Origin of the sequence: Idiomarina zobellii, from assembly GCF_900100855.1 — a bacterium.
GTDB lineage: Bacteria > Pseudomonadota > Gammaproteobacteria > Enterobacterales > Alteromonadaceae > Idiomarina > Idiomarina zobellii.
Map to the genome: position 1 here is coordinate 56822 of NZ_FNCB01000006.1, position 43953 is coordinate 100774.

At 48.9% G+C, this 43953-nt stretch carries 40 protein-coding genes and 1 other RNA gene (1 of these 41 running past the window's edge); 23 read left to right on the forward strand and 18 right to left on the reverse strand.

Features of this window, described 5'->3' with window-relative positions:
• From srmB to BLT32_RS07410, 8 genes are all read right to left on the reverse strand, one after another.
• A protein-coding gene (gene srmB / locus BLT32_RS07375; protein ID WP_053953718.1) for an ATP-dependent RNA helicase SrmB crosses the window boundary here: on the reverse strand, nt 1-1130 show its 5' portion. The gene continues 124 nt to the left of window position 1, outside the view; the window shows 1130 of its 1254 coding nt (coding positions 1-1130); its start codon is at nt 1128-1130; the stop codon falls past the left edge of the window.
• Between the two features lie 22 nt (nt 1131-1152).
• Complete coding sequence (locus tag BLT32_RS07380; RefSeq protein ID WP_425311131.1) at nt 1153-2004, reverse strand: universal stress protein; 852 nt, start codon at nt 2002-2004, stop codon at nt 1153-1155.
• 11 nt (nt 2005-2015) lie between these two features.
• On the reverse strand, nt 2016-3506 hold the full coding sequence (locus BLT32_RS07385; RefSeq protein WP_053953720.1) for a SulP family inorganic anion transporter: 1491 nt from the start codon (nt 3504-3506) through the stop codon (nt 2016-2018).
• Between the two features lie 199 nt (nt 3507-3705).
• Nucleotides 3706-4914 carry an organoarsenical effux MFS transporter ArsJ gene (gene arsJ / locus BLT32_RS07390; RefSeq protein ID WP_053953721.1) on the reverse strand — a complete coding sequence of 403 codons (1209 nt, stop codon included), beginning with the start codon at nt 4912-4914 and terminating at the stop codon, nt 3706-3708.
• Nucleotides 4914-5909: an ArsJ-associated glyceraldehyde-3-phosphate dehydrogenase gene (locus BLT32_RS07395; RefSeq protein WP_053953722.1), complete on the reverse strand. Its 996-nt coding sequence runs from the start codon at nt 5907-5909 to the stop codon at nt 4914-4916. The genes arsJ and BLT32_RS07395 overlap by 1 nt, the downstream gene beginning before the upstream one ends.
• A 10-nt stretch (nt 5910-5919) precedes the next feature.
• On the reverse strand, nt 5920-6960 hold the full coding sequence (gene arsB / locus BLT32_RS07400; protein WP_053953723.1) for an ACR3 family arsenite efflux transporter: 1041 nt from the start codon (nt 6958-6960) through the stop codon (nt 5920-5922).
• Nucleotides 6947-7687, reverse strand: coding sequence for a metalloregulator ArsR/SmtB family transcription factor (locus tag BLT32_RS07405; protein ID WP_053953724.1), 741 nt, complete (start codon nt 7685-7687; stop codon nt 6947-6949). The genes arsB and BLT32_RS07405 overlap by 14 nt, the downstream gene beginning before the upstream one ends.
• Before the next feature lie 418 nt (nt 7688-8105).
• Nucleotides 8106-9767, reverse strand: coding sequence for a DUF8614 domain-containing protein (locus tag BLT32_RS07410; RefSeq protein ID WP_053953725.1), 1662 nt, complete (start codon nt 9765-9767; stop codon nt 8106-8108).
• A gap of 98 nt (nt 9768-9865) precedes the next feature.
• Between BLT32_RS07410 and BLT32_RS07415 the strand changes: the two genes are divergently transcribed.
• Nucleotides 9866-10714, forward strand: a complete 849-nt coding sequence (locus BLT32_RS07415; protein WP_053953726.1) for an HDOD domain-containing protein — start codon at nt 9866-9868, stop codon at nt 10712-10714.
• Nucleotides 10715-10720: 6 nt separating this feature from the next.
• On the opposite strand, the gene rdgC is transcribed toward BLT32_RS07415, so the two are convergent.
• Complete coding sequence (gene rdgC, locus BLT32_RS07420; RefSeq protein WP_053953727.1) at nt 10721-11611, reverse strand: recombination-associated protein RdgC; 891 nt, start codon at nt 11609-11611, stop codon at nt 10721-10723.
• A 60-nt stretch (nt 11612-11671) separates the two neighbouring features.
• Nucleotides 11672-13405 carry a sensor histidine kinase gene (locus BLT32_RS07425; RefSeq protein WP_053953728.1) on the reverse strand — a complete coding sequence of 578 codons (1734 nt, stop codon included), beginning with the start codon at nt 13403-13405 and terminating at the stop codon, nt 11672-11674.
• Between the two features lie 184 nt (nt 13406-13589).
• On the opposite strand from BLT32_RS07425, the gene BLT32_RS07430 reads away from it, so the two are divergent.
• From BLT32_RS07430 to BLT32_RS07465, 8 genes are all read left to right on the forward strand, one after another.
• Complete coding sequence (locus BLT32_RS07430; protein WP_053953729.1) at nt 13590-14405, forward strand: DUF3450 domain-containing protein; 816 nt, start codon at nt 13590-13592, stop codon at nt 14403-14405.
• Nucleotides 14406-14417: 12 nt separating this feature from the next.
• On the forward strand, nt 14418-15797 hold the full coding sequence (locus BLT32_RS07435) for a MotA/TolQ/ExbB proton channel family protein (RefSeq protein WP_053953730.1): 1380 nt from the start codon (nt 14418-14420) through the stop codon (nt 15795-15797).
• A gap of 2 nt (nt 15798-15799) precedes the next feature.
• Nucleotides 15800-16330 carry a MotA/TolQ/ExbB proton channel family protein gene (locus BLT32_RS07440; protein ID WP_053953731.1) on the forward strand — a complete coding sequence of 177 codons (531 nt, stop codon included), beginning with the start codon at nt 15800-15802 and terminating at the stop codon, nt 16328-16330.
• Nucleotides 16331-16351: 21 nt separating this feature from the next.
• Nucleotides 16352-16759, forward strand: coding sequence for an ExbD/TolR family protein (locus BLT32_RS07445; RefSeq protein WP_053953732.1), 408 nt, complete (start codon nt 16352-16354; stop codon nt 16757-16759).
• A gap of 6 nt (nt 16760-16765) precedes the next feature.
• Entirely contained in the window at nt 16766-17371 is a 606-nt protein-coding gene (locus BLT32_RS07450; protein ID WP_053953733.1) for an energy transducer TonB, read from the forward strand.
• A gap of 11 nt (nt 17372-17382) precedes the next feature.
• On the forward strand, nt 17383-18645 hold the full coding sequence (locus BLT32_RS07455; protein WP_053953734.1) for a tetratricopeptide repeat protein: 1263 nt from the start codon (nt 17383-17385) through the stop codon (nt 18643-18645).
• 127 nt (nt 18646-18772) lie between these two features.
• The gene (locus BLT32_RS07460) at nt 18773-19738 is read left to right on the forward strand and encodes a porin (protein ID WP_053953735.1); all 966 of its coding nucleotides are present in this window, start codon (nt 18773-18775) and stop codon (nt 19736-19738) included.
• 80 nt (nt 19739-19818) lie between these two features.
• Complete coding sequence (locus BLT32_RS07465) at nt 19819-20730, forward strand: AEC family transporter (protein ID WP_053953736.1); 912 nt, start codon at nt 19819-19821, stop codon at nt 20728-20730.
• A gap of 12 nt (nt 20731-20742) precedes the next feature.
• Here the strand turns inward: BLT32_RS07465 and BLT32_RS07470 are convergent, their stop codons facing one another.
• Nucleotides 20743-22140, reverse strand: coding sequence for a Fic family protein (locus BLT32_RS07470; protein ID WP_053953737.1), 1398 nt, complete (start codon nt 22138-22140; stop codon nt 20743-20745).
• Nucleotides 22141-22362: 222 nt separating this feature from the next.
• Here BLT32_RS07470 and phoB point away from each other — a divergent pair, with 222 nt between their 5' ends.
• The 7 genes from phoB (at nt 22363) to phoU (ending at nt 31168) form a co-directional block, all read left to right on the forward strand.
• Nucleotides 22363-23049, forward strand: a complete 687-nt coding sequence (gene phoB / locus BLT32_RS07475) for a phosphate regulon transcriptional regulator PhoB (protein ID WP_053953738.1) — start codon at nt 22363-22365, stop codon at nt 23047-23049.
• 17 nt (nt 23050-23066) lie between these two features.
• Nucleotides 23067-24362: a phosphate regulon sensor histidine kinase PhoR gene (gene phoR, locus BLT32_RS07480; RefSeq protein ID WP_053953739.1), complete on the forward strand. Its 1296-nt coding sequence runs from the start codon at nt 23067-23069 to the stop codon at nt 24360-24362.
• A gap of 101 nt (nt 24363-24463) precedes the next feature.
• The gene (locus tag BLT32_RS07485; protein ID WP_074668932.1) at nt 24464-25444 is read left to right on the forward strand and encodes a PstS family phosphate ABC transporter substrate-binding protein; all 981 of its coding nucleotides are present in this window, start codon (nt 24464-24466) and stop codon (nt 25442-25444) included.
• A 176-nt stretch (nt 25445-25620) separates the two neighbouring features.
• A complete protein-coding gene (locus tag BLT32_RS07490; RefSeq protein ID WP_053953740.1) occupies nt 25621-27888 on the forward strand; it encodes an ABC transporter permease subunit in 2268 nt (755 codons plus the stop codon).
• Nucleotides 27889-27908: 20 nt separating this feature from the next.
• Entirely contained in the window at nt 27909-29570 is a 1662-nt protein-coding gene (pstA, locus tag BLT32_RS07495) for a phosphate ABC transporter permease PstA (protein WP_053953741.1), read from the forward strand.
• A gap of 46 nt (nt 29571-29616) precedes the next feature.
• Complete coding sequence (gene pstB / locus BLT32_RS07500) at nt 29617-30435, forward strand: phosphate ABC transporter ATP-binding protein PstB (RefSeq protein ID WP_053953760.1); 819 nt, start codon at nt 29617-29619, stop codon at nt 30433-30435.
• Between the two features lie 10 nt (nt 30436-30445).
• A complete protein-coding gene (gene phoU / locus BLT32_RS07505) occupies nt 30446-31168 on the forward strand; it encodes a phosphate signaling complex protein PhoU (protein ID WP_053953742.1) in 723 nt (240 codons plus the stop codon).
• On the opposite strand, the gene serA is transcribed toward phoU, so the two are convergent.
• From serA to BLT32_RS07520, 3 genes are all read right to left on the reverse strand, one after another.
• Nucleotides 31165-32391 (reverse strand): phosphoglycerate dehydrogenase, encoded by a 1227-nt coding sequence (gene serA / locus BLT32_RS07510; RefSeq protein WP_053953743.1) that lies wholly within the window; start codon nt 32389-32391, stop codon nt 31165-31167. The genes phoU and serA overlap by 4 nt on opposite strands.
• Entirely contained in the window at nt 32391-33062 is a 672-nt protein-coding gene (gene rpiA, locus BLT32_RS07515; protein WP_053953744.1) for a ribose-5-phosphate isomerase RpiA, read from the reverse strand. The genes serA and rpiA overlap by 1 nt, the downstream gene beginning before the upstream one ends.
• Before the next feature lie 81 nt (nt 33063-33143).
• The gene (locus BLT32_RS07520) at nt 33144-33731 is read right to left on the reverse strand and encodes a 5-formyltetrahydrofolate cyclo-ligase (protein ID WP_053953745.1); all 588 of its coding nucleotides are present in this window, start codon (nt 33729-33731) and stop codon (nt 33144-33146) included.
• A gap of 47 nt (nt 33732-33778) precedes the next feature.
• Between BLT32_RS07520 and BLT32_RS07525 the strand changes: the two genes are divergently transcribed.
• Complete coding sequence (locus BLT32_RS07525; RefSeq protein ID WP_053953746.1) at nt 33779-35365, forward strand: amidohydrolase family protein; 1587 nt, start codon at nt 33779-33781, stop codon at nt 35363-35365.
• A 23-nt stretch (nt 35366-35388) separates the two neighbouring features.
• On the opposite strand, the gene ssrS is transcribed toward BLT32_RS07525, so the two are convergent.
• Nucleotides 35389-35573: non-coding RNA, 6S RNA (gene ssrS, locus BLT32_RS07530), on the reverse strand.
• A gap of 27 nt (nt 35574-35600) precedes the next feature.
• Complete coding sequence (gene zapA, locus BLT32_RS07535) at nt 35601-35912, reverse strand: cell division protein ZapA (RefSeq protein ID WP_053953747.1); 312 nt, start codon at nt 35910-35912, stop codon at nt 35601-35603.
• A 133-nt stretch (nt 35913-36045) separates the two neighbouring features.
• On the opposite strand from zapA, the gene BLT32_RS07540 reads away from it, so the two are divergent.
• From BLT32_RS07540 to BLT32_RS07555, 4 genes are read left to right on the forward strand one after another with little or no spacing between them, the layout of a single operon-like run.
• Nucleotides 36046-36615: a UPF0149 family protein gene (locus BLT32_RS07540; RefSeq protein WP_053953748.1), complete on the forward strand. Its 570-nt coding sequence runs from the start codon at nt 36046-36048 to the stop codon at nt 36613-36615.
• Nucleotides 36616-36618: 3 nt separating this feature from the next.
• On the forward strand, nt 36619-37941 hold the full coding sequence (gene pepP / locus BLT32_RS07545) for a Xaa-Pro aminopeptidase (protein ID WP_053953749.1): 1323 nt from the start codon (nt 36619-36621) through the stop codon (nt 37939-37941).
• Complete coding sequence (gene ubiH, locus BLT32_RS07550; protein ID WP_053953750.1) at nt 37923-39089, forward strand: 2-octaprenyl-6-methoxyphenyl hydroxylase; 1167 nt, start codon at nt 37923-37925, stop codon at nt 39087-39089. The genes pepP and ubiH overlap by 19 nt, the downstream gene beginning before the upstream one ends.
• On the forward strand, nt 39086-40264 hold the full coding sequence (locus tag BLT32_RS07555) for an FAD-dependent oxidoreductase (RefSeq protein ID WP_053953751.1): 1179 nt from the start codon (nt 39086-39088) through the stop codon (nt 40262-40264). The genes ubiH and BLT32_RS07555 overlap by 4 nt, the downstream gene beginning before the upstream one ends.
• Nucleotides 40265-40331: 67 nt before the next feature.
• Here the strand turns inward: BLT32_RS07555 and parS are convergent, their stop codons facing one another.
• Complete coding sequence (gene parS / locus BLT32_RS07560) at nt 40332-40772, reverse strand: Xre family toxin-antitoxin system antitoxin (protein ID WP_053953752.1); 441 nt, start codon at nt 40770-40772, stop codon at nt 40332-40334.
• Nucleotides 40773-41120: 348 nt separating this feature from the next.
• Here parS and BLT32_RS07565 point away from each other — a divergent pair, with 348 nt between their 5' ends.
• Nucleotides 41121-42395, forward strand: a complete 1275-nt coding sequence (locus tag BLT32_RS07565) for a Fic family protein (protein ID WP_235443983.1) — start codon at nt 41121-41123, stop codon at nt 42393-42395.
• A gap of 37 nt (nt 42396-42432) precedes the next feature.
• On the opposite strand, the gene BLT32_RS07570 is transcribed toward BLT32_RS07565, so the two are convergent.
• Nucleotides 42433-42885, reverse strand: coding sequence for a helix-turn-helix domain-containing protein (locus BLT32_RS07570; RefSeq protein ID WP_053953754.1), 453 nt, complete (start codon nt 42883-42885; stop codon nt 42433-42435).
• Nucleotides 42886-43561: 676 nt separating this feature from the next.
• Here BLT32_RS07570 and BLT32_RS07580 point away from each other — a divergent pair.
• Nucleotides 43562-43953, forward strand: a 392-nt coding sequence (locus tag BLT32_RS07580) for an IS110 family transposase (RefSeq protein WP_143020950.1), incomplete at its 3' end; no start/stop codon positions are given.

The following is a 43953-nucleotide window of genomic DNA, read 5'->3' on the forward strand; positions in this document are numbered from 1 at the left end:
ATAACACGTCTGTCGAGCTGTGCATTTAAATAGCGCTCAATTTTGCCAAGCAATAGAGCATCATGCGCTTCGACTAATGAAATAGCCGTACCTTTTTGCCCACCACGAGCGGTGCGGCCAATACGGTGCACGTAAACGTCCGCTTGTTTCGGTAAGTCGTAATTAACCACCAGGGCTATGTCATCAATATCCAGTCCGCGGGCAGCGACATCGGTCGCAATTAGCGTGATGTTCTGGTTTTCCTTCAGCGTATTAATAATTTGCTGACGCTCGTCCTGAGGCATGTCGCCTCTTAGCGTGACAATTTTACGCGTATCAGTAAATTCACTGCGCAGGAAGTTAGCGACTATTTCAACTCGCTCGCGAGTACGCACAAACACAAACTGCCGACCGTCAAAGTCTTTTAGGGATGAGACTAAAAGCTTACGTTTGTGCTCATCGGTGTCAGCTAAATGAACCCACTGAACAATTTTACCGCGCTCGCGCTTGGGTGGTTGCACGTCAATGTACTCGGGCTCTTCCAGCAGTTCTTTAGAAAACTTAATAACCCCGGAGCTACCCAGAGTTGCTGAGAACAACAACGACTGCTGTCTGTGTCGCGCCTGCAACGCCATTTCTTTTACCGTAGCGGCGAAACCCATGTCTAGCATGCGGTCGGCTTCATCAATAACCAGCCACTCGACGCTTTCTAAGTTGTATTGCTCGGCTTCCAGTAAGTCCATCAGACGACCTGGCGTCGCGACCACAATGTCGTGGCTTTTCTCCAACTGAGACAGTTGACTGCCATAATTGATACCACCAGTGACAACCACTGACGACAAACCCGTTGCTTCAGAAAACAGCGAGGCTTGTTGGTGTATTTGCTCGGCTAACTCACGCGTCGGCGCCAACACCAAAATCCGGGCCGGGCCTGGTTGTTTGCGAGGGAAGTCCAATAAGTGCTGCAGCGCCGGCAATAAAAACGCTAAGGTTTTACCGGTGCCTGTCGGCGCGCTAACTAACAAGTCCCGACCGTCGAGCGCTTGTGGAATACTTAATTGTTGAACCTTGGCCGGCTTGTTTAAATCGGCTGCTTTAAGAACGCCAATTAAGCGATCATCCAGTTCTAACTCTTCCCAGTCTGGGACCATCTTCTTTCCTCTTAAAAAGCAATTAACGCAACAACAGCAAAGCCGAGTTGGTTGTTTGTAAAATACTGGTGGTGGTACTGCCGACCAGGAATTGACGAATGCGGGAATGACCGTAGGCGCCCATAACCAACACGTCAATATTGTGCTCATTCTGATACGCGTGCAGCGTTGGCTCAACCTCGCCCGAGCGTATTTCAAAGCGTACATCGTGGCCAAGCTCTCGCAGGTGGTTCGCGGCCGACTCAATTGAAGCATGGTTGTCGTTGGTGTCCGCGCCAACCATGACTAAATGCAGCGGTAAACCTTTGAATATCGGGCTTTGAGCCAGCAAGCGTATGCCTTTTCGTGAAGAGTCACTGCCATCGTAAGCCAGCATCACGCTTTTCGGTTCAGTAAATTCTTCCGGCGCCACCAGAATAGGGCGGTTCAAGGTTCTTACCACGGTTTCCAGCTGACTCCCCACACGGTTAGTACGAGTTGTGTCCTCGCCGTGTAATCCCATAACCAACAGGCGCATAGAGTCTTCAATTTCATGCAGCGACTCGGCTAAGTCACCATGGCGCTGGCGCAGGTTTACTTGTTCTACGCCATCCTCCAAAGCGCGAGCTTTAGCACTTTCCAGCATATGATGCCCTTGCTCAAGCGCTAATTTACTGCGTTGCTGGTCGAGTTCAGCCAGCTGTTCCAGTAAGGCCTCACGGCTGCCTAAACCAATATTGCCGGTCATATCCGTTTCAGTCGGATAACGCGCTTCGTCCAGTACGTGGAAAAGCGTCAGTGGCGTTTCCAGCCGCAACGCTGCCCAGCTGGCGTAATCACAAACCGATTGCGTCGAGGCAGATCCATCAATACAAGCAACAACATGTTTCATCATCGAATTCCTTTTTAGTGGCCGCCCATTAACTTATCAACCGCTTCAGGTTTGTCATGAACACCAAAGCGATCCACGATGGTGGCGCTGGCTTCGTTCAGCCCAACTACGTCAACATCAGCACCTTCACGGCGGAATTTAACCACAGCGCGGTCGAGTGCTTCAACGGCGGTAATATCCCAGAAATGGGCATCGCTGACATCAATAACAACCCGTTCGACACCCTCTTTAAAGTCAAATGCGGCAAGAAACTTCTCAGACGAGCTGAAAAACACCTGTCCAATAACACGGTATGTGCGTTTTATGCCATCGGCATCGATGTCGGACTTAATGTACAGATAGTGCCCGATTTTATTGGCAAAGAACATAGCGGCAAGCAATACGCCGACTAATACACCTAACGCCAGATTGTGCGTTGCGACAACGACAGCAACGGTGCTCACCATAACAATATTGGTCGATAGCGGATGCTTCTTTAAGTCTCGGATAGAGCTCCAGCTAAAGGTACCAATGGAGACCATAATCATAACCGCAACCAAAGCAGCCATGGGTATTTGTATTAAAATATTGTCCAATACCAAAACCATAATGAGCAGGAAGATACCCGCAACCAGTGTGGATAAGCGCGTACGACCACCTGATTTTACATTAATAATCGACTGACCAATCATGGCACAACCCGCCATACCACCAAGTAAACCAGAACCAATGTTGGCAATACCCTGACCTTTACATTCGCGGTTTTTGTCGCTGGACGTGTCGGTTAAGTCGTCAACAATGGTTGCTGTCATTAGTGACTCGAGAATACCGACAACGGCAAGTGCGGCAGAGTATGGGAATATAATGGCTAAGGTTTCAAAGTTTAACGGAACGTCAGGCCATAAGAATATCGGCAGGGCATCCGGCAGTTCGCCCATATCACCAACGGTGCGAATGTCTAATCCTAAGAACACGGCAACAATGGTTAAAGAAACAATACAAACCAACGGAGACGGTAGAATTTTTCCGATTACAGGAATGTAAGGAAAGCCATAAATAATGGCCAGACCGGCAGCAGTCATCGCATACACATGCCAGGTAACGTTAGTCAGTTCTGGCAGTTGTGCCATAAATATCAAAATAGCCAGGGCATTCACAAAGCCTGTCACCACCGAGCGCGAGACAAAGCGCATGAGGTCTCCTAACTTGAGATAGCCCGCAATTATTTGCAGCACACCAGTCAACAGAGTGGCGGCTAGCAGGTATTCAAGACCGTGGTCTTTGACCAGGGTGACCATAAGCAGCGCCATAGCGCCTGTTGCGGCAGATATCATCCCCGGACGCCCGCCGGTAAATGCGATAACAACCGCAATACAGAACGACGCGTACAAGCCTATTTTCGGATCAACACCGGCAATGATAGAGAATGCGATGGCTTCAGGAATTAGCGCTAGAGCAACGACAATACCTGAAAGCAAATCACCACGTATATTAGAAAACCAGTTCTGCTGGATAGACTTCAACATAGTTAAATGACACCAAATTTTTAAACACAATAAAGTATAAGTGGCCGGAATGGCCAGAAAAGCAGTGAACAGCCTACTGCGCACCTGTGACAGGGAAGTGACGGTTAGGGTGGCGTAATACGCGTCAGCACGTAGGTGGCTCCTTATGGTTTGAGGCTGGTCAAAAAAAGAGCGCGAATTTTAGCATAAAATGTGCCAACTACAAGTGCTTTCCTCGCGCTGGCAAAAAGCTAATTGTAGCTGTGGATAATAGCAATAACAGCGTTGATATCATTAGGCAAGCAACCAGCCCCCATTGCTGGTAGACCCAACCGGATAAAATGGTGCCTAATAGACGCCCGGCGGCATTGGCCATGTAGTAAAAGCCTACGTCCAAAGACACACCGTCGGCGCGTGAGTACGAAACAATAAGGTAACTGTGCAGAGATGAATTAATGGCAAACAGAATACCGAACAACCCTAAGCCAATAATAATGCTTTGGGTAATCGGCAAGTGTTGCCAAAGCGCCAGGGTTAACGCAAGCGGACTCAGCGTCAGCAGGGCATTCCATACCACCGCCTGAGTTTTTGGTACGTCCTGGCTACTTTTTGTGAATTTAGGCGCAATGCTTTGCACAAAGCCATAGCCAATAACCCACAAGGCCAAAAAGCTGCCCACCTGCCAGTGGTTCCAGCCCAGCTGGCTGGCTAAGAACACCGGTAAGGCCACCACAAACCAAACATCACGCGCACCAAAAAGTAAAAAGCGCGCGCCCGATAGAATATTAATAGGACGGCTTTTGGATAAAATGTCTTTGAATTTTGGTTTGAACTTAGCCTTGCCCGATTCTTTTTTCAGAAAAATTAAACTGGCTATCCAGACCAGGCTGAGCATAACCGCCATGGCGAGCACCGCACCCTGGAAGCCAATTAACGTCAGCAACAAGCCACCCAGGAAAAAGCCAACGCCCTTTAAGGTGTTTTTTGAACCAGTGAGTATGGCAACCCACTTGTATAGTTGAGCCTGTTTGTCATCCGGCACCAATAGCTTAATGGTGCTTTTGGCACTCATTTTATTGAGATCTTTGGCAATACCGGACAGCGCCTGAGCGGCCATCACCCAAATGACGGTGAGCATAGAACTGGGCACCAGCAGCATCGCCAGTGCCACAATTTGTACACCGAGCCCAATATTCATGGTCCTATTGAGCCCCCAACGAGCCCCCAGCCATCCACCAAATAGGTTGGTAACCACACCAAAAAACTCGTAGAACAGGAACAGCATGGCGACTTCCAGCGCACTGTAACCCAACTGGTGGAAGTGCAGCACCACCAGCATGCGCAGCGCGCCGTCAGTCAGGGTAAAGGCCCAGTAGTTGCCGGTAACAATTAAGTATTGGCGTATTGCCGGCGACAGCTGACTCAGCATTAGCCGACCTTTTCGACCAGTTCAACTGCACGGTTTGCATAACCCCATTCATTGTCGTACCAGGCATAAATTTTAACGTGCGTGCCGTTAACGACCTTGGTCGACAGGGCATCGACAATGCTTGAGCGAGGATCAGTTTTGTAATCTATCGACACTAACGGGCGCTCTTCGTAACCCAAAATGCCTTTCAATGCGCCCTCAGAAGCCTCTTTCATCCAGCCATTAATTTCTTCCACCGAAGTAGCTTTTTCGACTTCGAATACGCAGTCCGTTAATGACGCATTGGCAAGGGGGACGCGTACCGCGTGGCCGTCAATTCTGTCCTTAAGCTCGGGGAAAATCTCGACAATGGCCGTTGCCGAACCAGTAGACGTCGGAATTAAGCTCATGCCGCAGGCACGAGCACGGCGTAAGTCTTTGTGTGGCGCATCCAGAATGCTTTGCGTGTTGGTCAAATCGTGAATAGTGGTAATTGACGCGTGTCTAATACCAATGTTGTCCTGCAGAACTTTGACTACCGGAGCCAGACAATTAGTGGTGCAGGACGCGGCTGTGACTATCTGATGTTGTTCAGGATCATAAAGGTGGTCATTAACGCCCATCACAATATTCAAAGCGCCGGGCTCTTTGACCGGAGCTGATACGACAACTCGTTTTACGCCTTGTGACAGGTAATCATTCAGAACCTTCACGGTTTTCATTTTGCCGGAGGCTTCTAAAACCACATCGCAACCACTCCAGTCGTTGTCGGCAATGGTTTTGTGCTGAGAGAAAGCAATGCGCTCCCCACCAATTTGAATGGCGTCGTCCAGACCTTCAGCTTCATAACCCCAGCGACCGTGCACCGAGTCAAAATTCAGCAAGTGCGCAAAAGTCGACGCGTCGGCTCCTGGGTCATTCACCTGAACAACTTCTAGCTCCGGATTGTCCCACGCCACACGCAAGGCTAAACGCCCAATACGACCCAAACCGTTAATTCCAACCTTAATAGTCATAAAAGACTCCTTAATTTTGACTAAACCAGTGACGAGTCCGGTTAGCGAACCAGACTAAAGAGAGCATCACCGGTACTTCAACCAATACACCAACAACCGTGGCTAGTGCGGCGCCGGATTGCAGGCCAAATAGACTGATAGCCACAGCCACTGCTAGTTCGAAAAAGTTTGAGGTACCAATCAAGCAGGCCGGAGCCGCAATTCTATAAGGCAACTTAATCAGCAACGCGATAATAAAAGTGATAGCAAAAATGCCGTAAGTTTGAATTAGCAACGGGGTTGCTATCATGGCAATGTCTAAGGGACGCGTCAGTAGCACCTCTGCCTGAAAGCCAAACAGCAGCACCACGGTTAGCAGTAAGCCGACAATGGACCAGGGCTTCATGCGTGCATCAAAGGCTTGCAGTGCAGAGTCGACATTATGCTGTCGCGATGTTGCTTTGCTCTTTAGCCGCTGGCGCGTTAGCAGCCCGGCAATAAGCGGTGCTACTACGTACAGACCAACACTTAACAGCAAGGTTTGCCAGGGCACAATAATATCGGTAATACCCAGCAGCAGAGCGGCAATGGGGGCAAAGGCAAAAATCATAATGACGTCGTTGACCGACACCTGCACCAGCGTATAGCTGGCATCGCCTTTGGTCAGCTGACTCCAGATAAAAACCATAGCCGTACACGGCGCAACACCGAGTAGAATGACCCCGGCCAGGTACTCGTTAGCAGTTTCGGGCTGAATAAAGTCAGCAAATACGCCTTTGAAAAACAGCCAACCCACGAACGCCATTGTAAATGGCTTAATAAGCCAGTTAATAGCGACCGTTAGAATAAGCCCTTTCGGCTCTTTAGCAATTTGGGTAATAGATTCGAAGTTTACCTGCACCATCACCGGATAAATCATCAGCCATATCAGTACCGCTATAATCAGGTTAACCTGCGCAAACTCAATACCTGACAGCACTTCGAAAATTGCCGGGAAGACATTGCCCAGTAAGGTTCCTGCAATAATCGCCAACGCCACCCAAACCGATAAAAACCGTTCAAACACACCCATTATCGACATCCTTGACCTGTTGAGGAATTAACGACGCGTGATAAGCCGCCGTGGTTTTAATCATAGTCGCCATCCAGTCCTGTAGGGCGGGATTAATTCGATAATACACCCAGCGCTGATCTTTACGGTCGGCTAATAAGCCGTATTCGCGCAGTTGCGCCAAATGCCGCGACACTTTTGGCTGTGACATACCAGTCGCGTCCACGAATTGGCAAACACATAACTCACCATGGTGTTGCAGCATTAGAATCATTTTCAGGCGCAGGGGGTCAGCCATAATTTTGAAGAACTCATGAGGTGCATCAAACAGCTGCGGACGGTCACTTTTCTTGCGTAAAATAAGCAACAGCATCTTTATACGCTCGCTTAATTCATGCGCCGTTTTCTTAAAAGCATCCGCTTTTTTGCTGGTCACCGGGTCGGGGAAGTCCCAGGCAATGAAGTGCTGATCACCGCACAAAGCTTGGCACTCAGTGCGAGCCCGATCACACAGGCTTATCACGTAATCAAAGCTATTGAGATCAATATCAGCAAGCGCTTTTGAATGCAGCCCATCAGTTTCAACACCCAAGTGCTCTAATGCCGCTAAAGCACCCGGCTCAGGTTTTGTCGGCTCAGTACCCGCACTGGCAACCTCAAAGTCATCACCAGCAAACTGCCGAAAAATAGCCTCCGCCATCAAAGACCGCGCAGAATTCGCCGTACATAGAAACAAAACTTTCGTCATCAGGTAACACCATATATTCGATATTCCATATATATGTTATACCGAATATATTGACTGCGCAATAGCCAAGCTGGGAGGAGGGCCGGTTATCACTTGTTTCGCTTGAGCATTGAACCTCCTGTGGCGGAGACGCTACGAGTTCATCCATGAACGCTTGACGAAGGCCATCCTTGGCCTTCGACACTCCGCCACAGGAGGTTCAACACTCGTAACGCTTACAAGTGAGCAACCGGCCCTATCTACCATTGGTCGTGTGGGGGAATGGACCATGAGTGCGCCCAATGGTTTCGGGAGCTACTGAGGAGGTGTGCAGCGCCATGGATGGCGCTGCCCAAGCCCTACAGGGATGTATTCACGGGCGTCCTCCGCAGTAGCTCCTGAAACCTCAGCGCTCGTGGTTTCAGCCCCACTCTCACAGCTAAAGCCCCAGCACGTCTTTGCCTTGTTTGAAGGTGACGTCAACGGGGATGCCGGCGTCGGCGAGTTTGTCGAGGTCGGCTTTTAGCTGTGGGCTGACAACGCCTAAGGTTGCAACCAGTTCAGCCACTCCGTTGTAGTCACCGTCGCCTTGCAGCGTCAGAATTTTTTCTGAAAGGCTATTCATGGCGGCACGCATTTTGTCCATATCAATAGCGTATTGGCCTTTTTCATTGCGCTTGAAGGCGCCTTCGTCGGCAAAGTAGTTGAAACGAATCATGTTGGCTTTGCCGTGGGCACTGGATGCGCCAAAGCGCACTGAACGGAAAATACTGGCCATAAAGGTGGTGTAATAGTCTTCCAGCTCACCTTCGGCTAAAACGCCTTGTTCAAACAGCTGAGTCACCATGTAAAGCCCCAGAATATCGGCTTTACCTTCTTCCAGCGCAGAAGCGTGTTCTTTCAGCGCCGAACGCACGGTGCCCTTGTCATTCAGTGTGTTTTTAATACCCAGGCCGTGGGCGACTTCGTGGAACATGGTGTTCGCGAAAAAGGCATTAAACGTAATGTTTTCGCGCTGCTCCGGTACAATTAACTGCTCGGCAATAGGCACCAGAATTTTATCGAACTTAGCCTGCATGGCGTTTTTCAGCTGTAAGCGGCGGGTGCCTTTTTCTAGCTGAACTTCTTCGTCGTTAGGCAGGTTTATCGCAATGGTTTTACTGCCCGCGTTGGAGTGACCGGCATAGTAAACCGCGTCGTAGGCATTCAGTTGAGCATTGGCGCCCGGCATTTCTGCTTTATAAGCGTCTTCAACTGGCAGACCACGTTGCAATTCAGGCAGGTACTCAGCGTATTTCGCTAAGCGCTCGCTCCATGCTTTGTCTTTAATCAATACGTAAGACTCAAACGCGGTTTTGTAGCCGTATAAATGGTCTTCGTAGTTCTCGATAGGACCAATAACCACATCAACATCGTTGTCGGTCATCTCCATCCATGCCATATCAGACGGCTGATACTCGTTGTTTAAAAACGCATCGGCGCGCAGGCGCAAATACTTCGCAAAGTCTTGGCTTTCCGCAAGCTCAGCGGCTTGGCGCAGTAACTCGGCAGCTTCAGTCAGTGAATCATTAAACGCTTCAGAGTAAGGAACCGTCATTAAGTCGCCGTTTTCATCACGACGCAATAATGTATAAAGGCTGTCTTTGTCAGCAAGGTCCGCATTTTCAAACTCGGTTTTGGTCATATCTTCCGGGTAGAAGTTAGCGCCTTCAGGCTTATCGTCAAAGCCGGTTAAAAAGGGTTGGTTGTTGTTAAGGCGATCCCACGGGCCATAGTTAATCACTGTGAATTCTTTAGCCCGCTTTTCAACTTTAGCCAGCAGCTCGTCTTTGCTGCCCGGGAAAGCTTGCTGCCAGAACAGCTCATCCATTATTTTCGATGCATCAATAAGCAAACTGACCATCTTCTTCTGGTCGCTGGACAAGTGTGATAAGTCGCTGGTCAATGAATAAGGGGTGTAAATGTCGAGTCTTTGCTCTTTTCCTTCAACCAATTGGTAGCTTTTCGGAGCCGTGGTTTCGGTACTCTCAGTGGTTGTTTGTTGACCGCAGGCGGCTATAGCAAGCGCCAGCGGCGCAATAAAAAATGCAGATTTTTTCATAATGATACTTTTGTAAAATTGAGTTGTTGGAAAGTTCTGTTAATCTACTTCTATGCCTGACTAGAAGCAATAGAATAACTATAAAAAAGGATCCCTCAATGGCATCGCAGAATGCGCTTTACTTACTCATTGATGAACGGTTGCAGCGTGACGAACTCACCCTGCCGGGGCTACCGAAAACGGCGGAGCAAGTGCGTAACGCTACGCTCGATCCTGACTGTAATTTGCACGACCTGGCGCATATCATTCAGCAAGACGCGGTATTGTCAGCCCGGTTAATACGACTGGCAAACAGTGCCTATCTGGGGGGCCGAAACAAGGCAGAAAGCCTGATGCAGGCGTTAACACGTATTGGCATGCGTCGAATTCGCACGCTGGCTTTTGCAATGGCAATGGAGCAGGTGTTTAAACCCGACAACGACATTGTGAAGATGTTCTCAGAGCAATACATTAAGGAAAGTCGGCAAATTGCAGCAGCGTCGGTGGTTATTACGAAAGACCTCCAACGCCGCGGAATAGGGCACCGGCTGCATCAGGACGTCTCTCTGCTGGCAGGCATGGTATCCAGAATAGGGGTAACACCTATTCTAAGAATGGCCAGTGAATTTGAGGACAGCTTTGCTAACCCTACCTTTATTAATGAATGCATTATGCAGTTAAGCTCGCCGTTGGGTACTAATATCCTGAATTACTGGCAGTTCACGCCTAATTTGGTGCAGGTGCCACTGCACTATAATAAAGGGCGAACCAACCTGGACGACGCCATTACCGTTAATTATTGCGATATTGTTCATTTGGCCAGCTTACTAACAGGAAATAACTTAGGTAAAAAGCAAAATGTGACCGTGGTGGAGTATGAATTAAGAGGAGTGATTGAAAGCGAAGACTTCTGGCAGCAAGACTCGACTCAAGAGTCTTACCACCAGGTGCTGGACTTATTTGGCTAACTCGCGTTACTCAAACGCCTTTTTCAAATCATCAAATAGCTGCCCGGCTTCGCCGCTAATTAGCGCAAAGTCGGCATCTACTTTCTCTTCCGGGGTTGGGTCTACCAAATCATCTTTTGCGTCCAGCAGTACGTCGGTTGGCTTAACACGTTTTAGTGCCATATCGGCTTCAAGAATAAACTCCAAGTTTTCCTGCCACACCAAACCTAACCGAGTCACTTGCTTACCGGCAGTTAAATGAGCCTGAATGTCGTCACGAGTCAGGTCTTCCTGTTTACAGCGAATGATGCCACCGTCGGCCTGGGGTGAACGCAGCTCTGCTTCGTCGCCCAGTTCAAAGGGGGCAGGAATGTCTTGTTTTTGTAGCCAGTCGGTCAAGTACACTTCAACGGCCTCAGACGGGCTGAAAGGTCTGACAGGTAAAGACCCCACCGAGCCACGCAATAAACCGAGAAAGTCTTCCGCTTTATTCGCCGCCGACTCGTCAACCGCAATAAATTGACGGTCTAAATCAATGTAGCCCCAGCTTAAGCGAAAACGGCTAAACGCCTGTGGCAATAACTGATGAATTAAGTCTTCTTTTAAGTTTTGTTTTTCTTTGCGCGGCACAGAGCGGCCTTCGGCTTCACTAATCTGACGGACTTTTTCGTCGAGCTGAGCGTTCACAACCGTGCTGGGAAGGACTTTTTCTTCTCGTTTAGCGCAGAGTAACCAGCAGTTACCGACGCTATGGGTTAACGTCTCGTTGTCTGGGCCAAAGGGAGAGAACCAGCCAAAACTGCTTTGCTCAGTGCGAGAGCATGGGTGAAAGCTGTGCTCCGCAAGCTGCTCTTCAAAGTTTTCGGGTAACGAGAAATTTTCACTGAAATGATAAAAGCGAAGGTTTTTAAACCACATAAATAAGGGTTCCTGTCCGGCATTAGAAACCCTGAATTGTATCGACTAACGGCGTCTGTGTCAGTTTAAAACCTGTACAGGAAATGAAAAGGTGTAAGTCAGCCCTTCACCCGGTTGACTGGTGGCGTCAATATCGCCCTGCAGGGTTTGGGTAACCAGGTTGCGTACAATATGAGTTCCCAAACCACTACCACCGTCATTGAGCTTAGTGGTGAAAAATGGGTTAAAGAGCTTGGTTAAAGCGTCTTCTGAAAGACCATTGCCGTCGTCTTTATAAACAACATGAAGCTCGCTGTCGCGCAGCTCAATATCAATGATCATGGTACCTTGCTCAATGCCGTCGAAGGCATGACGTAATGAGTTTAAAATTAAATTGGTAAATATCTGCGACAGCGCACCCGCCGGGCAACGAATAAATAAATCGTCGGCACAGTTCAGTTCTATTTTATGCAACGTTTTCTTTAAGTGCGGTTGCAGCGACTGAATCAGCTCTTCTATGTAGCGTTTCACATTTATATCGCGAATGGCGTCAGACGCCTGGTCGACCGCTACCTGCTTAAAGCTACTGATAAGGTCAGAGGCCCGATGCAGGTTGTTATCCAGTAAGCTGAGGCTTTCTCTGCCTTCTTCTATAAACTTTTGTAATTGTTGCTGTGTCAGTTCTTTATTGGTCAAAGCCGAATCCAGCGAATCCAGTTTTTCTCGCAGGTAAGAAGCTGCTGTGACACTAATACCAATAGGTGTATTCACATCGTGCGTAATACCCGCCACAAGGCCACCAAGCGAGGCCATTTTTTCCGACTCAATGAGTTGTTGCTGGGTTTCGCGTAAGTGGTTCAACGACGACTCAAGCCGCTGGTTAGACTGACGCAGCGTGTTTTCCATAGTACGACGTTGGCTAATTTCGCGTTCAAGCTTTTCCTGTCGCATTTCCAGTTCGTTTTTGCGCTGCTCCAGATCCAGCATCACCTGGCTCAAACGGGAGGTTTTACGGGCCACCTCCTGTTCTAAAATCGCATTTTGTTCATCCAGCTGTCGGTTTGCCGCTTTCAGTTTATTCTGTGTGCGTTCCAGGTCAGCCTGATATTCTTCAATGTTATCGAGTAACTGATTATACGCCTGCTCAATAAGTACCAGCTCGTTATTGTGTTGGTCTTTTAAGCGAATGCGGGAGCGCTCGAGGTTATCCAGGCGGAAGCTCTTAATTTGCTGAGTTAAGTCATTGAGCGGGCGGCTCAACATGCGGCTGAATGCGACCGTAAACAGAATAATTAAAAAGGTACTCTTTATAAGCGCGTTACCAATAATAAAGCCCAAACTGACTTTAATGCGGTCTATGGCTATGTCTCGCGTTGAAAACAGGCTAACGTCGCCGACCTTGGTGGAATGCCCGGAAAACTCGAAAATGAGCGAGTTGTGGTAGCCAAAAATACCGTTACGCTCAGGAAGCAGAATTCCTTCACTGGCTTCTTCGGGCAAGTCAGATATTTCTGAGGTTTCACCCAACTGAACCAAAATATTACCGGCGTCGTCGCGAATCAATACTCCGGCAATAGCCGGAATGCCAATAAGGCCGTCGGCGATACTGTCAATTTGGTCACTATTAAATTCCCAAAGTGAGCGCGTCAAAGACCCATTAAAGGTTCGTTGCTGGTTTTGCAGCTCGGCAATCAGTATGCGCTTGGTATCAAAGTATTCCGCACCAATTTGTACTGCAGTGACAATAAGCGTCAGCACAAAGTAAACGGACAGAACCCGTGTCAGCAGCGATGATGAAATACTTTTGATGGCCATATAAAAGAGGTGTGTGTAAATTTTTTGTCAATATGACCTTAAACTAAATCATTGCTACCCATAACGCAATAAAGCAAAGCGCCCAGCCCTAAGCAATTGACATAAAACTGACACATTTTGGTCATTAAGCTGTCACTAAAACTCACTAAAGTTGCCACAAATTAATTCACAAGGGTTATAACTTATGAAGTTCATTACCTCCGCTGGCGCTTTCGTTTTAAGCTCTGCGCTTTTTTTACCAGCGCTGACAACTGCGGCGTACGCAGCTCCAATACAAGAGCAGGACAAACTTGAGCCTGTTGTTGAAGAAGCCTCTTCAATTAACCAGTCTGCGCGTCAGTCACAACTGACCATTGACCAAATTTCAGACAACATGCAAGAGCGTTTGCAACAGTATAAACGCATCATGAAGGAAATTGATGGTTTAAAAGTGTATACCGCACAGCTTGAGCAGCAAATTGGTAACCAACAACAGGAAAAGCAAGACATCAATGACTCAATAGACAAGGTCAGTTATGTCGAGCGTCAAATTACTCCGCTGATGTTACGCATGATCGACTCGCTCGAGTCTTTTGTTGAACTGGACGTTCCGTTCCTTGAAACCGAGCGTAACGAGCGTTTAGCGCAATTAAACGACCTGATGGAGCGCGCTAACGTTGACGTTTCTGAAAAGTTCCGCCGTGTTATGGAAGCGTACCAAATTGAAGCCGACTACGGGCGCAACATTGAAGCCTACACGGCAGAGCATGAAATTAACGGCCAACAGCAAGACGTCACTTTCCTGCGCATTGGTCGGGTAGCGCTTATTTATAAAACCCGCGACGGTCAGCACCTGGGTATCTGGAATCAGCAGGAACGCAACTGGCAAGAACTTGATAGTAAGCACTTACCAGCCGTTGAAGAAGCTATCCGCATAGCCCGAAAACAGTTAGCACCGGACATGCTGATGATGCCCGTTTTTGCTAACAAAGCCGCCACAAACAGCGCCGCTGGCCAATAAGGAGTCGCACCAATGAAATTAACACAACGAATTGTTCAGTGGTTCTCAGTTATTGCGCTGGCAGCGACCTCAAGCGCTGCACTCGCCGCGCCGCTGCCGCAAGACCCAATTAACTTAGACCAGCTGTTACAGCAGTTGGAGCAGGGTAAGTTCTCGCAGTCAGAGAGTAATAAGCAACGCGAGCAGCGTTTCCGCGAAAAAGAGCAAGAGCAAAAAGCCATGCTCGAAGACGCAATTGCTCAAAGAAACCAATTGGAGCAACGCGCCGAGCAACTGGAAACTGATTTTGAACAGAACGAAGTCGATTTAGGCAACTTAAGCGACACTCTGACTCAGCGCATGGGCTCACTGAAAGAGCTGTTTGGTGTGCTGCAGCAGGTTGCTAATGATGCTTCAGGCAAGTTCGACAACTCTGTTATTTCAGCGCAGTACCCAGGCCGTTCAGATGCGCTTGAGGAGCTAGCAGAAAACATGAGCTCGTCGTCTAAACTGGCGTCTATTGAAGACATTGAAAGTGTCTGGTTTGCCCTGCAAAAGGAAATGACCGAGTCGGGTAAAGTCGCTGAATTCACGACTGAGGTGACAGCAGCCAACGGCGACAAAGCTGAACAAGAAGTCGTTCGTGTTGGTGCTTTTAACCTGGTTTCAAATGGCAAGTATTTAGAGCGCATGAGCTCAACCGGATCTGTTGCTGAGCTGGTACGCCAACCCTCAGGTCGCTATCTGGACACTGCTGAAAATATCCAGCAAACCGACAGTGGCATTGTCACATTCGGCGTTGACCCAACAGGCGGATCAATTCTTGGTTTATTAGTTCAGGCACCAAGCTTAGGTGAGCGTATCGACCAAGGCGGTACCGTGGGTTACATCATTCTTGCTCTGGGTGCTATAGGCTTGCTGTTCGCGTTAGAGCGCTTTGTGTCACTGATGCTACTGGGCAACAAAGTGAAGCGTCAGCTTAAGAAAGACAAGCCAAGTCAGGACAACCCGCTGGGTCGAGTCATGCTTATTAAGGACAAGTACCCGCAAGCCGACACCGAAACGCTGGAGTTGAAGCTCAGTGAAGGTATCTTGCGCGAAGTGCCTAAAATTACGCGCAACCTGACGTTCATAAAAATCATTTCTGTGGTCGCACCGCTGATGGGTCTGTTGGGTACCGTGACCGGTATGATCAACACCTTCCAGGCGATAACGCTGTTCGGCACAGGTGACCCGAAACTGATGGCAGGTGGTATTTCACAAGCCCTGGTCACAACCGTACTTGGCCTGGTGGTCGCAATACCCATGACCTTATTGTTTGCCACCTTACACACTCGCAGTAAAAACCTGATTCACATATTGCAGGAGCAGGCCTCCGGCATTATTGCGGAGCGCTCAGAGCGAGGAGAGTAACCGTGTTATTTCTCATCGAGTTTAATAATGCGATTAGAGATTTCATCGAGGCCGGCGGGCAAGTCCTGCTGGTCATCGGAGTCCTCATTTTTAGTATGTGGTTAATGATTCTCGAGCGCATTTTTTACTACCTGAAAGGGCATCGTGCGCGTGTTAAAGACACGCTAAAACGCTGGCAGCAACGTGAAGACAAGTCGTCCTGGAACGCAGAGCAAATTCGTCAGGCAATGATTTCACGAGTCAGTCTGGCACTGGGCGGCAATTTGCCGGTCATTAAAGCTCTGGTTGCCTTGTGTCCTTTATTAGGGCTCATGGGCACCGTGACCGGCATGATTGAAGTGTTCGACGTTATGGCGGTAACAGGTACCGGTAGCGCCCGCTCTATGGCATCGGGCGTATCAAAAGCCACTATTCCGACAATGGCGGGCATGGTTGGCGCACTGTCCGGTGTATTCGCCGCCACCTGGTTACAGCGCACCACCCGTCGCGAGCGCATGAAACTGGAAGACAAAATACTTTTAGAGCGTCACTAAGGTGAGGCTGAGGAAACAACGATGAAACAGCATTTTGCCAACTTAATTGAAGAAGAAGAGAGCAACATCGACATGACGCCCATGCTGGATGTGGTGTTCATTATGCTTATTTTCTTCATTGTTACCGCCTCTTTTGTGAAAGAAGCGGGTATTGATGTAAACCGCCCTGATGCCGCCACCGCGGTTCAGAAAAACAGGGCAAACATCTTAGTTGCGATAAGTGATAACAACGAAATTTGGATAAACAAACGCCAGGTGGATGTGCGTGCAGTGCAGGCCAATATCGAGCGCTTATACGCAGAGAACCCGCAAGGTTCTGTGGTCATTCAGGCCGACGAAGAGTCGAACACACGTGTCCTGATTAAAGTAATGGACGCAGCGCGAGCCGCTGGTGTGTATGACGTATCTGTTGCAACTGACGAAGAGTAACCCGCAATGAGACTTTTGGCAGCATTATTGGTCGCCGCGTTTGTCACTATTGGACTGTTTTACTTGATGCAGTCGTTAATAAGCGGTGGCGAAGGGGCAATGAGCGAGCCGCCGCGAGGCAGTGTGCTGGACTTTGTGCGTACACCAGAGCCTGAAGAAGTGCAGGAAAAGGAGCGTAAGCCTGAGCGTCCCCCAGAGCCTGAACAGCCGCCTGAAGATTTGCCGCAACCACAAATGGATAACGACATTGCTGATGCGGATAGCGGCTCAGGTTACGACTTCTCGGCCGGTATGGATGCCGGTGCCGACATTGGCAATGGCATGTCACTGCAAGCCAGCGACGGCGAGTATCTGCCTATTGTGAAAGTGCAGGCGGCTTACCCTCGGCGTGCGTTACAGCGTGGTATTGAAGGTTATGTGGTGGTGGAATTTACTGTGACCAAACAAGGCTCGGTGCGTGATCCTGTCGTTGTCCAGGCAGAGCCGGAAGGCATTTTTGATCAGGCTGCTATGGATGCGGTACTGAAATTCAAATACAAACCACGGGTCATTGATGGTGAAGCGGTTGAAGTTGACGGAGTCAGAAACCGCATGACCTTCGAAATGAACTAATTGGGTGACTTATGAACATGAAATTTGTGGTGATTGCCGCCTTAAGTGGCTGGATAGCATTAACGCAGCCAGTGCTTGCACAACAAACGGAACGTGTGCCAGCACTGCGCGAAAAAGTATATGGTCAGCTGGCACGGGCGCAGGAACAAGCCGACAACGGTAATCTTCAGCAAGGGCTTAGCATACTGTCAGACATTGAAGGCAAAGCCGACAGTATGAACAGTTATGAGCGTGCCATGCTCTGGAACTTCTACGGCTTTATGTATTACGAGCAGGATCAAATAGGCCAGGCCATTAACTATTTCGAGAAAGTTGTGAATGAATCGCCAATTCCCGAGTCGCTCAAAAAAAGTACCCTGTTCAGCCTGGCTCAACTGGCGTTAAGCGAAGGTCAGTATCAACGTTCTGTAGAATTTCTGGGGCGCTGGGAAGCGTTGGCTGAACAAGACGAATTGGGCAAAGCCTGGGTATTAAAAGCGCAAGCCTTTTATCAGTCGGGAGACTTTAATAAAGCGCTGCCGCTCATTGATAAAGCCATTGCTAATGCAGACGCCAACAAGAAAACGCCCGACGAAAACTGGTTAATACTCAAACGTGCACTGCACTATGAACTGGAACAAACTGAACAAGTCGCCAAAGTCATGGAACGCCTGGTCACTGACTACAGTAAACCGGAATACTGGCTGCAACTGGCGGGTGTCTACGCGCAGTTAGAGCAGGACAAAAAGCAATTAGCGGTTCTGGAAGCAGCGAATCAGCAGGGTTTTATTGAAAAAGCCAGCGACTGGCGTCAGCTCGCACAAGCGTACTACTTTAATGAACTGCCGTTTAAAGCAGCAGAGACATTAAGCAACGCCATGCAAAAGGGTGTGGTCGAAGCCAATGTTGATAATCTGAAATTCATAGCGCAGGCCTACGCTCAGGCAAAAGAGTATGAATTAGCCATTCAGGCCTATGAGAAAGCATCAGAGCAGGTCGACCATGGCGACTTTGCCGCGCAAATTGCACAACTGCATTTAAACCTGAACAATAATGACCAAGCCATTAAGTACGTTGAACGCAGCCGTAATAAAGGCCAGGTATCGAACCCGGGACATTTGCATTTAGTAGAAGGAATGGCGGCGTTAAATTTAAAAGACTACAAGCTGGCGCTACAAGCCTTTGAACAGGCAAGCGAATATGAAAAAACAGCATCTGCTGCAAAGCAGTGGTTAAAGTACGCGAAAGCGCAATATCGACAAAAGGAGCAGCTTGCCTCATTAGCTGACTTATAACTGTCATAAAGCTGTAACAAAAAAGACATAGAATTGACTCATGACAGAAAAATAACTGCAATAATTCGCAGCGTGTCTATATGCGGTTAAGAATTAGGCAGTTTAGTAATGAGTTAATGAGGGTTCTATGAAAAAGTCTTTAATTGCGTTGTTAATTGCGGGCGCTACTTTTCCAGCGTTTGCGAACGACGATGGTACACTAACCGTTTATGGTCGTGCCAATGTGTCTTTACAAAGTAATGACACTGGTGACGGTGCTGAAGCCGAAGTAGTCAGTAACGCGTCGCGCTTCGGTTTTAAAGGCGCGGCTGAGCTTAAGAGCGACTTGGAGGTATTTTATCAGCTTGAATTTGGCGTTGATCTGGCAGACTCCAGCGACGACAAAGATGCGGTAACTAATCGTAACCAAGTTGTTGGCCTGCGCGGTAACTTTGGTGAAGTCATGATTGGCCGTTACGATACCTTCCTGAAGGACTCGCAAGGCTCTATCGACGCGTTTAAAGACTACGAAGCAGACCTAAAAAGCTTATTCGTTGGTGAGGAACGCCCGGACAACACGGTAACCTATTACTCGCCAACCTATAACAACTTCACCTTTGGTGTGACTTACATTGCATCTGAAAACGACGCAGAAGATGACGGCGTTTCAATGGGGGTGTTGTACGGAGACGACAAACTTAAGAAAACACCGTTTTACGCTGCCATTGCGGTTGATCGCGACGTCGACGGTTACGACACTGAACAGTTAAGCGTGCATACCAAATTAGGTGACTTCAAACTAGGCGCTGCGCTGCAGCAGTTCGAAAGTACCAACGGCCTGGAAGACGGCGACGGCTACTTGCTGAGCGCGACTTACCCAATTAATAACTGGGTATTGAAAGGCCAATATCAGTCAGTCGACGAAAGCGGTGAAAGCGATGCGTCGTTCTCGTTCGGCGCTGACTATCATTTCACCGGCGATACGCGTGTTTACGCATGGTACACCGGTCGTGAGTGCGACATTGCCACCTACGAAAGCCGTGGCTGTGGTGCAACACCGGGCGCAGAGCAAGACTTCTTCGCCGTTGGCATTCGCCACGACTTCTCCTGGTAAGCGTCTAAAGCAGACTAATGTAGCCTGATCGCCTCGGTCAGGCTACACTATAGGCGTCATTCTCAACCTCTGTACTTAATATGACCAACCTGGCGGTACTTGGCTTTTACCTACTCATTGGTTTTATTCTAAAACGCTCCGGGAAGTGCCCCGACAACACGGCCGAAGTTCTTAACTTATACGTTATTTATGCCGCGTTACCCGGCGTTATTTTTAGCAAAGTACCAGGTCTGGAATTTTCCGCTGACTTACTTATTCCGGTTATTATTCCCTGGGTGCTGCTAGCGTTTAGTGCGGTGTTTATTTTCCTTATTGGCAGAGCACTGAAGTGGCGCAAAGAAATTGTTGGCGCCTTGTTGGTGTGCGTGCCGCTAGGTAACACGTCTTTCTTCGGCTTCCCCATGATAGAAGCCTTCTACGGCAGCGACGCTATTGCCTATGGTTTGCTCTATGACCAGTTTGGCTCCTTTTTCGGCTTAGCCATTTACTCAACCGTTATTATTGCGCTGTACAAAGATCAGAACGAAACGCCAACCGTCACTGGTGTGTTAAAGAAAATTGTGACCTTCCCGCCGTTTATTGCCTTAGTTTTAGCTCTGCTGACCAAAAGCCTGAGTTACCCGGATGTTTTCCAGAGCCTCATTGAGTCATTAGCGGTCACCTTAGTACCGGTCATTATGATAGCCGTTGGCTTTCAGCTGAAGTTTCGTCTGCCCAAGGGCAGTAAAACACCGTTGGCCATTGGCTTGTTAACCAAACTGGTATTAATGCCGGCGGTCGCTATGTTACTGCTATTCAGTTTTGGCTTTGACAGCACACTTATTCAAGTTACTGTTTTTGAAGCCGCTATGCCGCCGATGATAACGGCTGGTGCCGTTGCGATTATGGCGGGTTTGGCGCCGCGGCTATCGGCCGCCATGGTCGGTTACGGCATACTACTGGCCTTTATCACACTGCCGTTAACCTACGAATTAATGCAATTTTTGGCGTAAAACAGGAAGCGGCTATCGCCGTTTCCATGCTTTAAACATGGCTTCGGTAATACCTAAGCCGATAATTGCGCCTTCATGTAATTGCTCTAAGTCGGCTATTGTCATAGCAATAAACTTGTCTGGCTGCTCAATCTGGTTGTCATGGCAATAACGGCTCAAAAACGCACTTATTTTTGCTCCGCTAATGTCATTTCTTATGACCAGTCCCATCGCTTCTTTCCTGGCCGCTCGGTATTTAATGCGGTAGGCATCGATATCACCCAAAGACTCTTTTACCACATCATACTGTTCACAAGACTTTTTATAAGCCCACTCAAATAGCTCCAAAGCTGGCTGTACTTCGTTAGTTTCATAAAAATACAGCAGAGCCTTAAAGTAGTCCTCTTGCGGCACATCAGTAAAACTTAACGGGCATAAGTTGCCCTTTATAAATGGAATGTTACAGGTAAGCCGGGCTGTTCGTTTGTTCACATCTTCAAATGCCTGCAAGTAAGACAAATGCACTAGCAGAAAAAAGCTTTGTTCAAAAGGGTCGCTAATTTGCTCGGCTTTTAACAACACGCGTGCTAATACTTCTTTAATTTGGTGAGGGTTGCTGAGAGGTGTATACGCCGACTTCCCAATAGTCACTTCAAGCTCTCGCTCTTTTCCACACGCATTAGGATTCGCCAGTAAGTCTTGAGACAACAAGTAATGAATGTTTCGAACGGTAAAAGAGCTGAGTGTTATATCTTCTGCATTTTCAATCAGAAATTCGATGGCTTCCTTATGGTTCATTATCATCACGGTTTCTTCATGAACCTTACCCTCTGCTGATACCCCTTGTTCTATCAGTTTCTGAGTGTCGAGCTTAGAGTACGTATTGCCCTCTAAACGGCTTGAGTTGTACGACAAGTCTATAAGTAGTTTTTGTCCAATCTCTTTAGCATAAGTCCCAGCAGCCAACGCTTTGTCAACTCGCTTACCCATTGTGTGAAGCTTAGTGCGCACAGACAACGGCACGTAAAAAGTCTTGTTAGGAGTATATTGCTCGACTAACTGCCGTTGGTAAGTACTTTTAGTTCGGCCATAGGGGGGCGTATTAAGGTAAGTTAGCTGGGCTAAGGACTCTGCTGAAAAAATAGGGTGTTGATTATATTCATTCCCTTTTTCATTTAGTGCAAGGCTTTCCGTAACTGAACGCTCTGTTGCAGAACTGCTAATACCATAAGATGCCAGGCGATAAGTACGAGCTTTCTTCTCACCGTCAGCAATCACCTGTCCATGCTCAACCAGCTTTTTCAGCCTTCGCTGTAGCGTCTTTTTGGGCATGTCGACTGCTAGGTGGTTTTGCAAAGCACCGACGGACAAGGGCTGTCCAATACTTTCCAGACATGTAAGTATAGCTTCTAATTCAGCTTGAATGGTCATAACACTCACTTTATTGGACAGCTAATGCAATATTAATGTCCATTAAAGCATATTTATTGGACATTGCACAGTATTTTTGTCCAATAAATTAAACGATATTGGACAAATAGACCCAAAAGCATCATAAACAAAAGAAATCTTACAGCAATGTGTCGCTGGTCATAAAAATGTCATATTCTTTAGTAATAATTGGCTCAACTGATCCAATAAGGGACTAAATACATGTCGCGTAGAATTCTAATAGTAGAAGATGAAGCCCCCATTCGTGAGATGTTGAGCTTTGTTATGGAGCAACACGGCTATCAAGCAGTCGAAGCTCATGATTTTGATGCCGCTGTCGGTAAAATTGCCGAGCCATACCCCGACATGGTATTGCTCGACTGGATGCTGCCGGGCGGCTCAGGTATTCAACTGGCCAAAAAAATTAAAGGCGATGACTTTACCCGCAATATACCTATTATTATGTTGACCGCCCGCGGCGAAGAAGAAGACAAAATAAAAGGCCTGGAAGTTGGCGCTGATGACTACATTACTAAACCATTTTCGCCAAAAGAGCTGATGGCTCGTATGCGTGCCGTGTTTAGACGTGTGGCGCCAACCGTGTTAGACGAGCCGTTGGAAGTTGAAGGCTTAAAGCTCGACCCCGTATCGCACCGCATTTCGGTTGGCGACAACAGTGTTGACATGGGACCAACCGAATTCAAGCTACTGCACTTTTTTATGACACACCCAGAGCGCGTCTACAGCCGTGAACAACTGCTGGACCACGTTTGGGGCACTAATGTTTACGTCGAAGACAGAACCGTTGATGTGCATATTCGTCGGTTACGCAAAGCGTTGGCTGACCACGGTTTCGACCGGTTAATACAGACCGTGCGAGGAGTCGGTTATCGTTTCTCGAGTCGTTAACAGCGAGTCTGCTTGATATGGACAGAGACTATTCAAACTGGCAGTCGCTGCGCAATTTGGCGCTTTTCCTGCTGCCGTTTATTTTTGTTGGCTGGCTGTTCGGTATTTTCTGGCCGCTGCTGACGTTCGCTTTGCTGGGCCTGGTGTGCTGGCATTATTTTTATCAGCAAAAGCTCATTAAATGGTTATGGCAAAGTCGTACCTTAATGCCGCCATCAGCGCCGGGCAGCTGGTCGTATATTTATGACGGCATTTATCGCTCGCAACGCCGCAGCCAAAAGCGTCGTAAATCACTGGCTCGCTTATTAAGACGTTTTCGGGAAGCGGCAGAAGCACTACCGGATGCAGCTATTGTGTTTCGAGCCGACGGTGCGCTGTTGTGGAGCAACAAACTCGCACAGTTTTATTTTGGTTTGCGCTGGCCGGACGACGCCGGACAAAGGCTGTCTAACCTTATTCGTCACCCGGAGTTTTCGGTGTATCTCAGCAAAGGTCAGTTTGATGATGCTCTCACTATTCCTTCTCCTGTGCGCGACAGTCTCGACATTGAAATTCGCATTATGCCGTACAGCGAAGACCAGTTCTTGTTGGTTGCGCGTGACGTTACCCAAGTTAAACGTCTGGACTCAATGCGTCGAGAGTTCGTTGCTAACGTGTCGCACGAGTTAAAAACGCCGTTGACGGTGTTACAGGGGTATCTGGAAATGCTGGAAGAGCCGGAACAAACGCCGCCGGCTATGCTGAAAAAAGCGGTCGAAAATATGAACGCGCAAAGTGACCGCATGGGCAACTTAGTCGACCAACTACTCGTGCTGTCACGCATGGAAACTCCAAGTGACGACGTGTTCGACCACGAAGTGAATGTGCCGGCTCTACTGGAGCAGCTACAAACGGAAGCGCATCGCCTTAACGAACAAAAGCAACACAAGCTGCAGTTTAATATCGACCCCATTCATATTTACGGCAAAGAATCGTTACTACGCAGTGCCATGCAGAACCTGATTACTAACGCCATTCGTTACACGCCGGAAGGCGGCGAAATAGAGGTGAGCTGGAAAGAGACTTCGGGCGGTGTTGAATTCAGCGTGACCGATAATGGCAAAGGCATACCAGCGCAGCATTTGCCGAGACTGACTGAACGTTTTTATCGCATAGATGAAGACCGAAACAGCGCCAGTGGCGGAACCGGGCTGGGCTTATCTATAGTTAAGCAAGCTGTTGAGCACCATAATGCACAACTGGACATAAGCAGTACGCCGGGCAAAGGCAGTCGTTTTGCATTTCAACTGCCCCACGGATTAATTAAGTCATAAATTTTTCACATTGTCATAAAGCTGTCATAAAACGTTCTTAAACTACGCATTATCGAAGAACGACTTTCTGAAGTTAGACAAAACCCACAGAGGTGAAAAACATGTTTCAATCAACTTTGAACAAGACATTAACTGGTTTAGTAGCGGCGGGCACTTTAATGTTCAGCTCGCTGGCAGCAGCAACCGATGACTTACCAGAATATGAAAAAGTCAGCGGTTTATCAGGCAACTTATCATCGGTTGGCTCTGACACTCTGGCTAACATGATGACGTTTTGGGGCGAAGAATTTAAGCGCATGTACCCAAGCGTTAACATCCAAATTCAAGCGGCGGGCTCTTCTACTGCGCCACCAGCACTGACCGAAGGCACTTCAAGCTTCGGCCCTATGAGCCGCGCGATGAAGTCAAAAGAAATCGAAGCTTTTGAAAAGCGCCACGGTTACAAACCAACACCAGTACGTGTTGCTATCGACGCGTTAGCGGTATTCGTGCATAAAGATAACCCAATCGAAGGTTTATCGATTGCCGAAGTTGACGCTATTTTCTCGTCAACCCGTAAATGCGGTGCTAACCAGCAAGTGAACCGCTGGGGACAACTGGACTTAGACGGCGACTGGACTAGCCGTGACTTACAGCTGTACGGTCGCAACTCGGTGTCAGGTACTTATGGTTACTTTAAAGAAGTGGGTCTTTGTGACGGTGACTTCCGCTCTAACGTAAACGAGCAACCTGGCTCAGCGTCAGTTGTTCAGTCAGTCTCTACGTCACTGAACGCAATTGGTTATTCAGGTATTGGTTATGTCACTTCTGGTGTGAAAGCGGTACCTATTGCTAAGGGCGACGGCGACGACTTTATTGAAGCGTCACGTGAAGCCGCATTGGCAGGCAAATATCCGCTGGCACGTTTCCTCTACGTATACGTGAACAAGCACCCGAACAAACCATTAGGTAAAGCAGAAGCTGAGTTCATGAAAATGATTCTGTCAAAACAAGGCCAGGACATTGTGAACAAAGACGGCTATATCGGCTTGCCGAAGCAAGTGGTCGAAGCAGAGCTGAAAAAACTCGGCCTTAGCCACTAAAAAATTACGTCATAACAAAGCCGGTAGTTCATTGAAACTACCGGCTTTTTTCTATTTTGACACTTTAGTGAAGAAAATATGACGGAACTGTAACAGTACTGTCATAAAACTTTACTACACTATTATCCAGTTAAGACGCAGTTAAACTTAAAGTCATTTTAGAGTCCGAGGTCACAATGGCAACACAATCTGCCCAGCAGCTGTCGGCCAATCGCATGCGATTGTTCAAAGACCGTTTCGCGCGATACGGCGTAACGGCTGGCGGCGTTATGGTATTGGTCGCACTGCTTCTGATCTTCTTCTACCTGCTTTACGTGGTGCAGCCGATATTTGAGTCGGTCAGCCTGAAAAAAGTAAACAGTTTTAACCTGCCCGAGTCGGGACAAGTTGAAGCCGTTGGTATGGAAGAGCAGGCCGAAATTGGTTATCGCTTTTTACGAAGTGGTGAGCTGCAATTTTTCTCCCTTATCGACAAAAATGATCGTCGCTCAGGCGATATTTTACTAAGCGAAACTTTTGTCGAACCGAAAAATGTTAGCAGCTTTGCGAAAACCTTACCGGTAAACCACCAGTACGCCTATGGGTTGGAGTCAGGTGAAGCTGTTGTGGTTGAACCTAAGTTTTCAGTGACTTTCCCGGAAACAGCCGCAACCGCTGCAACAGACAAAGTTGAACGTGTCATTACGCCTCGTTTTGAGGTGAAAAATGACGGGCAGCCGCTGGTTGTCGATGAAAACGGTCGCGCACTTGAAAAGCTGTCCTATGAAACTGACGGCGACGGGATGCTGTTCGCTGCAGCGGTTGAAAACAGCACCTTGCTGATAACGCACTTTGTTGCCGAAGAGAACTTCATGACCGGCGCAGTTACATTAACGCCGAACTACACTGAAATTCCTTTAAATACCGCTATTGATGACATTGTTGTCACGCCGGACTTACGACAAGTCATTGCGCGTCGTGGCAACCGCGTGCACGTATTCGATATTTCCATTAGTGGTAACGTAACCGAGCGTGAACTGCTGCCTATGCGCACGCGCGAGCTGGGTAATGCCACCGGCATGTACCTGTTGGCCGGGGCGTCTTCTGTGTTGTTAACCCATGACACAGGGAAAGTCTCACAGTGGTTTGAAGTACCGGGTGACGATGGCCGTCAGTATCAGTACATTCGCAGCTTCGACGCCGGCTCACCGATCACTGAAATTGAAGTAGAATATTATCGCCGTACGTTTTACACCTTGTCTGAAAACGGCGACATGAACATTTTTCATACCACGGCAGAGGCAGATCTCTATCGAGGTAAGCCCGCCGAGGCTGAAGTTCAAGCAGTCATGGTTGACCCGCGCGCTAACTATCTGCTGATGAAAACAGCCGAAGGTTATGGCTTGTACGACGTCGACAATGAGCACCCGGAAGTCAGCTGGAGTGGTTTGTGGCAGGAGGTCTGGTACGAAGGCTATCCAGAGCCGGATTACACCTGGCAATCAACCTCGGGCTCTGACGACTTTGAGTCCAAATTTAGCCTGGTGCCTATTTCTTTCGGTACTATTAAAGCCGCTGCTTACGCCATGTTATTCGCGGTGCCTATTGGTTTAGCCGCAGCGGTTTACACGGCTTACTTTATGTCGCCGTCGGTGCGCAGATACGTCAAACCGACCGTCGAAATAATGGAAGCATTGCCTACGGTTATTCTTGGTTTCCTTGCCGGCCTTTGGTTAGCGCCCTTGGTCGAGGCCTATTTGCCTGGGTTTGTGGCGGTGCTCTTGCTGGTGCCCTTGGCCATTATTCTTATGGCAGCCCTGTGGAGCCAGTTACCGACTCAAATTAAGAGCAAAGTCAACGACGGCCGCGCCGCATTACTGTTAATTCCGGTTGTCCTGGCAGTGGGTTGGTTCTCGTTTGAAATCAGTCCGTGGGTCGAGCAGGTCATGTTTGACGGTGATGCACGTCGCTTTATTACTAACGAACTTGGCGTTACTTTCGACCAACGTAACTCGCTGGTGGTGGGCATTGCAATGGGCTTTGCGGTTATCCCAACCATATTCTCCATTGCTGAAGACGCGGTATTTAGCGTACCTAAGCACTTGTCGAATGGCTCATTAGCATTGGGTGCGACACCATGGCAAACCCTGACCAAAGTGGTGTTGCTGACAGCCAGCCCGGGTATTTTCTCAGCCGTGATGATGGGACTGGGCCGTGCCGTTGGTGAAACCATGATAGTACTCATGGCAACAGGTAACACGCCAATTATGGACTGGAACATCTTTGAAGGTATGCGCACCTTGTCGGCGAACATTGCGGTTGAAATGCCGGAGTCAGAGGTAGGCAGCTCGCATTACCGCATTCTGTTCCTGGCAGCCTTTGTGTTGTTCATATTCACCTTCTTCTTTAACACCATTGCTGAATTTGTGCGCCAACGCTTGCGCGACAAATACAGCTCAATGTAATCCGGAATTGAGGTTTAACGATGAAAAAGTGGTTTAGAACCGGAAAACCCTGGATTTGGCTAACCGCTGGCTCGGTCAGCATCAGCCTAATTGCGGTCATTGGGCTGGTTATCATGATTGGCTGGCGCGGACTGTCCTTCTTCTGGCCATCTGCCATCCATGAAATGGATATTAAGCAGGCCGATGGCAGCACCAAGCACATAATCGGTGAGGTGTACGACTCAGAAGTGGTGCCGACAACGCGTTTGCCACAGTCCATGGTCGACTTGGCCGACATAGAATCAGAAACCGTCACTCGTTACCTAATGAAAATTGGTAACCGTGAATACGTGCCGCTGGACTTTACCTGGGTGCTGGAGTCATTGGTCACCAAAGACACCACGCCAAAAAATATGGCGGTTATTGAGCGCAGTAAAGACGGCAACTTTTACGGCCGCATTACGGCAGTCACCGAAAATGGCGAAGTTGTTGCCAAACAAAGTGACGAAGACTTCCGAAAAGTCATGTTCGAGCGTGTTGAACGTGCGGTCGAACTGAATATGCAGGCTATGGGGCTGCAGGAAGGCGAAATATCGTCTATCAACTACCAGCTGAATGAGCTGTCGCTTGAGCGCCGCCGACTGGAGTTACAGGACGAGTTGACTGAGCAGGCTATCGCCGACTTACAGGCACAGCGTGAGCAGTTAAACGCCGACTATCAAGTCTACGAAAAAGAGCTATTCGATCTGCGTGAACAGGCACAGCGGGACGCTTTAATCGTGAAGGACTTTCGTGGCGAAGACGTAAAAGTGCCCATGTATCGGGTGTTAGACGTTAACTTCCCGAATGACATGGGCTTTTTCGCCAAGCTGGGGCATTTCTTCCAGCAAATTGGTAAGTTTGTCAGTGACGACCCGCGTGAGGCAAACACAGAAGGCGGCGTATTCCCGGCCATTTTCGGTACCGTATTTATGGTACTGCTCATGTCCATTATTGTGACACCCTTTGGTGTGGTTGCAGCGGTTTATCTGCACGAATACGCCGGTAAAAACCCGGTCACCAAGCTCATCCGTATTGCGGTCATTAACCTGGCCGGTGTCCCGTCGATTGTTTACGGCGTATTTGGCCTGGGCTTCTTCGTTTACATGGTGGGTGGCAGCCTGGACCAAATTTTCTATCCGGAAGCTTTGCCGAATCCAACCTTTGGTACGCCGGGCGTGCTCTGGTCTGCGGTAACTCTGGCTATACTGACACTGCCGGTGGTTATTGTCTCGACTGAAGAAGGCTTGTCACGCATTCCGCCATCGTTGCGCGAGGGCAGTTTGTCGCTGGGTGCAACCAAGTGGGAAACCATCTGGCGCATTATATTGCCAATGGCATCGCCGGCTATTATGACAGGGCTTATTTTGGCCGTCGCTCGTGCGGCGGGTGAAGTAGCACCGCTAATGCTGGTGGGTGTGGTCAAGTCGGCACCTATGCTGCCGGTAGACGGGAACTTCCCGTACTTACACTTAGACCGTAAGTTTATGCACTTAGGCTTTCATATTTACGACGTTGGCTTCCAAAGCCCGAACGTTGAAGCGGCTCGACCGCTGGTGTACGCCACCTCGTTCTTACTCATTACCGTCATTGTCGGTCTTAACCTGACGGCCATTGGTGTGCGTAACCATTTACGTGAAAAATATCGCTCTCTTGAGCACTAAAGTTTACAAAGAAGATTTTGATGAATTAGCGAAAGGGTCAGAATTTATGATTTCGGTTAACCCGAGTACAAGCAACATGGAAAAGCTGGACTTACACAACTTGCCAGCTGAACAAACCGCGTTGGACATTAAGAACCTGGACTTATACTACGGTGAAGATCAGGCCCTGCATGACATTTCCATGCGCATTCCGAAAAACCGCGTTACGGCGTTTATCGGCCCGTCAGGTTGTGGTAAATCAACCTTATTGCGTTGCATAAACCGCATGAACGACCTGGTGGAAATTTGCCGCATTGAAGGCGAAATTGAAATGCACGGCCAAAACATTTACGACAAGAACGTCGATGTTGCCGCATTAAGACGCCGTGTTGGTATGGTGTTCCAGCGTCCTAACCCGTTCCCGAAATCTATTTACGAGAATGTGGTGTACGGTCTGCGCCTGCAAGGCGTAAAAGACAAACGTGTACTGGATGAAGCGGTAGAAACCTCATTGCGCGGTGCCGCCCTCTGGGACGAAGTGAAAGACCGTTTGAACGCCAGTGCGTTCAGCCTGTCGGGTGGTCAGCAGCAGCGTTTGGTTATCGCCCGCTCTATTGCCATTGAGCCGGAAATTCTGCTGCTGGACGAACCAACGTCAGCGCTGGATCCTATCTCAACCTTAACCATTGAAGAGCTTATCACCGAGCTGAAAGAGAAGTTCACCGTGGTTATTGTTACCCACAACATGCAACAGGCGGCTCGTGTGTCAGATCAAACGGCATTCCTGTACATGGGTAAAATGATAGAATACGCAGATACTGACACCTTATTTACGACGCCTTCGGAAAAACAAACCGAAGACTACATTACCGGTCGTTACGGCTAAGGAGAGTGTTATGGATAAAATGAACATGAGTAAGCACATATCCGGTAAGTTCAATGAAGAACTTGAAGCTGTGCGTAACCGGGTATTAAGCATGGGCGGAATGGTCGAGCAGCAAATCAGCGACGCGCTGGAAGCCATTCAAAAAGGCAACGTTGAGCTGGCTGAAAAAGTCCTGAGCAGCGACCACAAAATTAACAAGCTGGAAGTGCAAATTGACGAAGAATGTGTGCACATTATCGCTAAACGTCAGCCGGCGGCCAGTGACCTGCGTTTGGTTATTGCTATTATCAAAACCATTGCCGACTTAGAGCGCATTGGTGACGAAGCAGAGCGCATTGCCAAAGTGGCGAAAGAAAGCTTCAACAAAGACCAGCAGCAGCTGTTGGCCAGCCTGGAAAACTTAGGACAGCACATTCTCAGCATGTTGCGTAAAGTGCTCGATGCCTTTGCACGCATGGATTTAGAGGCCGCTTACGAGGTGCATCAGCAGGACGAGCAAGCCGACCGCCAGTACGAAGCACTGACGCGTCAGCTAATGACCTACATGATGGAAGACTCGCGGTCTATTCCGAAAATTATGGATGTTCTGTGGTCTGCCCGCTCGCTGGAGCGCATGGGTGACCGTTGTCAGAACATTGCCGAGTACATTATCTTCTTTGTGAAAGGTAAAGACGTGCGCCATGTTTCGCCAGAGAGCATGGAACGCACGGTAATGGGGAATAAACTCGACTAAAACAGACGCCGGGCGCGAATGGTGCCTGGAATGTCTTTCAGTTGTTGCAGGATATCGGCACCATTCTCGCTGTCGATATCCATAACAACATAACCGACGGTTTCATCGGTTTGTAAGTATTGACCCGCGACGTTTATTTCGTTGTCACTAATAATACGGTTAATAGCGTTCAGCATACCCGGCTGGTTTTTGTGAATATGCAGCAATCGCTGTGTGGTCGCATGCGTTGGCAAACTGACTTCCGGGAAGTTCACCGCTGACAACGTCGAACCATTGTCAGAATAACGCACCAGTTTCCCGGCCACTTCCACACCAATGTTTTCTTGTGCTTCCAGTGTTGAACCACCAATGTGTGGTGTCAGCAGACAGTTTTTCAAACCGCGCAGCGGCGACACAAATTCGTCATTATTGCCTTTAGGCTCAACGGGGAACACATCAATAGCCGCGCCGCCTAAGTGGCGAGACGACAAACCGTCGGCCAAAGCCTCAATATCAACCACTGTGCCGCGCGACGCGTTAATCAGTAAGCTACCGGGTTTCATGCGCTCAATTTGGCGACGGCCAATCATCCACTGAGTTTGCTCAGTTTCCGGTACATGCAACGTCACAATGTCGGCCTGGGCCAGCAAGTCATCCAACGTTGGTACTGACTGCGCATTGCCCATAGGGAGTTTGTCTTCCACATCGTAGTAGCGAATGTGCATGCCCAGTTGCTCGGCAAGCACGCTCAGCTGACTGCCAATGTGGCCATAACCAATAATACCGAGAATTTTACCGCGCGCCTCGAACGACTGTTTCGCCGACTTCAGCCAGCCACCTTCATGAGCTACTGCGTTTTTCTCAGGAACACCGCGCAGCAACATAATAATTTCAGCCAGTACCAGCTCGGCCACACTGCGGGTATTAGAAAACGGCGCATTAAACACAATAACACCGTGTTTTTTCGCCGCCTCAAGGTCGACTTGGTTGGTACCAATACAAAAACAGCCAACCGCAATGAGTTTTTCCGCCGCCGCAAACACCCGTTCATTCAACTGGCTGCGCGAGCGTATGCCGACAATGTGCGCGTCTTTAATTTTCTCACACAACTCGTCTTCGCTGAGCGAGGTTTGCAGAATCTCTAAATTGTTATAACCGTGGTGACGGAAAAGCTGTATAGCACTGTCGTGCACACCTTCTAACAATAAAACTTTTATCTTGTCTTTCGACAATGACTTTTGCATTAGCCTGCTACCTTCAGTGTTTCAACGCCGTCTTCGCGAGCAATAAGCGCAACGTCGGCGCCACGCTGCGCGAATAAGCCGTTGGTGACCACACCGACAATATTATTAAGGTCCGACTCAAGCTCCATAGGCTTCATAATGTCCAGGTTGTGCACATCCAGAATCCAGTTGCCGTTGTCAGTCGTGAAGCCCTGGCGCCACACCGGGTCACCGCCTAACTTCACAATTTCCCGCGCCACATAAGAGCGCGCCATAGGAATAACCTCAACCGGTAACGGGAAGCTGCCTAAACGACCCACGCGTTTGCTGTCGTCGGCCACACAAATGAATTTATCCGCCACCGCCGCAATAATTTTCTCGCGAGTCAGCGCTCCGCCACCGCCCTTTATCATTTGGCCGTGCTCGTTAATTTCGTCGGCGCCGTCAATATAGACCGGAACATCCGCTACTGAGTTTAAGTCAAACACCTCAATGCCATGGGCTTTCAGGCGTTTGGTCGACTCCTCAGAGCTTGACACCGCACCTTCAATATCGTCTTTTCGTTTTGCCAGCTCATCGATAAAAAAGTTAACTGTCGAGCCGGTACCAACACCGACGACAGTACCATTTTCAATGTACTGCATGGCTGCTTCAGCAGCGGCTTTTTTGAGTAAATCTGCATTGCCTGACATAGTGGAATTCCCCGTTTGACTTTTAGCGTCAGTATAAGGTTTTTGTTGGTTTTTATCGAACGCTTTACCGCAAAAACGTGATTAAAAACGCCAGTGTTTACCCGGAGTAATAATTTCCGGCAAAGGAATGTCCCAGGCCTCGACAGGCAGCTCACTAACCCGCTGCTCGTCATAACTTAGCCCAATCGGGAATAAATGGGGTGTATGTCCGTTATACCAGTGGGCTAATGTGCGGTCGTAATAACCGCCGCCCATACCCAGGCGGTTGCCTTTTTCGTCAAAACCCACCAGTGGCAGCAGTAGTACATCAATGTCAGTCAGTGGCACCACGTTATCGACACGCAGCTCCGGCTCTTCTATGCCGTACTTGTTTTGAGTCATGCGGGTGTCAGGGGAGTAGCGCAAAAACAATAAATGACCTTTGGCGAACGGGTGTAATACCGGCAGTACCGTTTGAAAGCCGTTTTCCCAAAGTCGCTGAATAACTGGCTGTGTTGGCAACTCGCCGGCAAAACTGTGATACACCGCAACAGTGGTTTGGGCTGGCTCTAACCCGCGCAGTCGCTGCTCAACAGCGTCAGCAACCGCCATGCCGGCCTGTTTGGCATAGTCCTGGGGTAAGCTGCGGCGAATTTGCTGTAACTTGCGTCGGAGTTCTTGTCGGGTCATGCTAAAGTCTGTGTCAGTCAGCCGAACGAATGAGTCGAGGATAACCGATGAAAACAATAAAAACGATAGCTTTCACCTGCGCAGCCTTGTTGCTTGCTGCTTCCTCTCAGGTGTTTTCCGCCCCGTTAATGCAGGCTCCACCGAAAGCACCGGAGCGCGAGCAGGGCGAAGGACCTTATGATCGCTTAATTCTGCGTGGCGGTACTCTCATTACCGGCGAAGGCGCGCCGCCACAAGGCCCGGTCGATATTGTTATTGAAGACGACCGCATTACTCAAATTGTCAGTGTGGGTAACCCGGGTGTGCCTATTATCGACTCGCGCCGCCCTAAAGCAGGTCGCGGCGACAAAGAAATGGATGTGTCCGGCCATTATATTCTGCCCGGCTTTATCGACATGCATGCTCACATTGGCGGCTCCGCCGAAGGCATTCCGGCAGAGTATGTACTGAAATTATGGCTGGGACACGGCATTACTACCATTCGCGAACCCGGCAGCTTTAACGGTCTTAGCTGGGTGCAGTGGCATCAGGAACAAGCGCAGGACAACGACATTGCCTCGCCGCGCATTGTGCCTTATGTCGGTTTCGGACAAGGTTGGGAAGAGCCCATTTATGGCGCTGAGCAAGCCCGCGACTGGGTACGCTATATAAAAGACAAAGGCGCTGCTGGCATTAAGTTCTTTGGCGCATCACGTAAGGTGATGGAAGCGGCGCTCGACGAAGCTAACAAACAAGGTCTGGGCACCATGATGCATCACGCTCAGCTCAACGTTATGTCCATGAACGCACTGGACTCGGCTCGTTTAGGACTGACCTCAATGGAGCACTGGTACGGTTTACCGGAAGCTTTATTCGAAGAGCAGCGCATTCAGGACTATCCCGCGCATTACAACTACAACAACGAACAGCATCGTTTTGAAGAAGCAGGGCGTTTATGGAAACAGGCGGCTGAACCGGGCTCTGAAAAGTGGAACGCCGTTCGTGATGAACTGATAGAACTCGACTTCACTATTAACCCAACACTCACTATTTACGAAGCCTCGCGAGATCTAATGCGCGAACGCCAGGCCATTTGGCACGACGAATACACACTGCCAAGACTGTGGGACTTTTTCGAGCCAAGTCGTTATGCACACGGCTCGTACTGGTTCGACTGGACCACCGACAATGAAATTGCCTGGAAAAAGAACTACGACAAGTGGATGACCTTCCTGAAAGACTATCACGCCAACGGCGGTCGCATTACGCTGGGCTCTGACGCGGGCTATATCTATAAAATTTATGGTTTTGGTTACATTCGCGAAATGGAACTGCTGCGTGAAGCCGGGCTAAATGCGTTAGAAGTAATACATGCGGCAACGGTTGCAGGGTCTGAGGCCTTAGGCATGGAGGACGACATTGGCAGCATTGCGCTGGGCAAAAAAGCCGACATGGTTATTGTGAAAGAAAACCCACTGGCGAACTTTAAAGTGCTGTATGGAACCGGTCACTTCAAACTTAACGACCAGAACAAACCCATGCGCACCGAAGGCATTCAGTACACCATTAAAGACGGTATCGTTTACGACGCTCAGGCGCTGCTGGAAGACGTAAAGCGCATTGTCGCAAAAGAAAAAGCCGAACGTGCTGAGTAAGGCTTTAACCTGATAAGAAATGGTGGTTCCCCAAGGTGCCGCTGCTGGCTGTAGCCCTTGAACCCATTGGTTCAAGGCGGGGAGCAAGTGGTATCCGTCGTAGGCTTCCCGGTGCATGCCGGGCTTGCTCATGACGGGCCAGTGATCCCCTTTTAATACAAGCATCGGCTCAGGGACATTAGCCTGCTGGCAAACACCCCAGGGAACCGCAGAAAAGGGTTACTGTTTTGTCTATTTAGCGATTACGCTGCGAACGCTGTTCGCTCATTGCTTGTTCAATTGTCGCCTGAAGCAGTTGAATTTTCTCTTCAAGCTTGGCTGTTTTGGCCGACTGTTCGTTCTGGTCTTGTATCCATTCGTGGCACAAGTTTAATGCGGTCATCACGGCTATTTGTTCGACATTGGTCAGCTGCGTGTTTTCCTTGGTCTCTTCCAGCCTTTGGTTTAAGGCATCTGCCGCTTGCTGTAATGCGCTTTCCTGACCCACAGGACAGGCAACCTTATAGTTACGCTCCAGCAATTTAATATCCATGGTTTTCGCGGCCATTCAAAAGACTCCTTGCAACTGACTCATCAGCGTGAATAACTGCATTATGGCACGAGCGGCGGGCGTTTGTCAGCTAGCGATTATGTAAAGCCAGTGTTAGGATTATGGCAAGATTCACAAAAGGCGAGATTTCATGTCCACACGCTTTAATTATGACCGTTTAGTCGAACTTTACGCGGGCTACGATATGACACCGGGCGCTTCTGAAATTCAGGGTATGCTCACGGGTTTAATAGCCACCGGCAGCGAGCCAAAAAGCGACGAGCTTATGGCGGTGTTGGCAGACTTAGCTTACGACGGGCAAAGCATTCCAACAGAGCTTAAAAATTTATTACAGCAACAAGCCGAAGAAATTGAACATTCGCTGGGCGACCACGACTTAGGCTTTCGCTTGTTATTGCCGGAAGACGGCGAGCCTTTGCCAGAGCGTTTAAGTGCACTAGCCGGCTGGGTGAATGCGTTTCTCGCAGGCTACGGTGTTAACCAACAAAGCATGGCCACCTTAAGCGCCGACTTAAAAGAAGCCATTGAAGACATGGTAGAGCTGGCAAAAATTGAGTTTACCGAAGAAGGTGGCGGCGAGGAAGAAGAGCGCGCTTACTTTGAAATTGTCGAATACCTGCGCGTATCGGCCATGATGTGCTACACCGAGTTAGGCCGCAAAGAGCAGCCAGCCAATCAACCACCAAAAACACTGCACTAATTTATGACCGCTGTAACTTCCGTAGAAGAATTTGCACAACGTCGGCAGGCGCTTATGAAGCGTTTGCCATTAGGCGCTGTCGCCATTATTGCTGGTAACAGTGAAGTCACACGCAGTAACGACACTGAGTATCCGTTTCGGCAAAACAGTGACTTTTTCTATTTGACCGGCTTTGCCGAGCCCGACGCGGTGCTGTTACTGGTTAACGGTGAAAAGCCGCAAAGCTTACTGTTTTGTCAGGACAAAGACCCGCAGCAGGAAGTTTGGCACGGCCTGCGTTTAGGTTATGAAAACGCAGAGCCGACGTTAAAAGTCGACGCCGCTGAAGACATAGACGCCATTGAAGAGCGACTGCCGGACATACTGAAAGGTATGGATAGCGTGTTCTATCTCATGGGCGACCAGGCCGAAGTGGGCGAGCTAATTAACGGCGCACGCAACCAATTGCAGCAAGCAGCCAGACGCAGCGGCGAATTACCGCCACAAAGTCTGGGCGACTTACGTGCGTTATTAGACGACATGCGACTGATAAAATCAGAGGCTGAAATTAACGTCATGCGCGAGTCGGCACGCATTAGCAGCAACGCGTTTCGCCGCATTATGCGCTTTGTTGAGCCCGGCAAACACGAGTATCAGGTCGGTGCCGAGCTGCATCATGAGTTTGCCATGAACGGCGCACTGTATCCTGCCTACGGGATGATCTGCGGTGGCGGCGCCAACGCTTGCGTACTGCACTACACCGACAACAAAGACGTACTAAACGACGGCGATTTGATCCTCGTCGATGCCGGTGCCGAGTATCAGGGGTATGCTGCCGACATTACCCGTACTTTCCCGGTTAACGGCAAGTTCAGCGACACCCAGCGCACCTTGTATGAACTGGTATTAAAAGCCCAACAAGCGGCGTTTGAGGAAATAAAACCGGGCAGCAATTTGGTTAACGCCAGCAACGCTGCCGCGCGGGTGATTAACGACGGTCTGGTTGAGTTGGGTATTATCGACGGTGACCCGGACACCGCGTTTGAAGCCGTGCGCTGGAAAACCTACTTTATTCACGGTTTAGGGCACTGGCTGGGACTCGACGTACACGACATGGGTCGCTACAAAGATGACAACGGCAAACCGGTACCCTTTGAGCCGGGCATGGTGTTGACCGTTGAACCGGGTATTTATATTCCCGAAGACGCCGACGTTGATGAAAAGTGGCGCGGCATTGGCATTCGTATTGAAGACGATCTGGTAGTCACCGCTGAAGGTTATGAAAACCTCACCAGCGACGTGCCTAAAACCATAGAAGAGATAGAAGCATGGATGAGCGGCAAGTAATATCTGCCGATGTTGCCATTGTTGGCGGCGGTCTGGTTGGTGCGCTGACCGGTATGATGCTGGCGCAGCAGCGCCCGGACTGGCGTATTGTTATTTGTGAACCCCGTAAAGAAGGCCCACCCAACGACAAACGCATTATTGCGCTGGCCGCAGCATCTGCTCACCGTTTGTCAAAGCTGGGCGTACTCGACAATATTGCCCACGAGCCCATTAAGCACATTCATATTTCCGATCGCGGCTTCATAGGCGGTACTGAGCTGCATGCCGAACAAGAAGGCGTGGAAGCTTTAGGTAAAGTGGTAGCCGCGTCTGAGTTGGTCGGCCGCTTATACGACAGTTGCCAGCAACTCAGTAACATTACCTGGTTAGGCGGCGTGCGCGCCGAACAAGTGCAACAAGAGTCTGCTCAGACACGCGTCGTTTTGGACAACCAACAGCAGGTACATTGCCGTTTACTGATTGGTGCCGACGGACAAAACTCGTTGGTGCGCGAGCAGTTACGACTGAAGTCAGACGTGACCGATTACGGGCAGTATGGCTGTATTGGCATCGTTGACCTCGAACAACCACTCGATGGCTGGGCGTACGAACGCTTTACCGAAAACGGACCCATTGCGCTTTTGCCAATGCAGGGGAATCAGGCGTCGTTGGTGTGGAGCTTTACCGAAAAGCAGCTAGCCGAAGCCGAAAAATGGACAGACGCAGAGTTTTTACAACGTTGCCAAAAAGCCTTTGGTTATCGAGCCGGGCGTTTTAAATCGGTATCGCCGCGAGTGTTTTATCCGCTTATTTTGCGCCGGGCGAAACGTTCAACGCATCACCGCGCGGTTATTATTGGCAATGCCTCGCACGCGTTGCATCCTATTGCGGGGCAGGGCTTTAATTTAGGACTGCGCGACGTCGAACAGCTGTGCGAAAGCTTAGCCAAAGCAACCGACCCTGGCGCTTTTGAGCATCTGAATAATTACGAACAGCACCGCGAACGCGACTACGAGTCTATTATTCGGTTAACCGACGGTTTAGTGCGCGGCTTTTCCAATCAATTCTGGCCAACCGTGCTGGGGCGTAACAGCGCACTCATGCTGTTGCAGCACTGCGCACCGTTAAAGTCCCGCTTTGCCCGCCTAACCATGGGGATGAAACCATGACACGCAAACAGACTGACATTGTGGTTGTTGGCGGCGGAATGATAGGCCTTAGCCTGGCCACCAAGCTGGCGCAACAAGGCCGGCAAGTGGTGGTGTTAGAGCGCCACGACCAGCCCGAGCTGACTGAAGAATTGGCATTGCGGGTTAGCGCATTAAACGATCGTAGCCGCAGCGTGCTGGCCGACTGTGGTGCCTGGCAAAAAATACAGGCGCATCGCACCGGGCCTTATAACAGCATGCAAGTGTGGGACAAAGACAGCCCCGCCCATATTGAATTTTCCGCTGTCGAAATTAACGCCGAAGACATTGGCGCTATTGTCGAAAACAATGTGGCCGAACACTTTTTGTGGGAAAGTGCCGAACAGGCTGGCGTGGAAATCATTCAAACGGACAGCTGGAAATTAATAAGCGCGGGCGACGAGAGCAGTCCCGCAGAAGTAAACGTGGGTGAGCAGTTACTTTCCGCTAACCTCATTATTGGCGCGGACGGCGGGCGCTCGCAAGTGCGTCAGTTTGCCGAACTCCCCATTAGTTTCTGGGACTACGAGCAGCGCGGCATTGTCGCCAATATTCATACCGAACAGCCTCATAACGGCGTTGCCCGACAAGTGTTTTTACCCACCGGACCGTTGGCGTTGTTACCGACGCCCAACTCACATATTGTTTCTATTGTTTGGTCTGCCGACGAACCCCTAGCGGCGCAGTTACTGAGCGAAACACCAGAGCGTTTTGCGAAACAGGTAGAGACAGAGTCTGGTCGAGTGCTGGGTGCGTGCGAATGCGTGTCAGACATAAAAGCTTTTCCGCTTAGAATGCAGTATGCACGCCAGTGGTTTCATCAGCGCATTGTGCTGGCCGGCGACGCCGCGCACACCATACACCCGCTTGCCGGGCAGGGCGCTAACTTAGGCTTTGGTGACGTTAGCGAGCTGTGCAAACAGTTGCAGGGCGTGGACTTAAAAGCGCTGAACGACTTAACCAAACACTTAAACGCCTACCAACGAGCCCGCAAAGCCGACACCCAAGTTATGATAGCCGCCATGGAGCTGTTTAAACGCGGCTTTGGTACCGCCAACCCGGTTGTAAAAGGCCTGCGGGCATTAGCCTTTGCTATTCCCAACAAGTTCACGCCGTTAAAACGTAAACTGGCGGAAGTGGCGTTAGGTTCAAACTAACCGGGCTCCGTTTCCGGTAAATGATGTGTCCAGATATTTTGTTTTACTTAAGCGATAAACCCACATCTTAAGAATAAACCCCGTATTCCAAACGGGTAATTATGTCCAATACAGCTTCAGTATTTGTGTGACTGTCTAACATATCAATAGGGCGCATATGACCAAGTCCGGGGACTTTTTTGGTCATCCATTCAACGGCCGCCTTACGGTCACCGTCAAATAAATCAGTTGAACGAGCAAGTACTTCAATAAGGCTATATAACTTATCACTCTCCTCCGTGGTAAGGCGTCCTCCTTTCTTACGACGCAGGAAAGTTGTTGGCGGTATGTGTAGCGCTTCAATAATGCTTTTCTGAGTCATTTCCATAGAGCTTGCCACGTGGTTAAGTACTTTTATTGGTAATCCATTGGCAATTTGCTCCCTCAATCTTGAGTCTTCATTTGGAAGGCCTAACTCTGCCCATATATCTTTAGGCTGCATTACTGGAGTGTATTCTCGTAACTCCATAAATCCTCCGCATGGATCTTTAAAAATAACCGTTTGGTTAATGATAGCACAGTTCAAAATTTCTGCAGTTTTAATTGAAATTAGTAGCTTGGTGAACCAAGTAACAAGGTTACACAAGCTGGTATGGGAAAAGAATCAGACGAAGCATACTGTGCTGTATGAAGAAGCTGAATTATATTAGGATTGTTACCGATAAAACGTAAATTTTCAAATTTGTGTTTTATCATAATTTAAGCTATATATTAATTCATTAACTTAGTTATGGAGTTATATATGGCAAGGGTTAGAACGCCACCTTCGATGGATGAACTTTTTTCAGTTTATTCTCCGGAGGATGTTTTTAGAGTTATGAAAACCTACAGTATCACCAATTCTGAAGGTGAGTACTTGCCATGGGACAAATTTAAGTGGCGTGTCAACAAAGGCGATAACCCGGAACTTGCCTGGTTAGCGACTAAATTGGCTCGGACTAATGTCAGCCGGAACTTGCCAGAGCTTTGCGGCGTTAATGAATCATCATGTTTTAAGCTGTGCATTCCAGACTCTCTTCAGGCCAAGCTGCATTATATCGATAAGCTGACCGGCGGCTCGCAAAGCGTTTCTGACCATCCTTTTTTCGGAAAGCAGGAAAAGAACGCCTATTTAGTCCAAAGCTTACTGATGGAGGAGGCTATTACGTCGTCACAATTGGAAGGGGCGTCGACAACGCGCAAAGTTGCGAAAGAAATGCTTGAGTCCGAACGTCAGCCACAGAACAAGTCGGAACAAATGATAGCCAATAACTATCGGTTAATGAAGCGGGCTGTCAGCTTGAAAAACGACGAGTTAACCATTCCGCTTATTCTGGAATTACACGAAATAGCGACCCATAAAGGCATTGATAATGACGCCGTGCCGGGCGAGTTCAGAACCAGTAACGACATTGATATACGCGACCAATACAACGACGTAGCGCATGTTCCGCCAGCGGCCAGAAGCCTACAGGAGCGCATGGAAAAGCTTTGTCAGTTTGCCAATGAAGAGCATGGGCAACTGAACTCCGATAACTTTATTCATCCGTTGGTAAAAGCCATTATTTTGCATTTTATGGTGGCTTACATTCATCCTTTTGGCGATGGTAACGGACGTACCGCAAGAGCGCTTTTTTATTGGTTTATGCTGAAATCGGGCTACTGGCTGTTCGAGTATGTGTCCATTAGTAAGCTCATTCAGGAGAAGCGCACCGACTATGATCGCGCGTTTTTATACACTGAAACCGACGACAATGATCTCACCTACTTTTTGTACCATCAGGTAGACATTGTCGTAAAAGCGGTCGATGCGTTACGGGAGTATATAGAGCGCAAACAAAAAGAAATGTTCGAGTTTATGAACTGGGTTGAAAAAAGCGCCGTAGCCAACGCTCTAAAACGAGGGCAGCTCGACATACTCAAAGAAGCAGTGAAGAACCCCGGACGGGTATTTACCGTGAAAACCGTAGCAAACAACCTTGGCTGCAATGAAAATACCGCACGCACCTATTTGAATGACCTCGCCAAGCGAGACCTGCTATTGGTCGGTAAAGCTAGCAAAGGCAAAGCCATGCGCTACATTGCGCCCGCTGATCTCGCCGAGCGGTTGTAGTCAGCGTGTCCTGATGTAACTACGTCAGGTGCGGTATCTATTCAACAAAGTAGCTAACAGGAAGGTTAAAATATCCGGCAAAGCCTTTTGCTTGGTTTAGGTTGACAGTGCGCTTGCCGTTTAACAACTCGCTTATTACGCTTTGAGGCGCTATATTTTTTAAGTCTTTCTGTTTTACCGAACGGGTTTTCATTAGCATTTTTAGCTTCTCGGCAACTGGAACAGTAGGCATTTCCATTTGATCTTCAAATTCTTCAATGCGATCAGAAATTGCGTTAGCAAACACTAGCACAATATCGTTTTCGTGCTGAGCCAAATCCATTAAGTAGTCCATAACGTCGGCTCTCTCAAGAAGCTCTTTTTCAGACTGAATGGGTGTATAAGTGTAATGAAAAAGCTCAACGGCAGTTCCAGCAAACTCCATTGCTGTAGCACTTATTGCCGAAGCGACTTGTCCCAGCGCTACCATTTCGTCCTGTTGAGCGTTCATAGTCATTACCTTCTTAATTTGCCTTGGTGAACATTGTGTTTACACCACTTGTCGTACTCGGAGTGTGACAAAATATCTCTTACAAAGAGTGTATTGTGTCCTAGTTTTGCAAGTATTCGGCAGTTGCTTCCGTGGACATCAAAAATATATAAATCAAATATGGTGCCATAGTCACCGTTCTCATTCTTCAGCCGCTTTCCGGCTATTCGGTCTGTATTCCAACCGGATGCTCGGCGCCAAATACTTTTAATTTGGCTGTAAGAATGTGCATTAAGAGAGTTTTGACCAAAAACATGACACCATAAATCTAACCCCACTTGCCACTGAGGGTATTGAAGCATGGCATTTTTTACTCGCTTCTTTGTGATAATTCTCAAAATGCATCCTATGCTGATAAAAATATCGCATTTTGCGATATTTAGCAACTTAAAGTGAAACTAAGATTTCGGTGAACCAAGTAATAAGGTCACACAAGCTGGTATGGGAAAAGAATCAGACAAAGCATACTGTGCTGTATGAAAAAGCCATGCGCTACATTGCGCCCGCTGATCTCGCCGAGCGGTTGTAGTCAGCGTGTCCTGATGTAGCCTGATGAGATGGTCCCCTCCCTCTTACGGCATCGCAATGTGCCAATATAGAGGTTCAAGCTTCTATAGAAACAGAGTGGAGAGGACCAATGGCTATTGTAAACAGAATTGCACTGGATTTGGCAAAGGATTTTATTCAGGTTTTGGCGCTGGATGAAAATGAGCAGGAAGTGTTTAATAAAAAGCTGCGCAGCAACAAGGTGTTAGCGAAGCTGGCAACATTGAAACGTACAGATGACTGTGAAGTGGCGGTTGAGTCCTGCGGCATGAGTCATTACTGGCGCCGCGAATGTGAAAAACTGGGTTATAAAACGGTGGCGCTGCCACCACGCTTCGTCAAAGCGTATTTGCAGGGTGAGAAGAACGATGCAAATGACGCCCGGGCGATAGCCGAGGCGGCATCACGGCCTAATCGTCAGACGGTCAGGCTGAAAAGTATTGAGCAGCAGGATTTAGCTCTGATGGTGAATCAACGGGAAGG

What these genes read in the sequence shown, in the direction of transcription:
- zapA (WP_053953747.1), bottom strand. Translation starts at nt 35,912, where the DNA reads ATGGCCGCGAAAACCATGGATATTAAATTGCTGGAGCGTAACTATAAG.
- BLT32_RS07470 (WP_053953737.1), bottom strand. Translation starts at nt 22,140, where the DNA reads ATGACCATTCAAGCTGAATTAGAAGCTATACTTACATGTCTGGAAAGT.
- BLT32_RS07405 (WP_053953724.1), bottom strand. Translation starts at nt 7,687, where the DNA reads ATGACGAAAGTTTTGTTTCTATGTACGGCGAATTCTGCGCGGTCTTTG.
- BLT32_RS07395 (WP_053953722.1), bottom strand. Translation starts at nt 5,909, where the DNA reads ATGACTATTAAGGTTGGAATTAACGGTTTGGGTCGTATTGGGCGTTTA.
- pstB (WP_053953760.1), top strand. Translation starts at nt 29,617, where the DNA reads ATGATTTCGGTTAACCCGAGTACAAGCAACATGGAAAAGCTGGACTTA.
- BLT32_RS07570 (WP_053953754.1), bottom strand. Translation starts at nt 42,885, where the DNA reads ATGAACGCTCAACAGGACGAAATGGTAGCGCTGGGACAAGTCGCTTCG.
- BLT32_RS07490 (WP_053953740.1), top strand. Translation starts at nt 25,621, where the DNA reads ATGGCAACACAATCTGCCCAGCAGCTGTCGGCCAATCGCATGCGATTG.
- BLT32_RS07455 (WP_053953734.1), top strand. Translation starts at nt 17,383, where the DNA reads ATGAACATGAAATTTGTGGTGATTGCCGCCTTAAGTGGCTGGATAGCA.
- serA (WP_053953743.1), bottom strand. Translation starts at nt 32,391, where the DNA reads ATGCAAAAGTCATTGTCGAAAGACAAGATAAAAGTTTTATTGTTAGAA.
- BLT32_RS07380 (WP_425311131.1), bottom strand. Translation starts at nt 2,004, where the DNA reads ATGATGAAACATGTTGTTGCTTGTATTGATGGATCTGCCTCGACGCAA.
- phoR (WP_053953739.1), top strand. Translation starts at nt 23,067, where the DNA reads ATGGACAGAGACTATTCAAACTGGCAGTCGCTGCGCAATTTGGCGCTT.
- BLT32_RS07385 (WP_053953720.1), bottom strand. Translation starts at nt 3,506, where the DNA reads ATGTTGAAGTCTATCCAGCAGAACTGGTTTTCTAATATACGTGGTGAT.
- BLT32_RS07425 (WP_053953728.1), bottom strand. Translation starts at nt 13,405, where the DNA reads ATGGCCATCAAAAGTATTTCATCATCGCTGCTGACACGGGTTCTGTCC.
- BLT32_RS07520 (WP_053953745.1), bottom strand. Translation starts at nt 33,731, where the DNA reads ATGACCCGACAAGAACTCCGACGCAAGTTACAGCAAATTCGCCGCAGC.
- BLT32_RS07450 (WP_053953733.1), top strand. Translation starts at nt 16,766, where the DNA reads ATGAGACTTTTGGCAGCATTATTGGTCGCCGCGTTTGTCACTATTGGA.
- ubiH (WP_053953750.1), top strand. Translation starts at nt 37,923, where the DNA reads ATGGATGAGCGGCAAGTAATATCTGCCGATGTTGCCATTGTTGGCGGC.
- BLT32_RS07525 (WP_053953746.1), top strand. Translation starts at nt 33,779, where the DNA reads ATGAAAACAATAAAAACGATAGCTTTCACCTGCGCAGCCTTGTTGCTT.
- BLT32_RS07540 (WP_053953748.1), top strand. Translation starts at nt 36,046, where the DNA reads ATGTCCACACGCTTTAATTATGACCGTTTAGTCGAACTTTACGCGGGC.
- BLT32_RS07435 (WP_053953730.1), top strand. Translation starts at nt 14,418, where the DNA reads ATGAAATTAACACAACGAATTGTTCAGTGGTTCTCAGTTATTGCGCTG.
- BLT32_RS07415 (WP_053953726.1), top strand. Translation starts at nt 9,866, where the DNA reads ATGGCATCGCAGAATGCGCTTTACTTACTCATTGATGAACGGTTGCAG.
- phoU (WP_053953742.1), top strand. Translation starts at nt 30,446, where the DNA reads ATGGATAAAATGAACATGAGTAAGCACATATCCGGTAAGTTCAATGAA.
- phoB (WP_053953738.1), top strand. Translation starts at nt 22,363, where the DNA reads ATGTCGCGTAGAATTCTAATAGTAGAAGATGAAGCCCCCATTCGTGAG.
- BLT32_RS07485 (WP_074668932.1), top strand. Translation starts at nt 24,464, where the DNA reads ATGTTTCAATCAACTTTGAACAAGACATTAACTGGTTTAGTAGCGGCG.
- BLT32_RS07445 (WP_053953732.1), top strand. Translation starts at nt 16,352, where the DNA reads ATGAAACAGCATTTTGCCAACTTAATTGAAGAAGAAGAGAGCAACATC.
- arsB (WP_053953723.1), bottom strand. Translation starts at nt 6,960, where the DNA reads ATGGGTGTGTTTGAACGGTTTTTATCGGTTTGGGTGGCGTTGGCGATT.
- parS (WP_053953752.1), bottom strand. Translation starts at nt 40,772, where the DNA reads ATGGAGTTACGAGAATACACTCCAGTAATGCAGCCTAAAGATATATGG.
- rpiA (WP_053953744.1), bottom strand. Translation starts at nt 33,062, where the DNA reads ATGTCAGGCAATGCAGATTTACTCAAAAAAGCCGCTGCTGAAGCAGCC.
- rdgC (WP_053953727.1), bottom strand. Translation starts at nt 11,611, where the DNA reads ATGTGGTTTAAAAACCTTCGCTTTTATCATTTCAGTGAAAATTTCTCG.
- BLT32_RS07430 (WP_053953729.1), top strand. Translation starts at nt 13,590, where the DNA reads ATGAAGTTCATTACCTCCGCTGGCGCTTTCGTTTTAAGCTCTGCGCTT.
- BLT32_RS07410 (WP_053953725.1), bottom strand. Translation starts at nt 9,767, where the DNA reads ATGAAAAAATCTGCATTTTTTATTGCGCCGCTGGCGCTTGCTATAGCC.
- BLT32_RS07565 (WP_235443983.1), top strand. Translation starts at nt 41,121, where the DNA reads ATGAAAACCTACAGTATCACCAATTCTGAAGGTGAGTACTTGCCATGG.
- pstA (WP_053953741.1), top strand. Translation starts at nt 27,909, where the DNA reads ATGAAAAAGTGGTTTAGAACCGGAAAACCCTGGATTTGGCTAACCGCT.
- BLT32_RS07460 (WP_053953735.1), top strand. Translation starts at nt 18,773, where the DNA reads ATGAAAAAGTCTTTAATTGCGTTGTTAATTGCGGGCGCTACTTTTCCA.
- BLT32_RS07555 (WP_053953751.1), top strand. Translation starts at nt 39,086, where the DNA reads ATGACACGCAAACAGACTGACATTGTGGTTGTTGGCGGCGGAATGATA.
- pepP (WP_053953749.1), top strand. Translation starts at nt 36,619, where the DNA reads ATGACCGCTGTAACTTCCGTAGAAGAATTTGCACAACGTCGGCAGGCG.
- BLT32_RS07465 (WP_053953736.1), top strand. Translation starts at nt 19,819, where the DNA reads ATGACCAACCTGGCGGTACTTGGCTTTTACCTACTCATTGGTTTTATT.
- arsJ (WP_053953721.1), bottom strand. Translation starts at nt 4,914, where the DNA reads ATGCTGAGTCAGCTGTCGCCGGCAATACGCCAATACTTAATTGTTACC.